This window comes from Mycobacterium sp. ML4, assembly GCF_054515735.1.
In genome coordinates, this window is sequence record NZ_JBTNSY010000011.1 from 1 (window position 1) to 57,671 (window position 57,671).

Sequence of the window (57,671 nt, forward strand, 5' to 3'; positions counted from 1 at the left end):
GGGCAACCTGAACCTGGCCGGACTCACGGCAGCGTTCAACGGCGGACTCGCCGGTCTGGTCAACGCGGGTCAGTCGCTGACGGTGGGCCTCACCTCGAGCCTGTCCGGACTGGGTCAGACGGGGGTTGTGGTCACCACCAACCTGCTGACCGCGCTGTCCCAGAGCGGCCAGACGGGCGCGGCGCTGGCCGGCATCTGGACCAATGCCGTCGCCCAGGTGGCCAACGTCTTCAGCAACGCTTTCGGCGCGAGCGTCGGTGCGGGCCTGTCAGGATTCGGCCAGACTGCCGGAACCCTGCTGGTCGGCTTCGAGAATGGGCTGGCCGGCCTCACTCAAACCGGCGGCACCCTGCTGGCGTCGCTCAACAACGCCACACTCGGACTCAGCGCGTCGCTCCGCGACATCCTGGTGAACCTTCAGCTGGCCCTGCAGGCAGCGCTGAACGCGAGCCTCGGAGTTTCGGTCAGCACCTAAAAGCGGCCCCTTCAGGGTTCCCGTCGACGCGGCACCGAATCGTCGCCTGGTCACCGGCGCCGCGGTCGTCTACACCGGGGCGGCGCGTTGGGAGTAACGCTGCAGCGACGACCGCGCGCGGGCGACCACTTCTGCACCGTCGGGGTGGGACTCGCCGTAGGCGGCGAAACGGTCGGCACCAAGACGCTCTTTCAGCGCGGTCAGCTGGTCGGAGTGCAGCGGAGATCCTCTTCCCACCTTGTGCTGCGCCCAGTGCAGGAACGCCACGTCCTCGTCGGCTCCGAGTCGAACCAGCAACCGGGTGATGTAGCGCAGGCTGATCCACAGTTCGGTCCAGTCGCCCACCCGGGCCCAATGTTCCAGCACGTCATCGAACAGCTGCGCCGCTTTGGCGAGATGGCCGTGCACCGAACGCGTCGCGGCGGCCTCCATCAGCGCGATGCCGTACCACCAGAAGTTCTGCACATCACCGGCCAACCTTGCCGCCTCATCGAACAGCGCCAGGGCTCGTCCCGGCTCGGACCGCTTGAGCAGGAACGCCAGGCCGAAATAAGCGGTGGACCGAGCCGTCGGGTTGCCCGTAGCTTCGGCGATCTCCACTCCTTCTTGCGCTGCCGGCAAATATGGCTCGAATTCGCCCCCGAGAACGCCGTGCAGCACCGCCCCGGTGGAAAGGGTCTGACCAAGTCGGATCGGATGATCCGCAGGCCGGGCCAGCGCCGTCTGTTCGTCCCAGTAGGAAAGCACCCTGTCCACGGCACCCTCGAAAAGATCCAGATCAGCGAGGACATCGCCCGGATAGGCGATGCGAGACGTACCGGGCCCGGGTACCCGTCCACCCGCCAGGTTCGCCAGGCGGCGTGCGAGCGCGTACTCGCCGCGAGCCCAAGCGCCTCTCGCTGCCGTGCCGACCACGGCGGGAAACAGCGGATGGTCGGGATCGGCCACCGCGGCGACGCGTTCGGACCAGCGGAAGACTTCATAGCCGACGCGGACGCCGAAGATCTCCGCGCAGGACGCCACCAGCCGCAATGCAAGGTCGATGTTCTGATCGGCCATCGCCCGCTCGAATGCGGTGCGCATGTTGTCGTAGTCGGGCAGCACCCGCTCGATCCACGCGCGCTCCTCGGCGGTCTCCACACCTGCCTGGGCGCGCTCGGCCAAATCCGTGAAGTACTCCGCATGGCGGACGGCCTGCCGCGCTTCGATGTGCTGCTCCTGCAGGTGTTCTCGCCCGTACGCCCGCAGCGTCTCCAGAACGGCATAGCGGGTCCGGTCGGTGACGTTGCGCACCACCACCATCGACTTGTCGACCAGACCGGCCAACAGTTCCAGCGTGTCGTCCTCGTCAGAGCCCGCGCAGACCGTGTGGGCGGCCTCAAGATCGAAGGACCCGGCGAACACCGAGAGCTGAGCGAAAAATACCTGCTCCGCTTCCGTCAACAGCTGATACGACCATTCGATCGTCGCCGCCAGACTCTGCTGTCGCGGCAACGCCCCGCGCGTGGAACCACGCAAGAAACCCAGCCGATCCAGTCGGCGCACCACGTCGGAGGCGCTCATCACCCGCATCCGCGCGGCTGCCAGCTCCACCCCCAGAGGCAAGCAGTCGACCCGCCGGCAAATCTCTGCCACCGCCCCTGCCGGCTGAGCGTCCACGGCGAAACCCGGCATACTCGCGCGCGCCCGATCGGCGAACAGCCGTGTCGCATCAACCACCGACAACGGCGCGATCATCACGATCTGCTCGCCCTCCACCCCCAGCGGCTGACGGCTGGTCGCCAAGACCGACACCCCCGGGCACTGTCGCACAATCCGATCCACCAACCCCCCCGCCGCCTCCAGCACGTGCTCGCAGTTGTCCACGACAAGCAAGGCCGTCCGGGAGCGCAGATACTCGATGACGGACTCCTCGACGCCGAGGCCATGCTGCTGACGCAATCGCAGGGCCGCCGCCAGCGCATGCCCCACCGCCTCCCCGTTGTCCAGCGGTCCCAACTCACACACCCATACCCCGTCACTGAAACGCTGCTGATCCTGACGCGCCACCTCCCACGCCAACCGCGTCTTTCCTACTCCCCCCACACCGACCAGCGTGACCAACGGCCCCGCCCCCAACGCCTCCTTCGTCTGTGTCAACTCCTGCTCATGCCCCACGAAACTGGTCGCTCGGCGCAACAATCCCGAATGCGGACGGTCGCACACCACCGGTCGCGCCGGCAGCACGTCCACCGCGACCGCCGACTCGCTGCGGTCGCGGGCCTCACCGGCCAGGATTTGCTGATGGACGCCGGCCAATGCCTGACCGGGTTCGACGCCGAGTTCTTCGACGAGCCGCAAGCGGGTGCGGCGATAGGTGTCCAGCGCATCGGCCTGCCGGCCACAGCGGTACTGCGCCAGCATCAGCTGCGCGGCCAGCCGCTCATCCAGCGGATGAGCAGCCTGCGCCGCGGTCACTTCCACCAACAACTCTGCATGACGACCCGCGCGCAACCCCGCGTCGTTACGATCCAGCTCCACCGCCAGCCGCTCGGCTCGCACCGCGCTTCGAACTTCGTTCACCCACGGGGTGTCCAGGAACGTGAACGGCTCACCGGTCCAGGCCCGCAGCGCCTCATCAAACAAGGCCGCGGCCGCTGTCGGGTCCGTGGTGGCTCGCGCTTGTGCCGCCAGGGCCCGGAATCTGTGCAGGTCCACCGTCGAGCCATCCGCGCGCAGCATGTAGCCGGAAGGGCCCCGCGAGATCGAGACACCGTCGATACCGGTCAGCAGACTGCGCAGTCGAGAGACGTAGCCCGCCAACGAATTTCGGGCACGGCGCGGCGGCCGATCCGACCACACCCGATCCACCAGCTGCTCGGGCGACACCGCATGGTTGACGTCGACCAGCAGCGCCACCAGAACGCACTGCCGGCGCGCATGCCCGATGTCCAATCGCTGCCCGTCAACCCGGACCTCCACGTCGCCGAGCAAGCGGAACTCGACCGTCATTCGCCCCTCTCTACCATGCAGCAGCAAACGCAGTGAATCGGGTAGATCAGAGCATACGGTGCGCCCCTGCAAGCTCGGCGCAGAATCCCGCCGGAGAATGCTACGCGCGCAGGTGGACTCTCGGCTGACTGATGAATTTATTTGCGCAGCTAACGAGCTCCGGCGGAACGCCCGCACCAGTTGGCACCAGCCGCGGTAAATGTCAAAGCCTGCGCAGTCAGCGAGGCCTCGACGGCGAAGCCGGTAGGCTCCAAGATGCAGGTGAGGCTGAAACGGTAAATGATTGCCGTTGGGTCGGGCGGCCGAACGAACGGAGCGACGAGTGGACCGTATTCTCGTGTTCACGGTGACACTGCGGCACGTACTGCTGATAGCTCATCCCGCGGTGGCAACTTGTCCGCCAATCATCGATCCTTGCGCGATGTCTCCCGGTCGGACGGGCACCGCCCCTCGAACGGCGCGGGTCTGGTCTGGCGGGTGCGATCGTTTTCGTCGGGTACCTACGGTCGGCCCTGGACCGGCACCCGTCTCAGCATCGACGCGGCCCGTATGTTGGCGACCAGGTCGACATGACACCGCGGGTCCCGGCGGAGGCGGTTTCACGGTGAGGAAGCCGGTCGACGGGTCCGCCCGGGCCAACGCTCAACTACGCGGCGTACGCGGCCAACGTCACGGCTGCCTCAACAATAAGGACCTCTCCTCGAGGGCGAATTGATGCGGGCCGGCACCCGCCCGGAATGACAACTAGTGCAGCAACCTTTCGACACCGATCAAGTAAAGGAGATCAGATGGGCACCGGAATAGAGGCGCAGCACCCTCAGGTGGCCGAGGCGTTGGAGCAGTTGAAGCGATTCAACACCGTCCTCGAGGACCAGATGACCCAGTCCGACACGGGATCCTTCACTGCCGCAGATGAAGACAAGACGGTCACCGCGACGATCAACGGGCACCGCTTGTTAACCGGCTTGTCCATTGAAGACGGCCTGCTGCGCCTAGGCGCAGAAACCGTCGAGCAGCGCATCAACGAGGCAATTCGCAACGCGCAGACTGAGGCGACGGCAGCCATAGCCGGACAGCAGCAGCACATGATCGCCTCCCTGATTGAAATCACCGGCAGTCTGGCGAAGTCGGTCGGACTTTCGATCTGAGGCCGGCCGCGAACCCGTGCAGCTGTTCATTGTGGGGGCGCCGAGATCCGGGACGACGATCGTCACCCAGTACCTCAATTCCCACGACGACATCACGATCTTCGACGAGATCGATCTGATTCAGGTCAGTCGATCCGGCTCCTCGGTAGTAGGAACCCTGCAGGCCTTCCTTATTGATCGTGGTGTCTATGGCGCCTACCGGCGCTATGCCAGGGAAACGGGCGATCCAGCCGGCGCCCTGCGAACGGTCATACGCGAGATCACCGGCCCGTGCACCATATGGGGAGAGAAGAACCCGCGGTATGCGACCCAGCTGGGTGCCCTGCGGCGGACCTTTCCGGAGGCCGTGCCGGTCTTTGTGCTGCGAGATCCACGTGAGGTCGTGAATTCTTCTCTAGCGCATCGGAACTCGCCCATGCGCACGTCGTTGGACTTCTGGATCACAGACACGGTGGCCGAAGCCCTGGAGCTGGTGAAGAGTTGCCTGCAGCCGCTCGAAACCGATGTGGGCGAACTTGTCGTGCTGCGCTACGAGACCTTTGCGGCCCGACCGAAGACGACCGTCGAGGCCGCGCTGGGTCGATGGGGCCTGACCTTTTCCGACCACGCGGCCCACATCACCCATCCAGCGCCGGAGACGGTCGGCGACCACCAGTTCTTCCGAGGCGGGTCGCCTTTGCCATGGAAGGTCGGCAACCTCTGCCCCCTGCGCCGGGCGTCATCCGCCCGCGAGCGGGTCGACCCCGACGATCCAGTCTGGGCAAGGGTGGACGCCCTCGCGCAGGACTTGGGTTACCACTGACGGGGCGATGCCGCGGCGATCTAAGCTCTGCGGAATGACGGTCGAGTCTGAGTCGCACGCCGATCTTCCTGGTGGTAATGCCGTTGGTCGTGTCCAGTTGAGCGATGTACTACAGGCCCGCCGGCCCGCGCTATGTTTCGTAGCCAACATCGGGGACGCCTTGTTGACGTTGCCGACACTGCGTGCGCTAGGCGAGATGTTCGCCGCCCCAATCACCTTGATCTGCCCCAAGGTCGTCTTCGACCTGTGCTTCCGAGAGGTGAGCCATCTTCATGTGGACACCACGGGGTTACCGTTGACGGGACCGCAGCCACTGCCAGGGGCGCCGCTTCGGGCCATCGATCACAAGACTCTGGCAGCACAAATCGGTGCCGTCGATGTGTTCATCGATACGCTGACGTGGAACTCGTTGTCCAGCACAGTCATTCGCCCACTCGTGGATTGCCTTGCGCCCACGACGACCATCGGATTTCCCACCACATGTGGGTACGACATCGTTGTCACCAAAGAGGAATGCCATTCAGCCGACCTGACCTTCAAACTGGCGCGCCTGTTCGATCCGTCGCTGCGGATCGAGACTTATGCTCAGCCCTTGCCGTTGCCATCGTCCGTGCAGGAGCAGGCTCAATCGATCCGCGCCGCCGTGCCGGCGGGGATGAACGTGCTCGCGGTGCACGCCGACACCAATTGGGCGAAGAAACGTTGGCCTGCCACCAGGTTCATCGATCTGCTGGACCGGTTCCTGTCGCGTCACCGCGACTTCGTGGCCTGGATCGTCGGAATGGGACATGAGGAACTCAATGTCGGGCGTGAACGTGAGCGGGTCTTTCCCTATCTGGGACTGCCGCTCGATCTCGCCATGGGCATGGTGTCGCGCGCAGACCTTTTCCTCGGGGTCGATTCCGCCATGCTCCATGCCGCCGATCTGGCGCGTGTTCCCGGTATCGGACTTTTCGGTCCCACGAACAGCGCGACCTGGGGGTTCAGATTCGGACCCCATCGGCACGTCGACATGAGCACCATGGCAGACATCACCGTCGAAGCTGCGCTGGCAGCGCTGGAGGATCTGATCGAGAGCGCGCCCACGCGTCAGTGAGCGTCGCCACTGACCAACTGATATGACAGGGTCCGCGTGGGGGTTTAGGCTCGGTCGCACGATGGTGGTGTCAAGGGAAATCACTGTGCTGCGCGACGGCCACTCGGTAACTGTGGAGCGCGGCCTGCTGACGCACCTGCTGCAGGCACGGCACCCCGCCGTCTATTTCTCCGCTCTTATCGGGGACTCCATCCTGACGCTGCCAACAATGCGCGCCTTGGCCGAAATGTTGCCCGCCCCAATGACGTTGATCTGTCCCCGGGTCGCCTTCGAGCTGTGCTTTTGGGAGGTAGGCGCCCGCTTTGTCGACATCACTGGAGCACCCCGCATGGGGCGCGCGCCCGGTGCGCCCGCAGGGCGAATTCTGGACTACGAAACCCTGGCGTCGCAGATCGGCCCCGTCGACCTTTTCATCAACGCTGTGCCATGGGAATTTCCATCGAACGCGTTCGCTGCGCAGCTCCTGCAGCGACTAGCGCCCACGACGAGCATCGGCTTTTCCTCCGGGGACAATTGCGACATCGTCGTCCCCCGAAATGCGCAACACACGGCGGACCTGACCTTCCAACTGGCGCGCCTGTTCGATCCCGCTGTGCGGATCGAGACCTATGCCCAACCGGTGCCGCTGGCTTCGGCGATGCAGGAAAACATTCGGTCGCTGCGGGCCGCGCACTCGGCGGGGACCAAGGTACTGGTGGTTCACGCTGACACCAATTGGGAAAAGAAACGTTGGCCAGTAACCAGATTCATCGATCTGCTGGATCGGTTTCTGTCGCGCCACACTGAGTTCGTGGCCTGGATTGTCGGGATGGGACATGAAGAACTCAACGTCGGCCGCGAACGCGACCGCGTGTTTCCCTATCTGGGAGTACCTCTCGACCTCGCCGTGGGCATGGTGTCCGGAGCAGACCTTTTCGTGGGGGTCGATTCGTGCATGCTTCATGCTGCGGATCTGGCGCGGGTTCCGGGCGTCGGTCTTTTTGGTCCCACGGAGTCGACAAACTGGGGTTTCAGATTTGCGCCTCACCGGCACATCGATCTGAGCACCATGGGCGACATCACAGTGGAGGAGGTGCTCGGTGCGATGGAAGACCTCGTCCAGGACTATGTCTGAGGGATGGCCGTAATGTGGTTGAGCAGCAATGAGATCCCGATGCGCAGGAGTGGAGACTTGGTGACCAACGTCGATGCCAACAGTCTGGGTAGAACCACGCTGGCCGATACGGGCCTGCTCTCGGGTGTGGGCCAGTTCTACGCCAGCGCGCTGGCGTGGCATGACGACGAACGCACCGCCGTCTCTGGGAGCGGCGGCATCGCAGCGCAGGCGCTGCAGCTACATGCGCTGAACTTCGATCTGTGGCATCACGAAGACGCCGTTCGCCGCGTCGGTGCCGGCGATCGCGAGATCGCTCGAAGGAAACGTTGCATCGACGACCTCAACGCCCGGCGCTGCGGGGCAATCGAGGACATCGACGTGACCCTGCTCGAGCGTCTCAGCCCGAACCCGAGTGCTCCACTACACACCGACACCCCCGGCACCATCGTTGATCGGCTTTCCGTTCTGGCGCTTCGGATCTGCCACGCGAAGCGGGCAGAGCATCACCGTGCGCGCCTCGAGTTGCTGCAAGAGCAGTACGACGACCTCACCGGTGGTCTGGAGAAATTTATGGCGAGCCTCCAGCGCGGCACAATAAGATTCAAGGTGTACCGGCAATTCAAGTCTGCAGGACAGCAAAATTACTGTGCGCTCTTCGAGATCCGAGATAGCTGACCGGTACCATTCATTGCGGACCAGTAGCTCAATAGGCTGCCGATTCCCACCATACTTGCCAATTCAGGTAAGGGTCTTTATGTCCTTCATCCTGGAGGTGGAGCGCCAGCGAAGGTATTGGTGTGAAGAGGGTAAGTTGTTCGCGCCAGATCCGATTTATCGTTGTGGCCTCGAAAATGTGATGGGCTTGACCGTAGGGCGTGCTCGAATGCAACGCTAGCAACTCAAAGAGTCTCCAATTACGTCTTAGCGTCTCGATTTCAACCCAACAGGTATTCGTTGTGTGGGTATTCGTACGCCAATGCCTTCTCGTACCGAGCAGCACCCGGCAACGTTCTTGGCTGAAAATCCTGCTCCTGTAATTCCTCGGATCGTCGTAAGGATGCAATGCCACTTCCCGGCCACCGAGCTTGTCCTTGAACAGCACATGCGCTTCCAGCATCTCTTGGATTGCCGACGGCGCGTGTAGGTAGTCGTCTTCCACGAAATACACCAATTCGGAAGCGTCGTCGCGTGCCTTCGAAAACGATGCATGGCACGACGCGTTGTACCCGCTATCATCCAGAGCGACGAACTCCACCGCGTGTATGCAGGTCGCAAGTATCCTGTGAAGCGATTCAATCACTTCGGGTGCCGAGTGGTCATCAAAGACCCGCAAGATGAGGTCGCCCTCGGCCCGATTGATCGCGGTGACGAGCGACTGCGTACAGCGCAGCATAACTTCGCCTTTGGGCGCGCCGACGTATCGATAAGCGCCGTGCACGCTTACTTCAGAATGAGTCTGCAGGTGGATGTCGAGTTTCATGTTGAGGTTTAGCTTAGCGTCATCCACCGAATGGCCAGAATACTGAAAACATGAGAATAGACCGACGTCTGCATTCCTGCGGGTTCACGGTGGTAGGCTTCGTTCGCTTCGTCGCTGTGATACGCACCGGCCCGATTGCCCCAGGCTGCCGGCGCCTGTTGCCGCCGTCGTGCCAGGCAGCGGCCGGCCAGATGGTGTGACGCGGACATCCGCCTCACCGCAAATCATCATCGTTAACCTGCGCGTCGCCTGACGTTCGTCCGTGGTGGGCTGCGGTCAGCCGCTATAATTGGGATTCCCCACTCCCGCAGCCACTTTGCGGCGCGCCTCATCAGCGGACTCACCGATGGATGACTTCAGCACAAGGAGAACGAGCCGACATGACGCAGACGATGAGTGTGGAGTACCAAGAACTCATGGCGCGGGCTGACGAGTTAGAACAACCGATCCCGCCGGTACCGTCGGGCAACCCGCAGTCGCCGTGTCGCCTCGCCTTCGTCGATGACACTGCGGTACAACTTGCGCTTTCCGCTGACTCGATGCGGCTGTACCTCCAAGCGTGCGAACGGGAATGGCGTCGCCTGGCGACATCGCTGAGGAATGCGGCCAAGGCTTATGAGACGGTCGATGAGGGTTCTGCCGCTGCCATAAGTTCGGTCAAGTTCGATGGTTCTGGTGCAACGTCGGGTAGCGGCACCGGCAATCAGATGAGTGCGATGAGTAACCCGGCTGAGGATTTGGGCGTACCTGCGACGGCCTCCAGCGCGCCACAAAAGTTCGAAGACCCCTACTACGAGGTCAGAGAGGCGGCGACACTTATCGAAACCGGTGACCAGGGGAACGCATACAAGGCGTTTGCAGAAGATTGGTACGCGTTCCAGCGCGCCTTCCAGGCGGAGACGTATCGGTTTCGGCCGTTTACTTATTGGGAGGGTGCTTCGCAGCAGGCCGTTGAGGCGAATTTCGACGCACAGCGGCAGTGGATTTATAGCATGTCGGCCTTGTGTGTCGACTTAGGTCAGCAGGCCGTCCGGGTAGTCGACGCCCACAAAAAGGCACGCATTTACGGCACGACTGGTGTGGGGCCTACGAATCCGGCGGAACATCCGACGTCCTACGAAGTATCGCTATGCGATTATTGGTACGCCGAATACACGCGGACTAAAAGCCCCTACCTGTACATGGCCATTGAATGGTACGAGGAGTTACAGACGCAATCCGAGTCGTCGCTGCAACTTTACGTTGCGAATGCAGGAGTCCCGCTGCGACCGGTAGTACCGACGAGTCCGCCTAAGGCATATCCGATCGCCCCGCCAGCACCCCCCAAACCCGATCCCGGCCCTGACAACCCCGACTCTCCGGAAAATCCGAGGGAGGGGATAACCTCTCCCGACGATCCGTATGGCGACTACCCCACCGACGCAAGCCTGCCCGCCGCCAACATGATGCCCCCGACGGGTATGACCGGCATGCCGACGATGCCTTCGTCACAGAACGATCCGAAGCTCACCGAGGCCCTCAACAGGTTGGGCAATGCTCCGGGCGGGGTGAGACCAGCGGGAGTGGGTGGGGCCGGCGGCGGCATGCCGAAGGCGCCGTTAGGCGAGGCAGGTGCCCAAGGGGTAGCGGCCGCCGGTGCTGCAGCTGGTAACGCCGCCGTCGGCGGCGCGATTCCCGGCGCACGCGGCGCCGGTGGTGCGATGGGGGGCGGCATGCCGATGGGCGGCGCTCCCGGCGGTCAGGGGAAAGACGGCAAACAAGGCAAACGTATCTCTTCTGAAGAGGAGGCGCTCTACACCGAGGATCGGGAGTGGACCGGCGGCGTCATCGGTCGCCGCCGGGCCAAAGACACCCCCGACGACCAGTAGGGCTGTCATCATGACTCTCGGCGTCAATCCATGGCCGACTACCCATGCGGCGCATTCGACGTGCGTTTTGGCAGGTTAGGCGATGGGCATCGCGAAACCAGTGGGTTGCTATGCCGAAAAGATGCTCGACCCGGATGCCTGGCCGGAGGCCGACGAGGACATCTTTTTTGATCGCGCGCACGAGTGGACGAAGGTTCTGCGGCAGGTGACCGAGGTGCTGGATGCGAGCCGGTATCAGCAGGCGGAAATCTTCGAGAGCGGACGGTGGTCGGGTAGCGGGGCCGCCGCCGCCGACGGCGAGCTCAGGGGGAACATCAACGAGTTGATCGCCCTGCAGAACAAGCTAGTTACCGTCATTACCTGGCAGCGTTATGTCGCCGGCTCGATCGTTCAAGCCAAATCCGACATCACCGACAACGTGGAGATCGCAAACCGGCAGATCGACGTCATCGCGAACAATTCGAGTATGGAGGCAAACGCGCGAGTCGCCGCGATCAACGCGCTGATCAGCCAAACTCACACGGAGAACGCCGGCGTTGTCGCCGGGACCGCCGAGCAGATCATGGCAAGTAAATCGTGGAAGCCCCCGGACAGTGCCTTGAAAGACCTGCTTGACCAGAAAATCCCGCCGCCCGTCACACTTCCCGCCGATCCCCAAGAACCGCTCACACCTCCCGCCGAGTACGTACCTCCGCCGGTCAGCCCGCCGCGGCCGGTTCCGGACAACACGGCAAGGGATCCGTCGGTGGAGACTCCTAGGCCAACACCGTCGCCGCGTTCTCCGGAATCGACCCCAAGCGAACCGAGGCGAACGCCGGCAGACGGCACAGGGCCAGGTGGGGCCATGTCGCCGGCACCACCGACAACCCCGTCGGGTCCGGCCGGACCGTCGAGCCCGGCGACTCCGTCTGGTCCGGCAGGTCCGTTCCGTCCGGCCGAACCAGCGCCCCCTTTACGTCCGGCGGCGTCGACGAAACCCTCGGGTGGGGGCGCGCATGGCACGAATATGGCGCCGGTGTCGGAGGCCGGGCAGTCGCCCTCGCTCCTATTGGGGCCTGTCGCGACTGAGGCATCGTCGGCCTCCGCCGGCGCGGGCGGCGTGCCGGCCATGCCGATGGCGCCAGGCGGATCCGGCGCTGGTGGGGCAACCCGCTCGGGCGGGGGGGCAGCAGCTCCGGTCGAGAAGCCATCGGAAAAGGCTAGGCAATCGACGCGCCCGGCAACGGCTACCCGAGCAGCAGGGACCGCCCAAACGCCCGACAGCGTCAAGGCCGGCTCTACGCGCCACGAGTCGTCGATCGAGCGCTCCCAGGACGGCGCCGCTGCGATGATCCCGGTCTCTGCGGCCCGGGCAGAACGCGACGCTATCGCCGAGGCTGCAACGGCTGACGCCGCACGCCGCAAAGGGGTGGATCCGCTACGGTTGGGTCGGCGCATCGCGGCGGCACTGAACGCGCCCAGCAGTCGAACGGCGGATCTCGGTTTCTTTTGGATAACCGCGGTGACGACTGACGGCGCGATCGTCGTGGCTAATAGCTATGGGCTGGCCTACCTGCCGGATGGCGTGCGGTTACCTGACGAGGTGCACATGGCCAGCGCTGATTCGACGATCCCAGCCACCGAGCGGGCGCGTTGGGCTACCTACCCCGTGATGGCTGTGCGGGGCTGGGCGGCACATCACGACCGCGAGCTGCGCGTGGTGATCGGCACCGAGCGGCAATTGGCCAACTCTGATTCCGGCGCAGCCACAGTCGTGCTCAAGCCGGATGACATCCCGGACAGCGGCGACATGCGCGGCCGGGCCAGGCTGGAGGTGGTGGATCCATCAGCGGCCGCACGGCTTGCAACGACGCCCGACGCGCGTTTGATCGACCTGTTGCCGCCTGCACCCGTGGTTGCCGAACCGCCGGCTGAGCAGACCCCCCCACCCGAAGCAATGAAGCGTGCTGAGCCGAGCAAGGGTGCACCGGTCTTGCCAGCGCGCATGGCCAGGCGGGCAAGAGTTCACGCCCCGCTGCCACCGGAGCCAGCGACAGCCAGTGCGCCGGATGATCAGCGCACGATGTTGTGGCTCGCCGTGTCGAAGCCCCTAGCCAGTAGCCATCCCGATCGCCAGGGCGTTCATCTACGTGCTTTCCGCGCGTACGCGACACGCAGCCAGGAAGTGCTCCTGGGCGAGGCGCACACCGCGAGCGATCCGGTTGCCCAGCGTTATGCGGTCGCCGACTGGCTGTACTGGAAATACCTCGCCCAGCTCTTGGATGCAGCGCTGGCCGACGCTTCCTGAATCGGCACGTGCGGTCCGGCATCCAGCTCCGGGAAAGTGGTCAGAACTCGATCCCGGAGGCTGCCGTTTGCGATCGGCTGGTGGACGGTGCCAGCACGGGAGCGTTCGCTGACGCTTGCTCTCCCGATGCGGCGCCTTCGCTCTCGGGCGTCGTCTCGTCGGTCAATTGGGCCTGGTCACCCGGCCCGGTCATGGTGTTGGCGTCGGCGAGCTGAGCAGGTGTGCCGGTGCCCGCGGTGGCGCCCTGGACGGCCCCCTGCACACTCGACGTGACGGCCTGCACGCTTTGCGTAGCAGGACCCATCGCGCCCGCCACCCCGTTGATTTGACCAAGAGGCGCAGGTTTCAGGTCGAATCCTGGCAGTGGCGCGGCAGGGGCAGGATCTGGGCCGGGCTGGAGCGTTGGCGGCGGTTGCCCCTCCGGCAGCTGTTTCTCGCCTAAAGCGGCGCTGACCAGCGGGTGCGTTGTCACACCGTCGGGCGACTCGGAAGGTTCTGCGCCCGGCAAAAACTTGCTTGCCGCGGATAAACTCGTGTCGTCCGGGGAACGGACTTCGGCCTGGCTGACGTGGTCAGCCAGTCGTCGATCGGTGTCGGCGTAGATTCCAGCAGCGATGGCGAGGCTAGAACTTGTCCTGGTGTTCGCGGCCTTGATGGCGGGAAGCGCGTTGATCACCGGCGACTCGATCACCGGCAATGTCTCGTTGATCGCGGCCGAGACCGGATCCTCGGCTGGGACAACGATTGGGGCCAGGGGCGCGGGATAGACCAGTTCTCCCAACTTGGCCGCGGCGGCCTCTAGGAGCAACGGATCAACCACCAGTTCCTCAGCCATCTACCCTTCTCCCGAGTTAGCTTGCCCACGAACTCATTCCTGCCTGCCCGCGCTGCTACTGGAACATGGCCGTGACCCTGGACTCGGTCAGGAGCATCGCCTGACTTGCCTCACTGATGCGCTGCGCCAAGCTTTCCAGCGAGTCGTTCAGCTCTTGAGACGCGCCGTCCCAACGCTGCTGGACTGCCTGGTAGGCCTCCGATCCGCTGCCGCCCCACGCTGCGGAAAGTTCGTTGAGGGCCTGCTTGCCGCGGTCGAGGAGCCCTGCGGCTTGCTTCACTGCTCCTTGGATCGAGCTCGCTCCGGCATCGATGCTGCCAAAATTCCATGACTGTCCGTCTGACATCACTTTCTCCGTCTCGGAAACTGGGGGTCGGCTGGGTTGGCCACGTTGGCTATTCGTGAGGAATTCAGAACTTCATCTGTGCGGCCAGGTGGGCCGATTGGTCGTCATCGGCCTTGCTGTACTGGATACCGGCTTCGTCAACTTTGCCGGAGATGTCGGTGAGAGCGCTGATCTGCGCTTGACCCGCTTCGTGGAAGCGCCTAAGCGCCTCCTGTGCGGCCTTTCCGGCCTTGCCCCGCCACTTGCCGGCGAGTTCGCCACCGGTAGCCTCCACCATGCGGATGACCTGTTGCAGTTCGACGGAAATCTGGTCGAAGTTGGCCGCCGCCGCGCGGAGCGCGCCGGCATTGGTCCTCATCTCTGCCATGTTGGAATTCCTCTTTCCCTTGCTCTGTCCTCGCCGAAAGGTGGCAAGTCTTCCGGCCGGATTAGCCGGGAAGTCGGTGACTGTGGGGATCACCAGTCGTCCCCCTCGTCGAAGGCCTCGTAGTCGCCTGCCTCGGAATGATCGGCGACCAGCGCGGGAGCTGCGAGTCCTGGTCTGGCGTCCGCGTCGGACTGTGCGCCGCCTCCCACCAAGCCACGCGGAGCCGCGCCTCCGGCCGTTGAGAAACCTTGACCAGCTCCGGCGGCCGCAGGTGGGACCGTCTCGTTCGGTCTCTCGATCAGGTTCGACATCAGCGCCGTGCGGGGCTCCGATCCCGCTGCCCCTGGCAGTGCCTCCGAATAGATCAATCCGTAGCCTGAGCTGGGCCCCGCTCCGCCGGCGAGCGGGTGGTTTGACAGCGGGCTAGCGCCGAACAGGCCAAGTTGTCCCAATTCCCTGCTGCCAAGCTCGCTGGAAGTGTTCCCTACGGAGGTGCCACCCATGTCGCTTCTACCCATCCCGCCTTGCTGGCCGGCGAGCGAAGTCAATTGCTGGATCGGCTGGATGAGCTGCTGCATCGGGCCCGTCAGCGGCCCTAATTGTCCTAGTTGAGAAAGCAACTGCGCGGCTTGCTCGTCGAGGTCCGAGACTAAACTCGGGGCGACTTCAGGCACGCCTTCTGCGACGCCCGCGAGCAAGCCCGAGGCAGTCGAGCCCGCTTGTCGGGCGGCTCGTGAGACACCCCCAACCGCCTGGGAAACCGCCTCCCCCACTTCAGGTTGCATGATGGGCTTCATCGGCAGCAGCGGCTCAAAGACAGAATTAGCCAGGGTCTCCTCCTGGTAAATGTCCATTGCGGCGGCGGCCTGGTTCCACATGCGGACGAAGTAGTCGGTTTCGTTGACGCCGATAGGCATCGTGTTGATACCGAAAAAGTTGGTCGTGACCAGGACCGTGTGGGTGATGTGGTTGACCGCGATGTCGATCAGCGACGGTGTTGCCGCTAACGCGGTGAGGTAGGACGCGGCCTGTGCCGAAGCCTGTACAGCGCGCTGCTGGGATTTGCTTGCTGCATCGTTCAGCCAGGCCACCATCGGTGTGATCGCCGCTATCGCCCGCTCGCTGCCGGCGCCGGTCCACAACCCCTGCAGGGTTACAAGGGTGGCTGCCAGCCCGACGGCCTGAGCCTCGAATGCGTTTCCCAATGCCTCCCACCCGGCGGCGGCCTCCAGCATCGGCCCGGGGCCAGCACCGGCCATCAGCCGGGCAGTGTTCACCTCAGGTGGCAGCGCATGCCACAACATACTTACCAGTCCCCCTTAGTTGCATAGTTTTTCGCGAAAGCGGCGCGCGTTTAGAGAGCGGACTCCCGCGCCGTCACTCGTGAAATTCTTGTGCATGGTAGGCAAATTTACTGTGAACACAGTCGGGCATTTTCATATCGAGGTTTGCGGCGGTATCGCGCGGCACCATTGTCGGCTCATCATGCGCAGTTCAAGGCTACCTTTTTCACATTCGGCGGGTTAATCCTAACCGTCATTCTTTGCCGTCTGGTAAAGGAAAGAATGCGTTAAAATTGCCCAGCCAGGTGGTCAATCATCGTCCTGCCGGTATCGGGTGGCGAAGACTTCAGCCTGTGCCTCGGAGGCTTGCTCCGGTGTGGGCAACTGCATCCCGGTCTCCATGAAGGTTCGGAGAACCTCTTTGCCATCCAACCCGAGCGCGCCGAGTTCTTGCAACCCTTCGGATTGAGAAGCGTTCTCGAGCAGGTACGTGTGCTGGCCGGCGAGCCCTTTGAGCCGGGCTAGCTCGGCCAGGACGATAATCTCCTGCACGAGTTCGGCTTCGGTCTGACGTATCGCTTTGGGCGAGAGCTTGACCCGCTCCGTCCTGCCGTCCATAAGCGCTGACACCATCACGGAATTGGAGGGGTTGACTACCGAGAACAGTTGAACACCCTCTTCCTCTTCGCCCTGCACCTCCTCCTCGGCGACTTCCGTCACCAAATCGATGGCCTCCAGCGCGGTGCCCGCGTCTTCCGTAGCAGGCCCATCCGGCGCGTAGTCGTTGTCCAGGGCGTCAATGTCGCTGATAGCCGACTGGTCGCCGTTGACGTCTTCGGCGTCGGGAAAGTCCAGCGCGTCCGAGTCGTCGTCGCTGTCGTCGCCGCTCTCGTCGGCGTCGTAGAAGTCGTAGGCGCCAAGGTCGTCGTGGTCGTCGGGATGTGGCATCGCTTCGTCTTCCTTCGTCAGTGGTATGCGGTGCGAAACGGCGTCAAGGGTGTCGCGAACGGGTTAGTCGAATCGGGCACCGGCAGGGATGAGCGGAGCCGCGACCTTCGGGTGCGGTTGGAACGCTATTTGGCCGAATCCCCGGCGCCGGAGGGAAATCGCTGCGCTGCGAGCGGTCGGGCAACGCCACCATGCCATCGGTGATGACCTCCATGCCGACGACTTCGGCAACCAGGACTGCGCGTGCGGGCGGCGCAGGGACCGGACACGGCTATCTGTCACGCATCTGTGACTGCAGGTTGTCAGCCAATTCCTCATCAACGCCCCCATACGCCGCATCGGCGGCTTGAAGCTTGGCCGCCAGGCCGAGACTGGCGTCGGCAAAGGCTGTTCCGGTGGCTTGGCGAATACCTTCGATCGTGTCGAATGCCACATTGCTGGCTCCACTGATTACCCCGTGGCTAACCCAGCAATCCTTTCCGGTCCCCGACAGTGCGTCGGCCCCGGCCTGCGCATAGGCCGCCGCATCCGTTTGGTTCCTCGCCAGTGTCGCGAGGATTGTCGGTGAGACGGTTAGCTCTGTCATTGATCAGTCTCCCAAATTCGTTGCCCACTAGCTAAGGCATTGACGCGCTACAGTTTTGACGCGCTGGTCAGGTCACAGAACCCGCCCGCGGCCAGCTGGAGCCTCTTCGGTGCCGGCCCTCGGGGCATCGATCGGTGCGCGCTGCGCACCCTCTGGGCCTGAGGCTGCCCCGGCCGCCGCGGTCTCGTCGGCAGGCGCTTCTGCCGCATCTTCCTCGCCGGGTTCCGCACCCGCTGGACCGTATTGCTGGCCCTGCTGGCCCATTTGGGTGATTTGCTGCACCCCTTGCATCGTCTGGTTGAGTGGCTGGGAGAGGTTCTGCGAGACTCTCGAGGCCGCGCCTGCCATCTGCGAAACCTGCGCCAGGCTGGGCGGCGTGAACGCGACCCCCGGCGCTGCGGCTGCCACCGGCGCCGTCGCGGCTGGTTCCGGGGTCGCCTGCGGCGTCTGCGCTTGTGCACCAACCGTACTCGTCACCGAAGCCGCTTCTTGAGCGTCGAGCAGGGCCTTTTGCGACGGTGAGGCGGCATCGCCGGCAGCCGCGGCCAACGACGAGACGCTCGGCGGGGCGGAGAAACTCGACAGGCCGTCGGAGATGTTCTTGAACTCCGAGAGTTGGGATGAGGTCTCGGTCGCTACCTTGCCCCTGATCTGTCCGAAGGTGCCCGCCATCTTCGCCTCCACCTCCTGGCCGAGCGCGACGTACTGCTGGGCCAATGCGGCCACTTCGTTCGACAGGGACATCGAGTTCGCCAGCGTGAGCATCTCAATGACGAAGACCGCCGCACAACACGCGAAGGCGGCGATAATTTGCCACGCCAGCGACACTTCCGGCCCGACGATGGGAATCAGGTACAGGGCGAGGGCGACACCCGCTGCGGCGGTCAGCACGGCCACGTTGACGGTGATGCACATGTGCGCCCGCTTGATCTCGCTGGCTTGGCTTTGCAACTTCCCTTTCAGGGTTTTGTCGTATTCCTCCATCGTCGCCACGTAGTCAACGAGTGCGTTGACCTGGGCCGTGTAGGCGCTCGCGGCAGGACCCGACCAGTCACGAGGGTCCGGAATGCACCCCGGGACCAAAGCGGTGGTGTAAAGGTCAAACTTGTCCGACGCGGTGTTCACGGCGGACCCACTGTTGGGAGTGCCGAATCCGTTGAGAAAGTCCACGACAAGCAGTGCGATCGCTGCCGCGTCGACAACAGCTGTCGGGGTCGGCAACACCTTTGTGCCGGAGGTCTTCAACGCGTTCGCAAGAGTGGCGTTCTGCTTACCGGCGTACATCAAGCCTTTGCCGACGATCGTGCCCGCACTCGCGCCTAGCGAACCCCAGTCCTGGTTTTGGATAGCGCTACCGCCGGTGTACGCACTCTTTACAACCGTCATCAGGTCGGACGCACCGTTAAGCCAAGACATCTCGATATTTCCCTTCGCGCTCGCTTACCCAGTGCACCAATACCGCGCACAGTGGGAGAGCGTAGCAGCTGTCGAACGGCCTTGCATCGGACGTAATCTCAGGTGAGTCAACAGGTTTGGTAACCAGGCTGACAGTTGACCGTAGGGTTGCGAGCCTATGGCCGGATGCCAAACACTGGTGGAACATGGGGTCGCTCGAACACTCACTTGATCCGCGTGATCACCCTTGCAAGCGTCTCGGTGACATCGCACGCACAACTTCCGCTGCCGCCGCACAAGACTTGTTGTTCATCGATGCCCACTTGTGTTGTCTTCACCACAACTGCAGTAGTCGCCAGCCTCTTCAGCTACGCAGTTCGGCGCCGACGCGCTCGGCGGCGCATCGCACCGCGGCATCGCGGGCCGCGGTGGCATCGTCCTCGGTGAGCGTGCGATCCGGCGCCCGAAACCGCAGGGCGAATGTCAGCGATTTGCGATCCGCCCCGATCTGCGGGCCGACGAACACGTCGAACAACTGCAGATGCTCGAGCAGGTCGCCGGCGCCCTCACGCACGGCATCCTCGACCGCCTGAGCGGACACGTCGGCCGGTACCACCAGGCTGACGTCTTGGAACACGGCCGGATAAGGCGACACTCGCGGCGCGGGCAGTGCCCCACCCAGGGGGATGGCATCCAGGTCCAGCTCGACCGCACAGGTCCCCTTCGGCAGCCCGGCACGCTCGAGCACGGCCGGATGAAGCTGACCAGCATGCCCGACGACGGTGCCGGCGGCGAGAACCTCCGCGCACCGGCCCGGATGCCATGGCAAATAGCTGGCCGCCCGCAGCGTGATGTTGACGCCGCTGGCCCGCGCGATGATCCGTACCCCCTCGAAAGCGTCGGCGGCTTCAACGGCGCGACCGGGTCCCCAGGGGCCGCGCGGCTCGCGCAGTCCCGCCAGCACCGCGGCCACGTGTTGAGGTTGGCGAGGCAGCGAGGCGTCAAGGGTGGCGATCTCGTCGTCGGTGGGCCGACGGTGGACGGGGATGAGTTCGACGGCCCGGGTCCACTCGCTGGGCTGCACCACTTGCGCGACGGCGAACAGCGCGACGTCGCCCAGGCCGCGGGAGACGTTGCGGTGCAAAGCCTCCAGCAGAGCCGGCAGCAACGTGGTGGCCAACTGCGGGCGGTCAGCCTCCAGCGGGTTGACCACATTGGTGGTCCTGCGGCGGGGGTCGTCGGCGGGCAACCCCCACAGGTCGAACACGCCCGCCGGCAGGAACGGCGTCGGCAGAATTTCCACATAGCCGGACAGCGCCAGGGACTTCCCGATCGCGCGACGACGTCGCTGGACTGCCGTCAGTCCGCGCCCCGCCGGAGCCGACGGCAGCACCGACGGAATCACCTCGAGCCCCTCCAGCCGCAACACCTCTTCCACGAGATCGGCGGGTTGCTGCAGGTCAGGACGCCAACTCGGCGGGGTGACGGTCAGCGTGTCGCCGTTTTGTGCCACCGCCGCGCCCACCTGCCTCAGGCGCCGCGCGGTGGTGCCCGGCGCGTAGCCCACCCCGGCGATACGGTCTGGCAGATCGGCCGCGATCTGGACCGGCGGAGGGGACCAATCGTCGCGCGGCGGGTTGCCCCGCCAGTCCGTCAGGGTTGGTTCGACGACTCCCCCGGCGATATCGGCGAGCAACCTGGCGCACCGGTCCAATACGGCCACCGAGATGGCCGGATCGACGGCGCGCTCATACCGGCGCGCCGCCTCGCTGGGCAGGTGCAGCCGACGCTGGGTGCGCGAAATCGCCGGCGGGTCCCATACCGCGGCCTCAAGCAGCACGTCGGTGGAGTAGGCGCGCACTTCGGTGGTGTCCGCGCCCATCACACCGCCGATCGCCGCGGTCGCGACGTCGTCGACGATCAGGACGTCCACCGGTTCCAGCTTGCGCTCGACGTCATCGAGGGTGCGGACGGTCTCGCCCGGTTCCGCGAACCGCACGCGGAAGCCGCCCGTGATGCGGGAGCGGTCGTGGGCGTGCATGGGGTGGCCCAGTTCGAGCATCACGTAGTTGGTCACGTCGACCGCCGGTGAGGTGGCGCGGATGCCGCACAACAATAACCTGCGCTGCAGCCACCACGGTGACACCGCGGCCGGGTTGATTCCGCTGACCGGGCGCAATGCGAACCGGCGGACCCCTGTCGCGGGGTCCACCGTGAGCGGCCAGGCTTCACGCTCGGCGGGCAATGGCTCGACCGCCGCGGGATCGATGAAGTCCAGGTCGTAGGCACACGCGATCTCGCGGGCCAAGCCGCGCACCGACAGCCCGTAACCCCGGTCCGGCGTGGTCGCCAGATGGAAGACCACATCGTCGAGGCCCAGCACCGCGGCACCGTCGGTTCCGGGTGCGGCGGTGTCCGGCGGCAGGACCAGGATGCCGGAATGGTCTGTTCCCAGGCCGAGTTCGGCCGCCGAGCAGATCATCCCATTGGAGCTGCGACCGTAGGTCCGGCGCGCGGCGATCATGAAATCCCCGGGCAGGGTGGCGCCGGGCAGCGCCACCACCACCAGCTCGCCTACAGCGAAATTCGTTGCACCGCAGACGAATTCCTGCGGTTCGTGCGTACCGACATCCACCAGGCAGGCGCGGATGGGTTTTTTGAAGCCGCTGAGTTCCTCGATCTCGGTTACGCGGCCCACTACTAGGGGGCCGTCGACCCGACCGAGCGCAATTACCTCCTCCACCTCGTGACCGATGCGCACCAGAGCCTGCTCGAGTTCCGCGGGCCCCACATCCCATCCCGGCGCTCCGGCCGAGACGACCTCGCGCAGCCAGCTGTACGGAACGCGCATCAGGCCCCCACCCCGAACGGCAGCGAGAACCGGATGTCGCCTTCCACCATGTCGCGCATGTCGGGTATGCCGTTGCGGAACTGCAGGGTCCGTTCCAGCCCCATTCCGAAAGCGAAGCCCGAGTAGACCTCGGGGTCGATGCCGGCGGCCCGTAAGACGTTGGGGTGCACCATTCCGCAGCCGCCCCACTCCACCCAGCCGGCTCCGCCCTTCTTGCCTTCGAACCAGACGTCGACCTCCGCCGAGGGCTCGGTGAAGGGAAAGAAGTGCGGGCGCATCCGGGTGCGCGCCAACGCTCCGAATTCGGCGCGAGCGAATGCGTCCAGGGTGCCGCGTAGATGGGCCATGGTCAGCCCGCGGTCAACAGCTAACCCCTCGACTTGGTGGAAGACCGGTGTGTGGGTGGCGTCGAGTTCGTCGGTGCGGAAGGTGCGTCCGATCGAGATGATGTACACCGGCAATTCGCGCGCCAGCAGAGTGCGCACCTGCACCGGCGACGTATGGGTGCGCAACAGCTGCCGGGACTCCTCGGGCGCGATGTAGAAGGTGTCCTGCTCGCTGCGCGCCGGGTGATCAGGCGGGAAGTTGAGGGCGTCGAAGTTGAACTGCTCGGTCTCCACCTCCGGTCCCTCGGCCAGTTCCCATCCCATCGCCACGAAGGTGTCGGCGATGTGCTCGGCCAGCATCGTGATCGGATGACGTGCGCCCGTGGGTTGGCGGGTCGAAGGCAGCGTGACGTCGATACGTTCAGCCACCAGCACTGCTGCGTCCCGCTCGGCGCGCAGCGCCGCCAGGCGTTCGTCGTAGCTGCGCTGCGCTTCAGCGCGGGCGACGTTGACCCGCTTGCCGGCATCGGCGCGATCATCCTTGGGCAGGCTGCCAAGCGCTTGTCGCGCCAACGCCAACGGCGAGCGGTCGCCGAGATGCTCGGTCTTGGCGTGTGCCAGCGCATCCAGACTCTCGGCCGCGGCAATGGCCTGCTGGGCAGCCTCGACCGCCGCTGCCAGAGCTTCCGGCGACAGGTCGACGGGTTGATCACCCACGCGGCGGCACTCTCCTTGCTGAGGCTGGTCGGGCTGCCCGGCCTCTACCCCCGCGCGAGGGCTCGAGCGCGGCCCGCATCATCGGCGGGAGGTTTCACGGCACGGGTGATTGACGCAACTGCCGATCATAAGTCATCGGCCGTTGTGTCACGGATCACCACGGCGAGCGATCAGTTGCTGTCGAACTGTGCCGTTCGGCTGCCGTCAGGCCGTCGCGGGCTGCGTGCCGGAGTGCGCCTCGCCAAAGCCGCTACCGAACCGACTCGCGATGAGGTACGCGATCAATGCCCCCGCAAGACCGAACACGAGGCCGCCGGCCATCCCCCACATGCTGTGCGCCAGCATCAGGAAGCCGAAACCGGCGGACCCCAGCAGCATCAAGCAGCGCAGCGGCGTCCAGTGGATCGGCGCGCGGAAACGAAGTGAGACCAAGACCCCCAGGGTGACCGCGACGGCGTGGCCGGCATTGGTGAATTCGCCGCCGATGACTGCCGCGACCACACTTACCGAGATCCACCATCCGATCCACGCGGAACGCAGCCGGCGCGGCATCGTGGCGGTCAGCGCCCCGAGCGCCGCCAGGGCGCCATAGCTCATTCCCACGTCGCTGGCATGGGTGATCGACCAGGGCATCCAGCCGAGCTCCACCGCTGCTGCCAGCGCGGCTGCCACCACCAACGTGGCCCCGATATGCCCGACCATGAATGCCACGAACAACCGGATGGTGCGCAGGTGCAGTTCGGCCAGCACGAGAAGACAAGTCAGGAAGGGCAGCCAGAACCACAGCGGGCCGGCCTCGACGACGAATGCACTGCCCACCAGGGTGCCGAGGCGTCCGTGGGACAGGTTGTGCAGGTTCGTGCTGGCATGTCGAATCACACGGTCGTGAGTCTGTGGGCTCATCATCAACATCGTGGTGCTGACCGCAAAAAGGGCCGCCACGTAGCCGACCGTGAAGCGGACCCGCGACAGCCGGGACACAAATTCAGAAAGCATCACGTTCCACTATGCATGGACTTTGTCTCGTCCGTGTTATCACCGGCTGACAACTCCCTATGAGTCTTGAGGCGGTAGATCGCCAGATCCGCGGGGATGCCGGTGAGTTTGCTGGAGAACATCGGGCGCCGTGCCCGCTTGGCGACGATGCCCAGGGCGTCCAGATCGCTCTGCGGGATCAGGTCCAGAGTCGGTCCGGAGATCATTACGCCACCTTTGGTCGCGCGCTCCATCACCCGGGCGGCGATGTTCACGTCAACGCCCAGCCAGTCCGAACCCAGCCGCTGCGGCCTGCCAGTGTGGATACCGACCCGCATCCGTGGCCGATACCCCTGCACCTCAACGCTTTTGATCGCCTCGCGCGCCGCCAGGACCGCTCTGACGGCGACCTCCGGGCGACGGAACACCGCCATGATGCCGTCGCCCATCCGCTTGACGATGTGACCGCCGGCGTCCAACAACGGGGTTTCGACGGCGCGCGCGACCTGACGCAGCAAGGTCAGAGTGGCGTCGTCCCCAACCTGCAGCGACCAGGCGGAGAAACCCACCAGGTCGGTGAACACGAGCGTCACTTCCGGGTTTGCCGGCCTTTTGGATACGGCCTCGGTCATCGCCTGCCACAGCTGCAACACCCCCAGGCTGACCTCGCGAGAGGCCGCGTCGCGGTCCCTTAACAGCCGGTCCGCTGCGCGCGCGGCGGCCCGCGGACCGCCCTCTCCGGCAGTGGACAGTGGGTCGCCGAACTCGGGATCACCCGGCAGCAGCCGCCGCGCCCTTTTCACAAAAGCCACCACGCCCGGACTGTGGTTGGTGCTGCTGAGCCATTTCGCGGGCGAACGACGGCGGGGGACCTCCTCTTCGGCCACCGCCGTGGCGGTCTCATCGGGCATGCCGGACTCCGCTTTGTCAGGCCCGACCTCCACTCGGCCAGGGTAGGCGGTCCGGACCGAACCAGGCAACGAGGCCCCCGCCACTTTCGTCACATATGGCGCCAAACACCCTGATCACGGGCGTGCGGCAGGGCCGTGGAGAGTCCGTAACACAGACGCGGCGCACCTGTCGATGTGCTAGACAACGTATGTTGTCACCGTTTATCGTGAGCCCCAATCAGGCCGCGAGTCAGGCCGCGGCCAAGGCGCTGTGGAGGCCGTGATGACCGTTACTTCGACGACAACGGCTGACCCTCTCGGGCCCGACTCGCTGACCTGGAAATACTTCGGAGACCTGCGCACCGGGATGATGGGCATCTGGATCGGCGCGATCCAGAACATGTATCCCGAGTTGGGCGCGGGGGTCTCCGAGCATTCCATCCTGTTGCGCGAACCGCTGCAGCGCGTGGCCAGGTCTGTGTACCCCATCATGGGTGTGGTCTACGACGGCGACCGCGCCGCTCAGACCGGACAACAGATCAAGGGTTATCACCGCACCATCAAGGGAACCGACGGCTCGGGCCGGCGCTATCACGCGCTGAACCCCGAGACGTTCTACTGGGCACACGCGACGTTCTTCATGCTGGTGATCAAGGTCGCCGAATATTTCTGCGGAGGCCTGACCGAGGCCGAGAAGCGGCAATTGTTCGACGAGCACGTGCAGTGGTACCGGATGTACGGGATGAGCATGCGCCCGGTGCCCAAATCGTGGGAGGAATTCCAGGAGTACTGGGAGCGGGTGGGCCGCGACGAGCTGGAAATCAACCAAGCGACCCTGGACATCTTCAACATGCGGATTCCCAAACCGAAGTTCGTGCTGATTCCCACACCGATCTGGGATCAGATGTTCCGGCCGATGGTGGCCGGCCAACGCTGGATCGCGGCCGGCCTCTTCGAGCCTGCGGTGCGGGAGAAGGCGGGAATGCACTGGACACCGGGCGACGAGATTCTGCTGCGGGTGTTCGGGAAGCTGGTCGAGCTGGCGTTCTTGGCGGTACCCGACGAGATCCGGCTGCACCCACGGGCACTGGCGGCCTACCGCCGGGCAGAAGGACGGATCCGCCGCGACGCACCGCTGGTGGAAGCACCCGCGTTCATGGCACCGCCGCGCGACCGCCGCGGGCTACCCATGCATTACTTTCCGCCACGTGCGCGTTTTCCCCTCGAGCCGGCCCGCGTGATCATGGAGCGGGCTGGGGCGCTGGTGCACGGCACGCTGTCGATTGCCGGCCTGCGGCCGTCGCGCGGACGCAGCCGGGCGGCCTGACTCCGCTTAGACGCCCAGCCCAAGTGGCTGCAGGAACAGCGGAACGAAGCCGAACTGTGTGCCATGGAAGTAGAACTCCCAGCCCAGTGCGGTGACCGAGCCGCCGGTGACCATGAATGGCACCGGACCGCTCACCGATATCGCGGTGGGGCCAAGCGGAGTCGGGCCGTACAGCGCTCCGGTGAAACCGCCGGTGGGTGAGACGAAGACGTTACCGCCCGCCGACATCCAGGTCACCGGACCGAGCGCGGTGTTCACCGTCCCGGTGACATTCGCGGCGAACCCCGCGACGCCACTCAGGCTGGACGGGATGACCGGTGCCGCACTCAGCGACAGCGAGGCCACCTGTCCCAACGGGCCGTTGAGCGTCGCCGACTGGTGCACGCCGCCCACGCCCACGCTCGAGGAGATCTGCAAAGGACCGAAGTTGGACGTCTGGCTGAAGGTGGTGAGATCGTTGATGAACATATCAACCGGGGTGGAGGCGGCAGCACCGGCATTGGCCATTGTTTGCTGGGCGTTCGCGACCTCGCAGCCCAAGTACTGAGCGGCACCGGAATTCAGCAAGCTGACGAAGTTGTCGTGATAGGCCGCGGTCTGGGCGCTGAGAGTTTGGAATTGCTGGGCGTGGTTGCCGAGGAGCGTGGTGATGGCCACCGAGATCTCGTCAGCTGCCGGCGCCAGTATCGCGGTCGTCTGGGCGGCTGCCGCCACATTCGCTGTGCGTAATCCCGCACCCACGCTTTGCAGACGTCCGCTCGCCGCCTTCAGCACATCCGGCACCACATTTAACTGCGACACAAATTCCCCCTTTGGCAGCGGGCTTGATGAACACCACCAACTATTCGACGTGGGACGAATATTAACAGCGGAAGAGCAAATTTTCCGGCGACGAAACTCAAATGTCGCAGGTAAAGCCCCGGCTCTAGAATGATTTGCTGACACCTGACAACGGCCGGGTTCGCCGGGCCCGAGCGCTCTGATACAGACAGATCGCCGCGGCGGCTGCGACGTTCAGGCTTTCCGCTTCTCCGACCATCGGGATTCGCAACCGATGATCGGCCTGCGCGGCGACCTCAGCGGGCAGTCCCTGAGCTTCAGGTCCGAACACCCACGCCGTGGGGCGGGCGAGTATCTGGTCGGCATCGTCGAGAGAAGTCCCACCATCCACCGTGGTGGCCAGCACCTGTAGACCCGCCAGCCGCAATTGGGTGAGAACTGCCGGCGTGTCAGGCGCGACGACCACAGGGAGGGCGAAGATGCTGCCCGTCGAGGCGCGGAGGCACTTGCCGTTGTAGGGATCGACACTGTGCCCTGCCAGGACGACCGCCGCGGCGCCCATGGCGTCAGCGATCCGAATGATCGTGCCGGCGTTGCCAGGCTCGCCGATGTCGACCGTAACCGCGACCAGACTTGGTGAGCCGCTGAGAACCTCGCTCAGGTCGGTCGCCGGTATCTCGCACACCGCCGCCAGTCCCGTTGGGGTCACGGTGTCCGACAACGCTTTCGCGGCACGTTCGGTCACCAGGTGGACAGCGGCCTGCCCGGCGACCAACGCCTCGTACCGGCCCGCGGCTTCTTCGGTGGCGAACAGGTCTCGAACCAGCCCGCGCCGCAGGGCAGCCTCGACCAGATTGGGACCTTCGGCGAGAAACAGACCCGAGCGGCGGCGGCCGACGTGACGATGCAGCTTGACCGCTGCGACCACTCGCGCCGAGCGTTCGGTGAGCATCGCCGGGCTCGGTTAAGCAGCCTCTCCCGAGGGAGCGTTGACGTCTTCAGGCAAGGCGGCCCGAGCGACATCGACCAGCGCGGTGAACGCTGCCGGATCAGTGACCGCGATGTCGGCGAGGTTCTTGCGGTCGACCTCCACACCGGCGGCCTTGAGGCCCTGGATCAGCCGGTTGTAGGTGATGTCATTGGCACGCGCGGCGGCGTTGATACGCGAAATCCACAGCTTGCGGAATTCGCCCTTGCGGGCGCGACGGTCACGGTAGGCGTAGTTGAGCGAATGCAGCTGCTGCTCTTTGGCCTTGCGGTAGAGCCGGGATCGCTGACCGCGATAGCCTTTCGAAGCTTTCAGGACGCTGCGCCGCTTCTTGTGGGCGTTGACCGCCCGCTTCACGCGTGCCATGGGTGTTCCTACTCTCGTTCAAAATCGTCGGGGGCTGCCGAAAGCCCGCTGTCGATGGGGGGTTTCGATGGGGATGCGTTGCCGCGCTGCCTCAGCCGTTGAGCAGCGATTTGACCCGCTTGGTGTCGTTGGCCGACACCACGGTGCGGCCGTCGAGCCGACGGGTGCGTTTGGTCGCCTTGTGCTCGAGCAGATGCCGGCGGTTGGCTTTCTGCCGGACGATCTTGCCGGTTCCGGTGCGCCGGAACCGCTTCGAAGCCCCGCTGTGGGTCTTGGCCTTGGGCATGTTTCCTCGATTTTCCTGGTTCTGGTGAGCTGTTCTGGTACCCCCTGCAAGTTGCTGCTAGGAGGGTGTCGCGTCCCCGGCCGAATCAGCCGGTCCCGCCGCCGCGCTTCCCGGATGCTGTGCCCTGGCGCGAGTTTTCGCGCCGCGGTGAGGCGCCAGCACCATCGTCATGTTGCGGCCGTCCTGCTTGGCCGAGGTTTCGACAAATCCGTATTCGGCGACGTCGGCGCCAAGACGCTGAAGTAGTCGGTACCCGAGCTCCGGTCGTGACTGCTCGCGGCCGCGGAACATGATGGTCACCTTGACCTTTGACCCCGCTTCGAGAAAGCGGACCACGTGGCCCTTCTTCGTCTCGTAGTCGTGGTCGTCGATCTTGGGTCGCAGCTTTTGTTCCTTGACGACGGTCTGCTGCTGATTCCTGCGGGATTCACGCGCCTTCTGCGCCGCCTCGTACTTGTACTTGCCGTAGTCCATGATCTTGCAGACCGGCGGCCTGGCGTTGGGAGCAACTTCGACAAGGTCGAGATCGGCGTCCGCGGCGACGCGGAGTGCGTCTTCGATGCGCACGATGCCTACCTGCTCTCCCCCAGGGCCGATCAATCGAACTTCAGGCACGCGAATGCGCTCGTTGACGCGGGTCTCAGTGCTGATGGGGCCTCCCTCGTTGGCTTGTATTCCCGTGCGACCCATTCCTGGACCCGGCCGGAAACAGCGGTGGAAGCACACCAACCATCAGCAAAAAAGCCCTGCCAAAGCAGGGCCCGTTGCCGACCGATCACGGCTTGACCGGGTCAAACCGCCTACGCAATGGCGCAGAACGGGCATGTCGACATGCCCGTGACCGGACCGAATTGCCTTGAGAAATCTCGTGGCAACCGGTGGGAGTGGGACTCCTCTTTACTGTCCCTGGCCGCAAGGCCCGGGATGGTCGCAGCGATCAGTCTAGCAGCCACAACGCAGGAGCACGGCCAACCCCTCAATCCCGTCGGCACAGGCTTATTCGACAACCATTTACCAAGACTGTCTTTGCAGTTGGGCGGTATCGCCGGGAATTTCCCGGTTTGAGGGAATATCCTCGCGGTCTGTGACACTCACTAAGCCGCGCCCAACGCGCAGGCCGATCTCCCGGTATCACTGGCTGCCGGCGGCAGCCGGGTGGACGGTGGGCGTCATCGCGACCGTGTCGCTGCTGGCCAGTCTGTCACCGCTGATCCGTTGGCTCATCCACGGGCCGCGAGTATTCATCAACAGCTACCTGTTCAACTTTCCGGACACCAGTTTTGCCTGGTCATTCGTGCTGGCTCTGCTCGCTGCGGCCCTGACCGCGCGAAAGCGCATCGCATGGCTGGTGTTGCTGGGCAACATGGTGGTACACGCCTTCATCAACGCCGCTGACATCGCCGCGGGTGGCAATACTCCAGCGGAGGCCTTCGGTGAAAATCTCGGGTTCGCGTTCCATGTGGTCGCGATCGTCCTTCTGGTGCTGGGCTACCGGGAGTTCTGGGCGAAGGTTCGCAGGGGTGCGTTGTTCAGGGCGGCCGGCGTGCTGCTGGCCGGCGGACTCATCGGCATCCTGGCGTCCTGGGCTCTGGTGGAGATGTTTCCCGGGACGCTGGCGGCGCAGGATCGGCTGCCATACGTGGCCAACCGGGTGGTGGGATTCGGCTTCGCAGATCCTGACCTGTTCACCGGCCGGCCGCACGTTTTTCTCAACGCCATCTTCGGTCTGTTCGGCGCGTTCGCGCTGATCGCCGCGGCGATCGTACTGTTTCTGTCCCAGCGGGCCGAGAATGCGCTGACCGGTGAGGACGAGTCTGCGATCCGCGGACTCGTCGAGTTGTGGGGGAAGAACGACTCGCTCGCCTACTTCGCCACTCGCCGAGACAAGTCGGTGATCTTCGCGCCCAGCGGCCGCGCCGCTCTCACCTACCGGGTTGAGGTCGGTGTCTGCCTGGCCAGCGGCGACCCGGTCGGGGACCCCAAGGCGTGGCCGCAGGCCGTCGACGCCTGGCTGCAGCTGTGCCAGACGTACGGCTGGGCGCCGGGCGTGATGGGCGCCAGTTCCCAGGGCGCGCAGGTCTACCGGGAAGCGGGCCTGAACGCGCTGGTGCTCGGCGACGAGGCGATCCTGCGGCCGGCTGACTACAAGCTGGCCGGTCCAGAGATGCGCGGCGTCCGTCAGGCTGTGACCCGAGCCCGGCGCGCGGGTCTGACGGTGCGCATCCGGCGCCACCGAGACATTCCCGCCGAGGAGATGGAGCAGACCGTCGCCCGCGCCGACGCCTGGCGCGACACCGATTCCGAACGCGGCTTCTCCATGGCCCTGGGCCGGCTCGGTGACCCCGCCGACGGCGACTGCTTGCTGGTTGAGGCGATCGACCCGGCCGGCGAGGTGGTGGCGATGCTGTCGCTGGTGCCGTGGGGCACCACCGGCGTCTCGCTGGATTTGATGCGCCGGTCCCGCAACTCCCCCAACGGCACCATCGAATTGATGGTCAGCGAGCTCACCCTGCACGCCGAGAATCTCGGCATCAGCCGAATCTCCTTGAATTTCGCGGTATTTCGGTCGGCCTTCGAACAGGGCGAGCAACTCGGCGCTGGGCCGGTGGCGCGGTTGTGGCGCGGTCTGCTGGTGTTCTTCTCCCGGTGGTGGCAGATCGAGACGCTGTACCGTTCCAACGCCAAATATCAGCCCGAATGGGTGCCCCGCTACGCCTGCTACGACGACGCCCGCATGATGCCGCGGGTGGGCGTCGCCTCGGTGATTGCCGAGGGCTTCCTGGTGCTGCCGTTCAGCCGGCGCGACAAGGTGCATACCGGCCATCACCCCGCGGTGCCCCAGCGACTGGTGGAGTCCGGTTTATTGCACCCCGACGGCACCGCGCCCGACGTCAGCAGCCTGGACGTGGGAGGGCTGCCGGAATACATCGAGGAGCGACGCCATCAGCCCGAGCAGGTACGGGTTCGGCTGGCCAAGCTGAAACGGCTGCACGACAGCGGCATCGACGCCTATCCGGTGGGTGAACCGCCCAGTCACACCGTCGCAGAAGCGCTGGCCGCCGACGACGCATCGCCCGTCACGGTAGCCGGACGCATTTTGCGGCTGCGCAACTACGGCGGCGTCTTGTTCGCACACCTGCGCGACTGGTCGGGCGAGATGCAGGTGTTGCTGGACAATTCGCGCCTCGAGCAGGGTCGCGCCGCCGACTTCAACGCGGCGATCGACCTCGGTGACCTGGTGGAGGCGAGCGGACACATGGGCTTGAGCGACAAGGGCACCCGATCGCTGATCGTCGCCCGCTGGCGGTTGATCGGCAAGTGCCTGCGCCCCCTGCCCAACAAGTGGAAAGGACTGACTGACCCGGAAACGCGGGTGCGCACCCGCTACGTGGACCTGGCCGTCAACCCTGAGTCCCGCGAGCTGATCACCGCGCGTAGCAGCGTGGTGCGGTCGATCCGCGAAACGCTGTTCGCCAACGGATTCATCGAGGTAGAGACCCCGATCTTGCAGCAGGTACACGGAGGAGCCACCGCGCGCCCGTTCGTCACCCACATCAATGCCTATGCCATGGACCTCTTCCTGCGCATAGCGCCGGAGCTGTACCTCAAACGCCTCTGTGTGGGCGGCGTGGAACGGGTGTTCGAACTTGGTCGCGCTTTCCGCAATGAGGGTGTCGACTTCAGCCACAACCCCGAGTTCACCCTGCTCGAGGCCTACCAGGCGCACGCCGACTACAAGGTGTGGATCGACGGTTGTCGTGAACTCATCCAAAACGCCGCCGAAGCCGCCAACGGTGCGCAGACCGCGCTGCGACCCAGGACGCGGGATGATTCGATCAGCCACGGCGGCCGTCTCGAGCCGGTCGACATCTCCGGGGTGTGGCCGGTCAAGACCGTCCACGATGCCGTGTCCGAAGCGCTCGGTGAACACATCGACGCCGACACCGATCTGAGGACGCTGCGCAAGCTGTCCGACGCCGCCCGCATCCCCTACCGCGCCTACTGGGATGCCGGCGCGGTGGTGCTCGAGCTGTATGAGCATCTGGTCGAGGATCGTACCCAACACCCGACGTTCTACATCGACTTCCCCACCTCGGTATCCCCGCTGAGCAGGCCACATCGCAGCAAGCGCGGTGTCGCCGAACGGTGGGACCTGGTGGCCTGGGGAGTCGAGTTGGGCACCGCCTACAGCGAACTCACCGACCCGGTAGAGCAACGGCGGCGCCTCGAAGAACAGTCGCTGCTGGCCGCCGGAGGCGACCCCGAGGCGATGGAATTAGATGAAGATTTCCTGCAGGCGATGGAGTACGCCATGCCGCCGACCGGGGGCCTGGGAATGGGTGTCGACCGGGTGGTCATGTTGATCACCGGACGCAGTATCCGGGAGACCCTTCCGTTCCCCCTCGCCAAGCCGCACTAGTCCCCGGATCAGCGGGCACGTCCGGGTTCAGTTAACTCACAGGAAATAATCCGGAAACATAGTCCCGGATTGGACTCCGGCGAACAACAATGAGCTTGTGACCGCGTCGACGCCTCCCTTGACGGTGGCCGCATCGGCCGGCGAATTGGGTCCGCAGGCGTTCAGCCACACGTCCCTGATGAATGGCTGGGTGCCGATCACGGTCCAGGTCGTGACCGGGGTCGCGCTGCTGGTTGCCATTGGCTGGCGGACACGGGTTTGGCGGCTGCGCTGGTTGCCACTGGCCACGCTGGCCGGGGGTGCGGCGGCGTGGGGGACGCGAGCGTACGTCAGCCGGCTGTCCTCTGAGCCGGCCCCAACCGCGCTGTGGACGTGGGCCGGGTTGGCCGGAATGGCGGTGACGGTGCTGCTGGTCGGCTGGCGCAGCGCGCACTGGTGGCGCCGCGGCATCGCTCTGCTCGCGGTACCGCTGTGCCTGTTCAGCACGGCGCTGACCCTCAATATGTGGGTCGGCTACTTCCCGACGGTGCAGGCGGCGTGGAATCAGCTCACCTCCGGCCCGCTGCCCGACCAGTCCGATCCGGTCACCGTCGCCGCAATGGTCGCCAAGGGCGTGCGCCCACCGCATGGCAGTGTGGTGCCGGTTGTGGTCCCGTCCGACGCGTCACATTTCAAACACCGCGGTGAGTTCGTGTATCTGCCGCCGGCCTGGTTCGCCAGTTACCCGCCGCCTCGCCTGCCCACCGTGATGATGATCGGCGGCCAGTTCAACACGCCGGCCGACTGGGCACGCGCCGGAAACGCGGTGCGAACGATCGACGCTTTCGCAGCAACCCACGACGGCAATGCCCCTGTGCTGGTGTTCGTGGACTCCGGCGGCGCGTTCAACAACGACACCGAGTGCGTCAACGGCCGACGCGGCAACGCGGCTGATCATCTGACAAAAGACGTGGTGCCATACATGGTTTCAAAGTTCGGGACAAGCGCCGATCCGGCCAGCTGGGGCATCGTGGGGTGGTCGATGGGCGGGACCTGCGCGGTAGACCTGACCGTCATGCATCCCGACCAGTTCAGCGCGTTCGTCGACATCGCGGGTGACCTGTACCCCAACGCCGGGAACAAGGACGAGACCGTCGCCAGGCTGTACGGCGGCGACGCCGGTGCCTGGACCAGGTTCGACCCGACCAGTGTGATCACCCGGCACGGCCCGTATACCGGGGTCGCGGGGTGGTTCGCCATTCCGGCAACGTCGCATCACGAGCTGCCGATCGCCGACACCGCCACGATGCGCCTGGCGGGCCGCGATGCCGCGGCCAACCCCAGCAACCAGACGGCCGCCGCCAACGCCCTGTGTGCGCTCGGGCGCTCCTATGCCATCGACTGCGCGGTGGTCCCGCAACCGGGCAAGCACGACTGGCCGTTCGCCGACCAGGTGTTTGCAACGGCGGTGCCGTGGCTGGCGGGCCGGTTGGGCACCCCTGGCATACCCCGGATTCCGTTGCCGGGCAACGCCATTCCCCTCGGCTCCACCGGACCGGCGAATACGCAAGTGGTTGCGGCCGGCAGGTAGCGTGCTTCCGGTTGCGCGAATCTGCCGAGCGATTTTCGCTCGGCACTGCCATCCGTGGAGCGCCTGGACCCGATGGGCCAGCACACCGCTGACCCTGGTACCGATCTGGACCCGGCGACCGGCCCACGCGGTGCTGATCGCCGCATGGCTGGCGGTCAACCCGTTCGTGTTCGGCAAGCCGAAGGACCACCGCGCCTGGGCGACGCGGGCGATGCTCGGTGAGGAATTGTGGATCACCCGCCGGCCATGCGATGCCGCCATGCTGGTCAGCGCTGCAACGTCGGTGGCGGCTGCGACCGCAGTGCTCTCGGCCCGCCGTCGTCGGCTGCGTCCGGCGGTGGTCGCTGTGACGGTGCAGATGGGTTTGACGATGCTGTATTGGCAACAGATGACGCGCTATCTCGCCCGGCAGGACGTTCGCGGGAGCGGGCACCAGTAACGTGTCGGGCATGCCCGACCAGCCGTCCACCCCCGACCCCGGATACGACAACTCCGGTGTGCCGACGTTCGACTCGGTGCGCGAGAAGATTGAGACGCGATTCGGGGCAGCTCAGGGCGCCGCGGAACTCGCCGCCGAAACCGCCGAAGGCCGATCCGTCGATGAGCAGTACGACGAGCGGCAGCGGGCGGCTGCCGAGCGCCTGGCAAGAATCCGGGAGTCGATGCGCACCGATGACTGACGCCGGGCCGTATTCGCGGGTCGGGGGCCGTCCGAACCCTACCGCCTGCGCCGACGATCGGTTGCCGCAGGAGGGGCGCGGATGTACGACGGCCACGACACCGTCCACGACCCCACAGTGGTCTTCAAACTGATCATCTAGCAATACAACTCGGATGTTTCGGCGGCGCGTGCTCAGGTCTTGAGATGGCAGCGGGAAACGCCGGGCCCACGCCCTGGTGGCACGGTCGGGTGGTCGGCGGCTGACGTCACGATGCCGACGCCCGCGTGCAGTTACACCTGGTAAGGATCACGGCAGGGGCAGCGGAACTTTACGACAGCGGGCCGACCGGCGCACCGAGCGGTTGAACGGGGTGCAGAGCAGCGCGCGCCGTCCGTCCCCGCTGTTGACGTCGGGACCTCAGAGCTGACACTGAAGAACGGGACACGAGGGTATGCCTGAACCATGGATTGGCTGATGTCTCATGCGGTGGCGATCGGCTCGGCGCTGCTGGCATCGTTCGTTGCGGCGGTGGGCATCGTTGTTCGACAGGCCGCCCTGCAACGTTCTGCCGCTGACGACGGATCCGCAAGCGCCGTGGCCGTGCTCCGCGACCGGCTGTGGTGGTCGGGCACGGGCGCGGCCGTCGCCGGCTACGCGTTCCAAGCCATGGCCCTGGCGCACGGATCCCTGCTGTTGGTGCAGCCGCTGCTGGTGTCTTCGCTGCTGTTTGTGCTGCCGCTCAGCGCCGTACGGTCGGGGAATCGGGTACCCGGTTCCGAGTGGGCGTGGGCCATGCTGCTGACCGCCGCGCTCGCACTTTTCGTGCTGGTTGGACAGCCGCGGGAAGGACACTATCGGCCTGCCACGGCGGCGTGGACGGTCGCACTCACCACCGCAGTGTCGGTGGTCGCGATCGCCGCGGTGGCAGCCCGTCGCACCGCCGACAGGGTTCGCGCCACGTGGTTGGGGCTGGCTGTCGCCGTCGTGCTTGGGATGATCGCGGTGTTGACCAAGACCTGTACGAACCGATACGCGGTCGGTGGCTGGCACGCTCTGCTCGCCGACCCAGCACCTTACGTGCTGGTAGGCCTGGCGGTCGCGGCGACGTTTTTGCAGCAGTGGGCTTTTCACACCGGGGCATTGCAGGCGTCGGTACCGATCATGCTGGTCGGCGAGCCGGTGGTCGCGGTGATGCTTGGCATTGTCGTGCTCGGCGAGCATCTGAGGGTTCACGGTGTGGGAGCGGTGGCGCTGCCGATGGCGGTCGCGGCGATGTTGGCGGCGACGATTGCACTCGGCCGCGGGGAAGGCGCCCAGACGCAGGAAGCAGCATCGAAGCATCGACGCCTGACCTAGCGAGCACGCCCCTTCAGACCAAGCTCCTGAAACTCATTGGCTCCGAGCACCATTCACCCGCCTTTCTTGTCGCGCGGTAACCGGCACCCGGTATAGCCCGCAACCCCCAAGTTGCCCGCGTAACCGATCTTGATGAAGATGCCGGTCGGCCCGGTAAACCACACGTCGTGATTTGCCGGCTGGTCCTTCATGACCGCGACATCGGTGGCGTCGAGCTTGGCCGCGGAAGCCTTCGCTGCCTCGACGATGGCGGCCCAGTTCTGCTCGGACACCGCGATGTTCTCGGCGACGCGGAGCGGCAAAAAATATCGTTGCCCGTCCGATTGTTCGTAGGGCCTCTCACAATTGTCGGTGGTGTCCCCAGGCATTGTTTCCCACTTGATTGAAGGAATCAATGTGCTGGCGGCCGCGGTGATCTCGGCCATCGCGGCCTGCACCTGGGCTGTGGTGTCTTCGAGCGAAGGTAAGGCCTTCAGTTGCTGAAGGGCCTGCGCGGCCTCCGACGGCGGGGTGGGCTCGTAAGGTCTTTCCACGTGGCATCCTGTCACCGCGAGAAGAGCCGCGAGGGTCACCGCCCGCACGACCGCCCGGATGCCGGTGGTCGCACCGACACCGCGGGCCTGACCCAGCAGGAACTGGGCGCGTCGCCCCTTGAATCCAAGCTCCTCACCAGCACCGCGTCCAAACACCCCTTACCGCCCTCACTTCTTGTCGCGCGGTAACCGGCACCCGGTGTAACCGGAGACCGTCAGGTTGCCCCGGTACCCGATCTTGATGGAGATGCCGGTCGGTCCGGTGAACCACACGTCGTGGTTAGCCGGCTGGTCCTTCATGACCGCGACATCGGTGGCGTCGAGCTTGGCAGCGGAAGCCCTGGCGGCTTGGGCGATGGCGGCCCAATCCTGCTCGGACACTGCGACGTTCTCGCCGACGCGGTGGGGCAAGAAGTTATCTTGCCCTTCCGTTTGTTCGTAGGGCCGCTCGCAGTTGCCCGTGGAGCCCTCATCCAGGGTTTCCCACTTGATCGAGGGAATCAGTCGGCTGGCGGCCGCGGTGATCTCGTCCATCGCGGTCCCAACTTGTGCTGTGGTGTCTTCGAGCGAAGGTAAGGCCTTCAGTTGCTGCAGAGCCTGCGCAGCCTCCGACGGCGGGGTGGGCTCGTAGGGCTTTTCCACGTGGCATCCTGCCATTGCAAGAAGGGCCACGAAGGCCGCGGCCCAGACAATAATGCTGCGGTCCCGATTGGTGCGCCTCTTCACGTAGGGGGTCACGTCAGCTGCCCGGGATCCCCTGGCCGGCCACGACGGCCGCGATGTTGAAGCCCGCTGGCCCGCGGCAGGTTATTGGCACCCTGGCGAGGATAGTCACTATGGCCGTGGGCACCCTCGCACGCCCGGGGCGCCGGGCGGGTGAACTCGGGGTGGGTAGCACCGCTGAACGCCGGCTGGTAGCCCCCGGCAGAAGTCCGTACCGCTACAGCGGTGACTCAGCGCTCAAGCCAGCCTCGTCGATACTGTTCTTCGTAGTAGGCGTCATCATCTTCCTCGATCTCACGCAGGCGGCGCGCACGCTCGGCTTGCAGCCGGGCCGAATTCGCAGCGACGAACGTCGACATCGCCTCCACCCGAGGATCGCCCCGGACCTCACGCATCGCGTCCTCGATCTTGGGCCGCACGTCGTCCACCGCGGCGTTGTAGGCGACCACAATGGCGTCTTCGTCGGGCGCGTTCACCGACAGCAGCCGGTTCTCGGCATCAACCACCACCCGAATGCCGTCGGCCATACCGACACCGCGGACCTGCTCCACCGCAGACTGGGCCCGCTGCACCTTCAGACCAAGCTCCTCGAAATCTTGGCTTCCGACCACCCCTCACCCGCCCTTCTTGTCACGGGGCAAACGGCATCCGGTGTAACCCGAGACAACCAAACTGCCCGCGTACCCGATCTTGATAAAAATGCCGGTCGGTCCGGTGAACCACACGTCGTGATCCGCCGGCTGGTCCTTCATCACCGCGACGTCCGTAGCGTCGAGCTTGGCAGCAGACTCCTTCGCCACCTCGACGATGGCTGCCCAGTCCCGCTCCGACACTGCGACATTCTCTGCCACGCGGTGGGGCAGATTTATGCTCTGTCCATCCGTCTGTTCGTATGGGCGCAGACAGTTGCCCGCGGAACCCTCGTAAGGTGTTTCCCATCTGATCGAGGGAATAAAGACGCTGGCAGCTGCGGTAATCTCGTCCATTGCGGCCGCCACTTGGGCTGTGGTGTCCTCGAGCGAGGGTAGCGACTTCAGCTGCTGAAGGGCCTGCGCGGCCTCCGACGGCGGGGTGGGCGGAAAGGGTGTGTCCACGTGGCATCCTGTCGGTCCAATCAGTGCAACAAGGGCCGCAATGCACAGAAGCAGGCACCGACCCGGGTTGAAATGAAAAGTCATATTGGCGTCGTCAGCTCCCTGGGATAGCCCGGTTGCTCAGGCCGGCCACGATGGCGGCGATGTTGTAGCCGGTAGTACGCGGCAGATTGTTGGCACCCCAACGTGGATAGTCACTGTGGCCGTGGGCACCCTCCAAGTTGAGGGTGCCGCCGTGGCCGTCCGAAATAGTGACAGGACCGGTGCCCAGCCGAGTGAACTCGGGGTTGGTCGCGGGGTTGGGCCCGAACTGGCCGGCTCCCGACACGTCCAGGACCGACAACCCGCCCAAGGCGCCAACATTGAACGGATACGGCAGGAAGGGCGCGCCGGCATGGACGAGCGGCGGAGCGTCGTAGGTGAGCTGGATGGGATCGTCCGGCGTTTCCATGACATAGACATGTCCGGACTGCACCTGCAATTGCTGCGGAGTGGAGGCCTCGATACCCGGTGAACCGTAGAACAGAGCGTCGGACACGCCGTGGTCACCGGGTTCCTGCAAGGCCAGCCCGGTGGTCAACGAGCCATACGAGTGCCCAATTGCCGTCAGATGCGCGGGGTCACCGTCGTGGGCGGCCCCTATCCCGTCGTAGAAGCCGGCTAAGTTGTACGCCCCGGCCCGGGCGAGGTCGTCGTGGCTGACGTCCCAGGCGCCGGCTAGCACCCTCCCGCTAGAATCCGTCTCCGGGATCTGCGGCGCGTCATAACCAATCCAGGCAATGGCTGAAACCGTTTCATGTGTATGCCCTGTTCTCGCAAGCTGGCGCAAGGATTCGTCGCGGACGAGCCTAGCTTCTTCGCCCATCCCCTCGATCGCGCCGTGCACCGTGGTGTTCAACCCGGGGGCGGTCACCGAGACGTGGGTGGCGGTGTCGGGGTCCCCGACCGCGATGGCGGCATGGGCTTGTCGACCGGTTTGAGTATCGAGCAGCAACAGCTTGCGGTCGGGCTTGCCGCTGACGGTCTTGTCGACGGCTACCAGATCCGGCAGGTTTTTCGTCCCGGCCAGCGCGGCATCGTAGCGGCGTTGCCATGCCTCGTAGGCAACGCGATCATCGAAGAGCGCCCCCGGCTCGTTGGGTGAAGGAACGTTGTTGCCGGCCGCCCAATCGGGATGCTGAGCACGCAGAGCATCGGCCTGTGCGGCGGAGGAGCGGGCCCGAGCCAACTCGTCGGCCAGGGTCACTCGGTTGTAGTAGTCCCGATCGACGGCCGGCATACCATCGCGGTTTCCGATGTAATGGTCGTGCTGGTAGAGCGCATCCTTTCGGCGGGCGTCAATGCCGTCCAGAAGTCGTGGAATTGCTTCGGGTCGGGGGCGGCTGGACCCTGCCGTCGAGGATGGCTTGCACTTGCGGACGGACCGGCGCACCGTCAGGGTGCTGTTGGTAGCCGGTCAGGTCCTGCCTATCGGCGGAAATCGCTTGTGCCGCTTGGGTTTCGTTGTCTCCGAATTGGGTCAGCAGGTTCTTGACGCGGGTTTGGAAACCAGCTGCCTGACTGTCGAGCTGTCCCTGCAACAAATAGGCAAGCAGATCCCCAGACCTGGCACCCGGCACCTGCGGCGCCTTGACATTGCCCTCGTCGTCCACGGTCATTCCCGCGGCGGGGATGTCACCGTCGACGACGTTCAGCAGCGCGTCGCGGCACCCGCTCAACCGTCCGCCGTAGGTGTTGAAGGTGTCCGCCAACGCGACCGCCGCCGAGCCGAGGTGGTTGGCGGCCAGCTTCTCCGACATCGCACGAACCGACGTAGCGCTCGCGGCCTCCCCCTTCCAGCTGTCCATCGCCGCGTCCACGTCGCGGTCCATCCGCTCGACCCGCCCGGTGAAGGTATTGCTCTGTGCGCTCAAGTCCCTCGCGAAAGCCATCATCGACTCCGGCTTGCAGCCGCGCACGTGGCTGATCGTGGTCACCGTGGGTAGTGGCCGCTGATGTGCTGGCGCCGTTGGTCGGCGAATCCTTGATCGACTGCCTCGTACGTCGTCGCCGCAGTCGTCGCCGCATCGGCCATCCGGCGGATACCTGCACCGACCACGCCAAACCCCTTAATGACGGTGTCGGCGACCTGATCGGAAGCCGCTTGGACCGGCGAGCCCGGCATTTCGACCATGGCAGTGAGCTTCAACTCGGCGATCGCGTCCGCGTGTCCGGCCAGGGTGGCACCGAGCCTGTGCAACGTGTCCAGGTCAACTTGAAACAGTTCGCCCACGCCGCGGAGTTTACCGGCACAGCGCGGTTCTATTATGCGCTCACCTTGCGCCGCTTGGCGGTGGCGCGCCTGGGAGTCGACGAGGCCACCACCTCCGCCAGGAACTTCCCTGTGTAGCTTTCCGGCACCGCGGCCACGTCCTCCGGAGTGCCTTGCGCCACTACCGTTCCGCCCCCGGCGCCACCTTCCGGACCCATGTCGACGATCCAGTCCGAGGTCTTGATGACGTCGAGGTTGTGTTCGATGACGATCACCGTGTTGCCCTTGTCCACCAGGCCGTTGATGACCTTCAGGAGCTTGCGGATGTCGTCGAAATGCAGGCCGGTGGTCGGCTCATCCAGGACGTAGATGGTCCTGCCGGTGGAGCGCTTCTGCAGCTCGGAGGCCAGCTTCACGCGCTGCGCCTCACCGCCGGACAACGTGGGAGCCGGTTGGCCCAGCCGCACGTAGCCCAGTCCGACATCGACAAGGGTGCGCAGAAAGCGGTGGATACCGCTGATCGGCTCGAAGAACTCAGCGGCCTCCTCGATGGACATGTCCAGTACCTCGGAGATGGTTTTGCCTTTGTAGTGCACCTCCAGCGTTTCCCGGTTGTAGCGGGCACCCTGGCACACCTCGCACGGCACGTAGACGTCGGGCAGGAAGTTCATCTCGATCTTGATGGTGCCGTCGCCGGTACACGCCTCGCAGCGTCCGCCCTTGACGTTGAACGAGAACCGGCCGGGCTGGTAGCCGCGCACCTTGGCCTCGGTGGTGGCGGCGAACAGGGTGCGGATCTTGTCGAACACACCGGTGTAGGTGGCCGGATTGGACCGCGGGGTGCGTCCGATCGGTGACTGGTCCACCCGCACCAGCTTGTCCAGGTGGTCCAGGCCGGTGACGCGGGTGTGGCGGCCGGGCACCTGCCGTGCGCCGTTGAGCCGGTTTGCGAGCACGGAGGCCAGGATGTCGTTGACCAGCGTGGATTTGCCGGAACCGGAAACGCCGGTCACTGAGGTCAGCACACCCAGCGGGAAGGACACGTCGATGCCGCGCAGGTTATGTTCGCGAGCGCCGACGACGGTGAGCTGACGGCGCTTGTCAACCGGCCGTCGTATCGCGGGGACGTCGATGGATTCGCGGCCCGACAGGTACGCCCCTGTGATCGAGTCCTTGTTGCGCAAGAGCTCGCTGTAGGGACCGCTGTGCACGATGTTCCCACCGTGTTCGCCCGCTCTGGGGCCGATGTCGACGATCCAGTCGGCATGTTCGATGGTGTCCTCATCATGTTCGACGACGATCAAGGTGTTGCCCAAATCCCTGAGCCGGGTGAGGGTTTCGATGAGGCGCCGATTGTCGCGTTGATGCAGCCCGATGGACGGCTCGTCGAGCACGTAGAGCACCCCGACCAACCCGGAGCCGATCTGGGTGGCCAGCCGGATGCGCTGTGCCTCACCCCCGGACAGCGTGGCCGCCGCGCGCGACAGCGACAGGTACTCGAGCCCGACATCGAGCAGGAACCCCAACCGGGACTGAATCTCCTTGAGCACCTGCCCGGCGATCGCCGCTTCGCGAGTGCCCAGGGTCAGCGCGTTCAGAAAATCCGAGCACTCGGCGATCGACAGCTCGCAGACCTCGGCGATGGACTTGGGGCTGTGCGCCCCCTCGGACTCCCCAGCCAGGGTCACCGCGAGGATCTCCGGCTTGAGCCGTGTGCCCTCGCACACCGGGCACGGGATGTCCCGCATGAAACCCTCGTAGCGTTCTTTCATCTGTTCGGACTCGGTTTGGGCCATCTTGCGTTGCAGGAACGCCAGGACGCCTTCGAACTCCGCGTAGTAGGACCGCGTGCGTCCGTATCGGTTGCGGTACCGCACATGTACCTGCTCGTCGGGCCCTTCCAGGATCGCCTTGCGGGCCTTTGCCGGCAGCTTGCGCCACGGGGTGTTGACGTCGAACCCGAGCGCCTCGCCCAGACCCGCCATCATCCGGGTGAAGTACTCGGCGGTGTGGCCCGACGACCACGGCGCCACGGCGCCTTCGGCTAGGGTGAGATCGGGATCGGGGATCACCAGGTCGGGATCGACCTCCTTGCGGATGCCCAGTCCGACGCATTCCGGGCAGGCACCGTAGGGCGAGTTGAACGAAAACGACCGCGGTTCCAAATCATCGACGGCCAGGGCGTGCCCGTTCGGGCAGGCCAGCTTCTCGGAAAAACGCTGCTCACGCGGGTGGTCGTGTTCATCCCGGTGATCTGGGAATTCCAGCACCACGATGCCGTCGGCGAGCTTCAACGCGGTCTCCACGGAGTCGGTGAGCCGCTGCTTGGCGCTGGTTTTGACGGTCAGTCGGTCGACCACGACCTCGATGTCGTGCTTCTCCTGTTTCTTCAGTTTCGGTGGCTCGGTCAGCGGGTGCACCACACCGTCGACCCGCACCCGGCTGTAGCCCTGGGCGTTGAGCTTGTCGAACAGGTCCGCGAACTCGCCTTTGCGGGTACGCACCACCGGGGCAAGCACCAGGAAACGGATGCCCTCGTCCATCGCCAGCACCTGATCAACGATTTGCTGGGGCGTCTGGCGCGCGATGCGGTGACCGCAGATCGGGCAGTGCGGGGTGCCGGCGCGTGCGTACAGCAACCGCAGGTAGTCGTAAACCTCGGTGATGGTGCCGACTGTCGAGCGCGGATTGCGGTTCGTCGACTTCTGGTCGATCGACACCGCCGGCGACAGCCCTTCGATGAAGTCGACGTCGGGCTTGTCCATCTGCCCCAGGAACTGGCGGGCGTAGGCCGACAGCGATTCGACGTAGCGGCGTTGCCCCTCGGCGAAGATGGTGTCGAACGCCAGCGAAGATTTACCCGAGCCGGACAGACCGGTGAAGACGATCAAGGCGTCACGGGGTAGGTCAAGGTCGACGCTGCGCAGGTTGTGCTCGCGTGCGCCCTTAACGATGAGGCGGTCTGCCACGCTGCCCCTTTCAGATGATCGCGTAGTGGCGCGGGCCGTGAAGACTCATAGCGCGGGCCGCATTCCATGCTAGGTGTCCCCACCGACAGCGACGCGGCCAAGCCGCCCCGGGGGCGCCTGCCACCAAGTAGCGTGCAGGGGTATGACCGCTGCCCCTGAGCTCAGTGACAACTACACCGGACACGTCGAACCGGGCACCGCGGCCCGACGTACCTTGCCCGGCGCGACGATCGTCAAGGCCTCGGTAGGCCCCATGGACAACAACGCCTACCTCATCACCTGTTCCGCAACCGGGGAAACCCTGCTGATCGACGCCGCGAACGACGCCGACGTCCTCATCGACCTGGTGCGGCGGTACGCACCGAAGCTGACGCTGATTCTCACCAGCCATCAACACTTCGACCACTGGCAGGCGCTGGAAGCCGTCGTGCAAGCCACCGGAGCCCCGACGGCCGCCCACGAAATCGACGCCGAGCCACTTCCGGTACCACCGGATCGTTTGCTGAAAAACGGCGAGTCGGTCCAGATCGGTGAGCTGACTTTCGACGTGATCCATCTGCGTGGACATACACCGGGGTCCATCGCGCTGGCGCTGGACGGGCCGGCCACCGGCGGAGTGACCCATCTGTTCACCGGTGACTGCCTGTTCCCGGGTGGAGTCGGCAAGACCTGGCAGCAGGGCGACTTCGAACAGCTACTCGGTGACGTCACCACCCGGGTCTTCGACGTGTACGACGACGCCACGGTGATCTATCCCGGCCACGGTGACGACACGGTTCTAGGCGCCGAACGCCCGCACATCGAAGAGTGGCGCCAGCGCGGCTGGTAAAGGGCCCGATCTCAGGTGGTGTGCACGATGAGCACGTCGACCTTGGCCTTGCGGGAGACGTTCGCCGGGACCGAGCCCAGCAGTCGCCCCGCGATGGTGCTCAGACCGACGTTGCCGACCACCAGCAGATCGGCCTTCTCGGACTCGGCGAGTTGCACCAGGGCGTCTACCGGGGCACCCTCGATGGCCCGCTCCTCGACGTTCTTGGCGCCGGCGTTGTGCGCGCGTTCCTTGGCATCGTGCAGGATCTCGTAGATCGGGCCGGTGCCGGTGACCTTGTAGCTTTCGTTTTTGAGAGCATCGACGGCGCGGGCGTCCTCGTGCTGCGGCAGGTACGCCGACGCGATGATCAATTTGGCGTCCGCCCCCGCGATCCTGGCTGCCCTGTCCACCGCGCGCATCGACGAATCCGAGCCGTCAGTTCCCACGACCACGGTTTGATAGGCGCTCATTTACCCTCCCAGGTGTCGGTTTCCGCCAACCCAAGACACTATCGCGTTGCTGGACGTAGACGGGAGAGGTTTGCGGCGCGGGTCACTCCGGACCGCCTCGGGCAGTAGCTTCGCCACGCCGCCGGCACCCTTTGCACTTAAAGTTGAAAACAATCATGTCTGTGTCAATCGTCGAAAACGCCGTGGCTGACGACGCCGAGCCGGCGGCCGGGGCGCACCCGCGGGGCCGCTTCCTTGACCCGTGGGCGATTGCGGCGATCACCACGCTCATCAGCGGCGCGTGGGCCGGCCGGCCGTCGCTGTGGTTCGACGAGGGTGCGACGATTTCGGCCGCAGCCAGCCGCACGCTGCCTGAGCTGTGGAAATTGCTGGGCCACATCGATGCCGTGCACGGCTTCTACTACTTGTTGATGCACGGCTGGTTCGCGATCTTTCCGCCTACCGAGTTCTGGTCGCGGGTGCCCAGTGCGCTGGCCGTCGGAGCCGCCGCGGCCGGCGTTGTCGTCTTCGCCAGGCAGTTTGCAGGGCGCGGGACCGCACTGACCGCCGGCGCCGTCTTCGCCGTCCTGCCGCGGGTGACGTGGGCGGGTATCGAAGCCCGCTCTTCCGCGCTGGTGGTCGCGGTCGCCGCGTGGCTGACGGTCCTGCTGGTTGCGGCGGTGCGCCGTAATCGCGCGCGGCTGTGGGTTTCCTACTCGCTGGTGCTGATGGTGGCCATCCTGGTCAACGTCAACGTGGTGCTGTTGCTGGTGGTCTATGCGGCGGTCCTGCCCGTACTGGCGCCGCCACGGACACGCAAGTGGCCCGTCATCTGGCTGGCCGTCGGCTCAGCCGTTGCTCTGGGCGCAATGACGCCGTTCATGCTGTTTGCCCACAAACAGGTATGGCAGGTCGGATGGATCAATGGCCTGGATCGGAGCCTTTTTCTCGATGTGGTGCACCGGCAGTACTTCGACCACAGCGTCCCGTTCGCGATCCTGGCCGGTGTGCTGGTGCTCGTCGCCGCCGCGCTGCGTCTGGCCGGCAAGGCACGGGCTGAGGACGGGGCGGGCCGGCTGTTACTGATCAGCACTTTGTGGGTGGTCCTTCCCACAGCCACCGTGCTGATCTACTCGGCCGTCAGCGAACCGATCTACTACCCCCGCTACCTGATCTTCACCGCTCCCGGCGCGGCCGTCGTGCTGGCCGTCGGCATCGTCGCGATCGCCCGCAAGCCGTGGCAGGTGGTCGTCCTCGTGGTAGCTCTGGCCGTGGCCGCCTTCCCCAACTACTACTTCACCCAGCGCGGGCCGTATGCCAAGGAGGGATGGGACTACAGTCAGGTCGCCGACGTCATCAGCGCCCACGCCAGCCCCGGTGACTGTCTGTTGGTGGACAACACAGTGCCGTGGCGACCCGGCCCGATCCGCGCCCTGCTGGCGACACGGCCGAAAGCCTTCCGGTCACTGATAGACGTCGAGCGTGGCTTCTACGGGCCGAAAGTCGGTGCCCTGTGGGATGGGCACGTCGCGGTGTGGCTGACGACGGCGAAGATCAACAAGTGCCCCGCGCTGTGGACGATCACCAACCGCGACAAGTCGCTGCCCGATCATCAAGTGGGACAAGCATTATCGCCGGGAACGGCCTTCGGGCGGGCTCCGGTGTACCTGTTTCCCAGCTACCTCGGCTTCCACATCGTGGAGCGCTGGCAGTTCCACTACTCGCAAGTGGTCAAGTCAACGCGGTAATTGCCCTGGTCGGTCAGACAGCGCGGTTAGCCACTGGGCGGGTAGAACTGACCGGCTGACCCGTTGTTCGGCGGGTCCGTGCGACGCGGTCACCACCTCAGCGAACTACAGCGCGGGAGCGGCTCAGTAACGAACAAACTGGTGGCTCACCGAACTCAACGCGGAGGCGCTCGACGTTGACCAGGGTCAGGTCGCGTCTTGCGGCCGTGACCGCGCTGCCGGACGGCGATCGTGACGAGTCGCACGGTAGGACGCCAGCACGCCCACCGCGGCCAGCACGGTGAACACCGCGTACAGCCAGCGGGCCTCCATCAACTCGCCGCCGGTGGCGCTGTTCACCACCACTCCCGCAAGGCCGGCACCGAAGGACGCCGAGATCAACTGCACGGTGTTGATCGCAGCCGCCGCCGCGCCACTCTCGGAAGGATCGTCGACGGAGTCCATCGCGCGCGCCGACAGATGCGGCCAGGCCATCCCGATACCGGTCCCGGCGACCAGCAAAGCCACCGCCCATACCACGATGAGGCCGTGCGATGCGTCGGCCCGTTGAGTAACGGCGCCGAACGCGAGGCCCGCCGCCATCAGCAGCGGCGCAACCAGGACAACGCCACCGATCACGCGCGGGTTGGTGAGTGACGCGCTGATGATCTCACTGACCGTCCAACCGATCGCCAGCGAAGCACCGAGGAATCCGGCACGACGGGCGTCAGATGTCCCAACCGCTGACCGAACAGCGGCACGTAGGTGTCCACCATCACGGCCATCATCAGCACCGCGAGCGTCAGGTAGATCCACTTCAGCGGGCCGGTTCCGAACACACTCGGCGGTAACACCGTTGCACGGCTGCGCCGATCGACGACCACGAATGCCGCGACCAGCAGCACCGCCACCGCGAGAAGTGCGCCGGTCGCCGCAGCGTTGTGCGGCAATTGGGCGACGCTGACCGCCAGCGCGGCGGCCCCGACCAGCAACAGCGATCCCACCGGCACCCGCAGCGCGGTTGCCGTCGGGTCCTTCGGTGTCGTGGAGCTCGCCGCCAGGACCGCGGGAACCAGAATGCCCAGCAGCGCCGCCAGGACGGCCATGGCGCCGAATGCCCAGCGCCACAAGCCGAACTGCGCGAAGAGACCGCCCATCGCCGGTCCCACCACGGTCGCCACGCCCCACATCGCCGACACCAGCGCCGATCCACGGGTCCAGAGCGTATGCGGCAGCGCGGCATTGATCAGCGCGTATCCCAGGCCGGCCAGGGTGCCGCCGGCCACGCCCTGCAGGGTGCGCCCCGCGACCAACACCTCCATGGTCGGGGCCGCCGCGCACGCCACGCTGGCCACCCCGAACACGGCCAGAGCCAGCAGAAAGGACGAGCGGGCCCCGAAACGGCGCAAGATCGAGTTGACCGTTGTCGCGGCAACGACCGAACCTACCAGGTACAAAGTGACCACCCAGGCATAGAGGCGGTCACCGCCGATTTCGGCGATCGCACTCGGCAACAGGCTGACGGTGAGGAACTCGTTGGTGGCGTACATCGCCACGCCGCCGGCCAGCACCGTGGACGTGCCCAGGTGCTGGCCGAGCAGCTCCCGCCAGCTCCCGGCTCCCCCCGTCGGCTGCCTCACTTCAGACCAGCGGCGTCCATCCCGCGGAGTTCTTTCTTCAAGTCGGCAATCTCGTCACGGAACCGGGCGGCCAGTTCGAATTGCAGGTCGCGGGCGGCGGCCATCATCTGGGCGGTGAGATCCTTGATCAGGTCCGCCAACTCTGCGCGCGGCATCGCCGAGGTGTCGCGCCCCTCGAACACACCGGCGCTGACCGCGCGGCCGGGCTCGCCCTGGGCGCGCCGCCCGCGTGACGCATTGCGCCCGGACCCACCGATCTCGATGTCGGTGTCGTCTGCCTCGCGGTAGACCTGGTCAAGGATGTCAGCGATTTTCTTGCGCAGCGGCTGCGGATCGATGCCGTTGGCCTCGTTGTAGGCGACCTGCTTGAACCGCCGCCGTTCGGTCTCGTCGATCGCCTCTTTCATCGAATCGGTGATCTTGTCGGCGTACATGTGGACCTCACCGGAGACGTTCCGGGCGGCGCGGCCGATGGTCTGGATCAGGCTGCGCACCGATCGCAGGAACCCTTCCTTATCGGCATCGAGGATCGATACCAACGACACCTCGGGCAGGTCCAGGCCCTCGCGCAGCAGGTTGATGCCGACCAGCACGTCGTACTCACCGAGCCGCAGCTGACGCAACAGCTCGACCCGGCGCAGCGTATCGACCTCGGAATGCAGGTAGCGGACCCGGATGCCCATTTCCAGCAGGTAGTCGGTGAGGTCTTCGGCCATCTTCTTGGTCAGTGTCGTCACCAGCACCCGCTCGTCGCGTTCGGTGCGCTTGCGGATTTCCCCGATCAGGTCGTCGATCTGACCCTTGGTCGGTTTGACCACGACTTTCGGGTCGACCAGGCCGGTCGGACGGATCACCTGCTCGACGAACTCGCCGCCGGTCTGGCTGAGTTCGTACGGCCCGGGAGTAGCCGACAGATACACCGTCTGCCCGATCCGGTCGGCGAACTCTTCCCAGGTCAGCGGACGGTTGTCAACGGCCGACGGCAGCCGGAAACCGTATTCGACAAGATTGCGTTTACGGGACATGTCGCCCTCATACATGCCGCCGATCTGCGGCACCGTGACGTGCGACTCGTCGATGACCATCAAGAAGTCCTCGGGAAAGTAATCCAGCAACGTCGCCGGCGGCGAACCGGGACCGCGGCCATCGATGTGTCGCGAGTAGTTCTCGATGCCCGAGCAGAACCCGACCTGTCGCATCATCTCGATGTCGTAATTGGTGCGCATCCGCAGTCGCTGGGCCTCGAGTAGTTTGCCCTGCCCCTCCAGCTCGGCCAGGCGCTCGGCCAGCTCCTGCTCGATGGTGGAGATGGCCTGCGCCATCCGCTCGGGACCCGCCACATAGTGCGTGGCCGGAAAGATTCGCAGCGAATCGACCTGGCGGATCACCTCGCCGGTTAGCGGATGCAGGTAGTAGAGCGCCTCCACCTCGTCGCCGAAGAACTCGATGCGCACGGCGAGCTCTTCGTAGGACGGGATGATCTCCACGGTGTCGCCGCGTACCCGGAACGAGCCGCGGGTGAACGACAGGTCGTTGCGCGTGTACTGGACGTCGACCAGCAGCCGCAACAGCCCGTCGCGTGGCACCTCCATGCCGACCTGCAGCTCGACCGACCGGTCCAGGTAGGACTGCGGCGTACCCAGGCCGTAGATGCACGACACCGACGCCACCACCACCACGTCGCGGCGGGACAGCAGCGACGACGTCGCGGAGTGCCGCAACCGCTCGACGTCGTCGTTGATCGAGCTGTCCTTTTCGATGTAGGTGTCGGTCTGCGCGATGTAGGCCTCCGGCTGGTAGTAGTCGTAGTAGGAGACGAAGTACTCGACCGCGTTGTGCGGCAACATCTCTCGCAGTTCGTTGGCCAGCTGGGCGGCCAGCGTCTTGTTCGGCGCCATCACCAGGGTGGGCCGTTGCAGCCGTTCGATCAGCCATGCCGTGGTTGCCGATTTCCCGGTGCCGGTGGCGCCGAGCAGCACCACGTCGCGCTCCCCCGCCCTGATCCGGCGCTCGAGCTCATCGATGGCGGCCGGCTGGTCGCCGGCGGGCTGATGCGGGCTGACCACCTCGAAGCGGGCGCCGGTGCGCACGACCTCGTCGACGGCGCGGTATTCCGAGTGGGCGACTACTGGGTGTTCGGTGGCGAAAGCCATGCTCGCCAGGGTAGTCGGCGACACTGACAAGTTGCCTGGGTGCGCAGGTGCGCTGCAGGCGTGGTCAGGCGGTAGCGGACTGGTTGTGCGAACGTGTCCAGATGTGTTGCCAGCGGTAACTCATGGGACCGGGGCGTCGCGCACAACGGTAACCGCCGAAGTCGCGGAACTGACATCCGGGGAAGGCGAGTATTCAGCGACCGGGCGGGCCCGCCGGCTGCGGGAGCGAGGTCCCGACAACTGCCGGGCGGCCCACTTGGCCAGCTGCGCGCGCTCGATCTTGGAGTTGTGGCGCGGATCCACCGGCAGCCTGCGCTTGAAGAGAACGGCGTGGATCTCGTTCGCCATTTCCGAATCTGCAGCCCGCGCGAGCAGTTCCCGGTGCAAGCCGGCGAGTTCGTTCTTGCCAACATCGGGCTCGACCTCGACGCAGAGGACTGGCAGCTCGCCCGCCGGTGCGGGCACTCCCACCAGTCCACTTCGCCGCACCTTGGGATGGGCGTCGAAGAGCGGCTCGACTTGCAGCGGGAATAGGTTCCCGGTGGCTGTTTTCACCCGCTGCGACACCCGACCGCAGACCCAGAGCTTGTCCTGCGCGTCGAGGTAGCCGACGTCCCCGAAGCGGTGCCAGTCCCCCTGCGAGTCAGGCACTTTGTTCTTGTGTGTGCTCTCGGGGTCGAGGTAGTACTCGGGGCTGACGTGCCTACCCCGCACCAAAATTTCGCCGACCTGTCCCGTGGGCAATTCCGATGTTTCCGCGATGGAGTCGATGGGACCGTCCACGATGTCGATGATCTTCAGTTCGACGCCCGGCAGGGTGTAGCCCACACAAACGCCGGCACCCTGCTCGGTCAAATTCCACACGCCGTCGAGGTGCTCACGACTGCCAATCTCGGTCGACGGCATGGCCTCGGTGGCTCCGTAGTTCGCCGCCACCTCGCCGTCGGGAGCCATCACCGCGTTCATCATTTGTTCGACCGGCCCGGAGATCGGCGCCCCGGCCCCGATGACTCGTTTCAACGAGGGCATCGTAAGGTTGCGCGCCAGCGCTTCGGAGGCCAGGTTCTCGATGAGGATCGGTGCGGCGAAAAACGACCCGACCTTGCAGTCGTTGATCACCTGGATCAGGGCGGCCGAGTCAACCTGCGCGGGGCCCTGCCGGGCAAAGTCGATGGGCGGCACCACCATTGTGCCACCGGCACTGATGGGGATGAACAGGAACGCGGGGAAGACGGCCATATCCACCGGGACCTCGTGGTCCGGATCCCAGCGCCAGCTGTGGTGCGCGTTGCGGAACAGCTGACAGAAGTTGCGGTGCAGGTACAGCGACGGTTTCGCCGGCCCGGTGCTGCCGGTGGTGTAGAGAACGGCGCAGGGATCGTCCGGCCCGACTCGTGGCGGCTGAGGGTCGGCAGGCGCGTGTTTTCGCAGCGACCTGATCGATCGCGCGCCGGGGAAGGGTGGAAACCCGGTGATGATTCGGCCGCCCGGCACCAGTGGGCTTTCCGTGAGAACAAGCTTGCGGAGGTCGCGCGGACCCCACCCGAACGTGATCCGCCCGAGGTGCGCGAGCGCGTTGCCCAGGAACGCCTCCGGCTGCACACGGCTGAGCCGTTCCGCGACGTTGCGATAGCCGACTGCGGGGTCGATCCAGATGGAGAAGGCGCCCACTCGAGTGAGGGCTACGCCCATGACGCAGGTCTCGTAGCTGGGAGGCGACATGCAGACGATCCGGGTCAGCTCGGCAATGCCCATCTCGCGCAGCCCCACGGCGACCGACTCGACGTCGGCCGACAGCTCGGCGTAGGTGTGCCGTTGGTAGCGGCGCGTGCCGTAGCCCTCCCAGCCGTCCAGGTCGATGACCGCGACACGATCCGGGTCCTCGCGCGCTACCCGCAACACGATGTCGGCGAGGTTGAAGATGTCGTCGGGGAACGGGTCCATCTCAGGCCTGCGTCCTTGCGTCAGGCTGCAGGAACTCGTCGATGATCGACGCGACCTCGTCCGGCCGCTCCAGCATCAGCAGGTGGCCGGAGTCGGGTAGCCATTCCTGGCGTGCGGGGTGGAGGGTCGAATTCAGGCGACGTCCCGACCTGGGCGAGACGATCTTGTTCTTCAGCCCCCAGATGGTGCAGATGGGCGGAAACCCAGGCTGCGGCGCGAGGTTGTCGATGACCGCGTAGTTCTCCAGGTCGTCGAGCACCCCGAGCAGCGACTCCAGCTGGCCGGTGGCCGCATAGGGACCGTAGATTGCGGCGCTGCGATGGACTTTGAGGGCGCGGCCGCGGGGGCCCAGCTGGAACGCGGTGGCGACCGAGCCGATGCCGTTGGTGAGCTTCAGGTGCCCGAGCACCCGGTACACCTGCCGATTGACTGCGGGCATCCGCTCCCGCAACCAGAGCAACGGTCCCAACCAGCCACCCAGGAAGGTCGACTCGGTGAGCGGGTTGCACAGCACCAGGGCCATCACCTGGTCCTGATGGCGCTCGGTGAACGCCAGGGAGATGGCGCATCCCATGCAGTTGCCCACCAGCGCGACCTTCTCCAACCCTCGTGACCTGACGAACTCCTCCAGCATCGCTACGTAGTTGCCCAAGGTGTAGCCCGCGCCGGGCTTGGCCGAGTTGCCGAACCCCAGCAGGTCAAGGGCGAAGATCTCGTACTTGCCGGCAAGTCTGTTGGCTACTTCCTCCCAGATGGCATGCGACGAGCCACCGTTGTGGAGCATGACCACCGGGGCACCTTGCCCGGTGTGCTCATATGTGATCGGCAATCCCCGGAAGTCGAAGCTCTCCAACGCAATCCGCCCTCGCTGCCTGTGGTCATCGAGATACCGCCGCACTGCACCCCAGCCCGGTACGACGGCGACGGCCTACCCGGCCGACACCATTTCTCGATGCAACCACGGCGCCTGGCCCGCGGGTAGGGACCGAAGTCCCCTAAGCACGTCGTGCCGGACGGGGTGCCGTTGGTGGTGCGCCTCGCCCGGTTGAGGTCGAGCCGGTAGGTGCCGTCAGAACTTTGTTCGGCGTCGGGGCCACCCCTGCGGGGGCGGCGGCCGGAGACGCCGGTGCGGCGGGTCTGGCGGCCAGCGCGAACAGCCGGAGGCCGCGATCGCTACCGTCATCGTCATCGCGGGCACGGGCGCGCCCACCCGCGGCGGGTTGGCGCTGATTCATGGGAACGTCGCGGTCACCGCCGAACGGTTCCTCGCGCTCGCCGCTACGCGTGTGGCCTCGGCGCTGCTGGGACCGGGCATATCGGCGGTGGTGCGCTCCACCGAGCAGATCATGCCGCTGTTCGTGGTGTCGATCATGGCCCAGCCGGTGCTGTGCGGCGGGATGGTGCCGGTGACCAATCGAAGTGTGCTGCAACAGGTTTCCACGGTGATGCCGGCACGATGGGGTTACGCAGCGGCCGTATGGACGGTCGGCGTGCGGTCCCTGGTGCCCGGTTCGCTGATTCCCCAGGACAGGTTCTGGCAGCACACGTTCAAGATCTGGTTGCTGGACATGGAATACTGACCGCGTTCTCGGTAGTTTATTCCTGCTTCGTGCGCTGGAAACTGCGCGTTCGTAGGTAGGGTCGGATCATCCATCCACCGAAGCACGAGGCGTTCGACCTGACCGCCCGCACCAATACCGATCCCAAAGGCATCGTGCGGGCGGTCGACGAGTACGTCGTGCGGCCGTGGGGCCTCTACGTGGCCCGCCCCACGCCGGGCCGCGCTCAGTTCCATTACCTGGAGTCGTGGCTGCTGCCGTCATTGGGGCTGCGCGTCACGGTCTTTCATTTCAACCCTGGCCATGAACGTGATCATGACTACTATCTCGATATCGGCGAATACACACCCGGCGATGCGGTATGGCGCTCGGAAGACCATTACCTCGACATCGAGGTGCGCACCGGGGCCGGCGCGGAGTTGGCCGACGTCGATGAGCTTTTGGATGCGGTGCGTCAGGGTCTGCTGAGTCCGGACGTCGCGGCGTTGGCCATCCGGCGCGCAATGAGCGCCGTCGACGGGTTGGCCCGCCACGGTTATGACCTGCCGAGTTGGCTTGCCGGGCAAGGTATGACGCTGCGCTGGCGACGGGGCTTAGCGTGAAAGCGTTTCAATTGCAACGACTCTGAGGTTTCTGGGGTGTAGCCTGTTCCACAGTTTTCGGCGGGCGCGGCCGGGTACCCACTGTGCATGTCTTTGAGCAACCATGAGTCGGGCGGCCGCCACCGACGACAACGCCGAGCTACAATTTACCGACCGTGCTTCGTCGTGCAGCACCAGCTGGCTCGCAGCGACCGTTATGATTTTCGGCTCGAAATCGACGGTGTGCTGGTGTCGTGGGCGATACGGAAAGGCTTGGCGGAGCGGCGGATGGCCCTTCGCACCGAAGACCATCCGCTCGAACATGCGACATTCGAGGGCTTCATCCCCGAAGGCCGCCACAGTCCCGACGGCGTAGTGGTTTGGGACTACGGCACGTACGCCAACGGAACCCGTCACGCTATGGCGAAAGGGCTAGCTTGTGGGCACGTTTCGTTCCACCTCAACGGCGAGCGGTTGCGTGGCCGGTACGCCATGACGCGAATCCGGGAGGGCGAGGACGAAACGTGGCTGCTGGTCAAACGCCGGGACCGGAATGCGCATGCCCTGCTATGAGAGTTCGCGGCGCGCCAGTTTGCGCCAGCGGCGCTGCCGATACCGGTAGATGCCCTTGGCCATCGCCACGACCAAGCCGGTGAGCAGGCCGGCATCGATGTCGACGGTGTCGCTGTAGCGGCACGAACCTTCTTGCAGCGGTTCCACGTGCAGGGTGTGGTTCCAGGCCTTGAGGATTCCGCCGTATTCGTGGGTGCGGATGGTGAAGGAGGCCTCGTCGACGTCGACGACCTCGATAGTGTGCCGGTAGGCCGGGATGACATGAAACGCCATCAGCCACCCCGTGCCGCACTCGCCCTGGCGCAACTGCTCGGTGCGCCCGGCGAGCGCGGGGAATGCGAACAGGCCCTTGCAGACGTAGCGGAAGGTGGCCGGAGAGAGCATTGCCCTCCACACGCGATCGGCGCTGGTGGACAGCCTGGTTTCGACATGGACGGTGCGCATGGCTTCGCTTCTCGCTCTCCCGGTTATCGTGCTGTCCGATTACACCTCATCGATACTCGAGTAGCGCGTCCAGATCAGCGATCGCACGCAGTGTGTCGTTGAGATGGGTGCACGTGCTGGTGCCGACGAATTCACCGCGGACACGGTCGCGCACTTCGGCGAGTGGCATGCCCCGGACCCGTGCCGCACTGCCGATCGCCCCCGGGCACTCCTCCCACGGCAACACGCGCACCTCGGCGTCCACCGAGGTGATGGTGCGTGTCGCGGTGTCGACCGAGCCCGCCACGGTGTATTCGTGCACGATCGTCTCGACGAGGTCGTCGTCCATGTGCGAATCGCGGAAGTGCGCGTCGAATGCCGCCGCACCGGCCTCGTCCGCCCAGACATCGAGGCGCCGGAACCTGCGCATGCCCCGCGCCCGAAGCGGCTCGACCTCGTGCAAGCCGCGCAGCGGTGGCGCCACCGGCCCCCGGCCCGTCGGAAGGACATCGTGCCGGCGGGTGTAGGTGATCAGTGACGCCTGCGGCGCGAAGCCCGCACAGATCCCGGCCATGCGGTCGGCGACGCCGGCGGGCACCTTCTGCTCGATGCCGAGCACGATCGCCGCGTGCTGAGTCGCGTATCCGGACACCAGCGCCGCCCCGACCCAGTCGTCGAGTAGCAGATGAAGCAAGCTGGCCCGCTGCACCTCCTCGGGCAGCAGCTCGGCGATTGTGGACCGGAACCCTCGGCCGACATGACAGCCGCGGAGCCGATCCAGACCGCTGACCTGCGGCGTCGCGGAGATCTCGGCGATGACCTGATCCATCAGGTGCGCTTGGACGCGGACATCTCCCAGCACCTCCGCGCTGCCCGTGTCGCGAGCCCGGAGGTCGACCACGCAGCCTCGCGCCCCGTCCGGATGGGTGTCGATGGTGCTGGTGCGTCGCCGCCGACCCGCCACCAGCGGCGGCGCCTCGTCAACGACCGGCCGGTGCGGACCCAGAATGTCACTGACGAACGGCATACGGACTCAGGGCTTCCAGCCGGCGGCGTCGGCCCACTCCCACGCTCGCCGGTAGGCGTCGAGGAACCATGGTTCCTTCGCGGTGGCATACCGCACCGTGTCGCCTCCCCCGTGCGCTTCCGCCGCCCGCTTGACGGCCATATAGTCCTCGCGCACGCCGGGATTGGCCTTCAACCACTCCACGAACAGTAGCGCGAACTGTTGGTTGGGCCAGCCGGCCACCCGGATGTGTACATTGGTGGGCCGACCGGGATCGGCGGAGGCGTGAATACGCTTGTGCCACAACGCCGGATCATCGCTGTGGTCGAAGTCGGGTACGGTGCTGCGGGCATCGGCCTTGGCGGCGTCCCGGGTGATGTGGTCGAGGCGCGGGTAACCGGCGGCCAGCAGCGGCTCGACGAGTTCGTCGGCCATGTCCAGGGATTCGACGGTGACCTGGATGTCGATAACGTCCTTCGCGTCATAGTCCGGCACCGCCGTCGACCCGATGTGGTCGACTCGCACCACCCGATGCCCACCCGCGGTCCGCAATCGGTTGACGATGCGGCGGGCCTGGTCCGGCCACGTCGGGTCGGGCGGCGCCAAATGTGCCGGCGCCCGGGCAGGACGGCGCTCGGCCAGGTTGTGCGCGAACGGCAGGACGCGGTTGTGCCATACGTCGCGTGCGCGCAGCACCAGCTCTTCCCGGGTGCCTGAG

Annotated in this window: 51 protein-coding genes and 2 pseudogenes (1 of these 53 running past the window's edge); 19 read left to right on the forward strand and 34 right to left on the reverse strand. The window is 65.4% G+C overall.

Going from position 1 to position 57,671, the window contains the following annotated elements; all coding sequences use genetic code 11:
- Positions 1-475 (forward strand): annotated as a pseudogene (locus tag ACX9NE_RS14060) (methyl-accepting chemotaxis protein); the annotation flags it as partial.
- A gap of 69 nt (positions 476-544) precedes the next feature.
- On the opposite strand, the gene ACX9NE_RS14065 reads toward ACX9NE_RS14060, so the two are convergent.
- Entirely contained in the window at positions 545-3,466 is a 2,922-nt protein-coding gene (locus ACX9NE_RS14065; RefSeq protein ID WP_459363754.1) for an AfsR/SARP family transcriptional regulator, read from the reverse strand.
- A gap of 788 nt (positions 3,467-4,254) precedes the next feature.
- Between ACX9NE_RS14065 and ACX9NE_RS14070 the strand changes: the two genes are divergently transcribed.
- The 5 genes from ACX9NE_RS14070 (at position 4,255) to ACX9NE_RS14090 (ending at position 8,283) form a co-directional block, all read left to right on the forward strand.
- On the forward strand, positions 4,255-4,614 hold the full coding sequence (locus tag ACX9NE_RS14070; RefSeq protein ID WP_459363755.1) for a YbaB/EbfC family nucleoid-associated protein: 360 nt from the start codon (positions 4,255-4,257) through the stop codon (positions 4,612-4,614).
- 16 nt (positions 4,615-4,630) lie between these two features.
- Positions 4,631-5,416, forward strand: a complete 786-nt coding sequence (locus ACX9NE_RS14075) for a sulfotransferase family protein (RefSeq protein WP_459363756.1) — start codon at positions 4,631-4,633, stop codon at positions 5,414-5,416.
- 34 nt (positions 5,417-5,450) lie between these two features.
- Complete coding sequence (locus ACX9NE_RS14080) at positions 5,451-6,512, forward strand: glycosyltransferase family 9 protein (RefSeq protein WP_459363757.1); 1,062 nt, start codon at positions 5,451-5,453, stop codon at positions 6,510-6,512.
- Positions 6,513-6,597: 85 nt separating this feature from the next.
- Positions 6,598-7,626: a glycosyltransferase family 9 protein gene (locus ACX9NE_RS14085; protein WP_459363758.1), complete on the forward strand. Its 1,029-nt coding sequence runs from the start codon at positions 6,598-6,600 to the stop codon at positions 7,624-7,626.
- Between the two features lie 60 nt (positions 7,627-7,686).
- Entirely contained in the window at positions 7,687-8,283 is a 597-nt protein-coding gene (locus tag ACX9NE_RS14090) for a DUF4254 domain-containing protein (RefSeq protein ID WP_459363759.1), read from the forward strand.
- Positions 8,284-8,311: 28 nt separating this feature from the next.
- On the opposite strand, the gene ACX9NE_RS14095 is transcribed toward ACX9NE_RS14090, so the two are convergent.
- The gene (locus ACX9NE_RS14095) at positions 8,312-9,088 is read right to left on the reverse strand and encodes a hypothetical protein (RefSeq protein ID WP_459363760.1); all 777 of its coding nucleotides are present in this window, start codon (positions 9,086-9,088) and stop codon (positions 8,312-8,314) included.
- A gap of 380 nt (positions 9,089-9,468) precedes the next feature.
- On the opposite strand from ACX9NE_RS14095, the gene espB reads away from it, so the two are divergent.
- The gene (espB, locus tag ACX9NE_RS14100) at positions 9,469-10,956 is read left to right on the forward strand and encodes an EspB family ESX-1 secretion system-associated protein (RefSeq protein ID WP_459363761.1); all 1,488 of its coding nucleotides are present in this window, start codon (positions 9,469-9,471) and stop codon (positions 10,954-10,956) included.
- A gap of 82 nt (positions 10,957-11,038) precedes the next feature.
- On the forward strand, positions 11,039-13,243 hold the full coding sequence (locus ACX9NE_RS14105) for a secretion protein EspK (protein ID WP_459363762.1): 2,205 nt from the start codon (positions 11,039-11,041) through the stop codon (positions 13,241-13,243).
- 40 nt (positions 13,244-13,283) lie between these two features.
- On the opposite strand, the gene ACX9NE_RS14110 is transcribed toward ACX9NE_RS14105, so the two are convergent.
- The 11 genes from ACX9NE_RS14110 to ACX9NE_RS14160 form a co-directional block, all read right to left on the reverse strand.
- Positions 13,284-14,078, reverse strand: coding sequence for a hypothetical protein (locus ACX9NE_RS14110; RefSeq protein WP_459363763.1), 795 nt, complete (start codon positions 14,076-14,078; stop codon positions 13,284-13,286).
- A 55-nt stretch (positions 14,079-14,133) separates the two neighbouring features.
- On the reverse strand, positions 14,134-14,424 hold the full coding sequence (locus ACX9NE_RS14115) for a WXG100 family type VII secretion target (protein ID WP_459363764.1): 291 nt from the start codon (positions 14,422-14,424) through the stop codon (positions 14,134-14,136).
- Positions 14,425-14,488: 64 nt separating this feature from the next.
- Entirely contained in the window at positions 14,489-14,791 is a 303-nt protein-coding gene (locus ACX9NE_RS14120; protein ID WP_459363765.1) for a WXG100 family type VII secretion target, read from the reverse strand.
- Between the two features lie 89 nt (positions 14,792-14,880).
- Positions 14,881-16,104 carry a PPE family protein gene (locus ACX9NE_RS14125; protein ID WP_459363821.1) on the reverse strand — a complete coding sequence of 408 codons (1,224 nt, stop codon included), beginning with the start codon at positions 16,102-16,104 and terminating at the stop codon, positions 14,881-14,883.
- A 279-nt stretch (positions 16,105-16,383) separates the two neighbouring features.
- Positions 16,384-17,022 carry a hypothetical protein gene (locus ACX9NE_RS14130; protein ID WP_459363766.1) on the reverse strand — a complete coding sequence of 213 codons (639 nt, stop codon included), beginning with the start codon at positions 17,020-17,022 and terminating at the stop codon, positions 16,384-16,386.
- Positions 17,023-17,293: 271 nt separating this feature from the next.
- A complete protein-coding gene (locus ACX9NE_RS14135) occupies positions 17,294-17,608 on the reverse strand; it encodes a type VII secretion target (protein ID WP_459363767.1) in 315 nt (104 codons plus the stop codon).
- A 72-nt stretch (positions 17,609-17,680) separates the two neighbouring features.
- On the reverse strand, positions 17,681-18,994 hold the full coding sequence (locus ACX9NE_RS14140) for an EspA/EspE family type VII secretion system effector (protein ID WP_459363768.1): 1,314 nt from the start codon (positions 18,992-18,994) through the stop codon (positions 17,681-17,683).
- A gap of 373 nt (positions 18,995-19,367) precedes the next feature.
- Positions 19,368-21,854: a phenylalanine--tRNA ligase subunit beta gene (gene pheT / locus ACX9NE_RS14145; protein WP_459363769.1), complete on the reverse strand. Its 2,487-nt coding sequence runs from the start codon at positions 21,852-21,854 to the stop codon at positions 19,368-19,370.
- Positions 21,854-22,897: a phenylalanine--tRNA ligase subunit alpha gene (pheS, locus tag ACX9NE_RS14150; protein WP_459363770.1), complete on the reverse strand. Its 1,044-nt coding sequence runs from the start codon at positions 22,895-22,897 to the stop codon at positions 21,854-21,856. The genes pheT and pheS overlap by 1 nt, the downstream gene beginning before the upstream one ends.
- Before the next feature lie 204 nt (positions 22,898-23,101).
- Complete coding sequence (locus ACX9NE_RS14155) at positions 23,102-23,893, reverse strand: rhomboid-like protein (RefSeq protein WP_459363771.1); 792 nt, start codon at positions 23,891-23,893, stop codon at positions 23,102-23,104.
- On the reverse strand, positions 23,893-24,783 hold the full coding sequence (locus ACX9NE_RS14160) for an adenylate/guanylate cyclase domain-containing protein (protein WP_459363822.1): 891 nt from the start codon (positions 24,781-24,783) through the stop codon (positions 23,893-23,895). The genes ACX9NE_RS14155 and ACX9NE_RS14160 overlap by 1 nt, the downstream gene beginning before the upstream one ends.
- Positions 24,784-25,045: 262 nt before the next feature.
- Between ACX9NE_RS14160 and ACX9NE_RS14165 the strand changes: the two genes are divergently transcribed.
- Positions 25,046-26,089, forward strand: a complete 1,044-nt coding sequence (locus tag ACX9NE_RS14165) for an oxygenase MpaB family protein (protein ID WP_459363772.1) — start codon at positions 25,046-25,048, stop codon at positions 26,087-26,089.
- 6 nt (positions 26,090-26,095) lie between these two features.
- Here ACX9NE_RS14165 and ACX9NE_RS14170 read toward each other — a convergent pair whose 3' ends face one another.
- The 5 genes from ACX9NE_RS14170 to infC form a co-directional block, all read right to left on the reverse strand.
- Positions 26,096-26,890 carry a PE family protein gene (locus tag ACX9NE_RS14170; RefSeq protein WP_459363773.1) on the reverse strand — a complete coding sequence of 265 codons (795 nt, stop codon included), beginning with the start codon at positions 26,888-26,890 and terminating at the stop codon, positions 26,096-26,098.
- Between the two features lie 124 nt (positions 26,891-27,014).
- Positions 27,015-27,821 (reverse strand): TrmH family RNA methyltransferase, encoded by an 807-nt coding sequence (locus tag ACX9NE_RS14175; protein ID WP_459363774.1) that lies wholly within the window; start codon positions 27,819-27,821, stop codon positions 27,015-27,017.
- A 12-nt stretch (positions 27,822-27,833) separates the two neighbouring features.
- Entirely contained in the window at positions 27,834-28,223 is a 390-nt protein-coding gene (gene rplT / locus ACX9NE_RS14180) for a 50S ribosomal protein L20 (RefSeq protein ID WP_459363775.1), read from the reverse strand.
- A gap of 91 nt (positions 28,224-28,314) precedes the next feature.
- Positions 28,315-28,509 carry a 50S ribosomal protein L35 gene (rpmI, locus tag ACX9NE_RS14185; protein WP_459363776.1) on the reverse strand — a complete coding sequence of 65 codons (195 nt, stop codon included), beginning with the start codon at positions 28,507-28,509 and terminating at the stop codon, positions 28,315-28,317.
- Between the two features lie 57 nt (positions 28,510-28,566).
- Complete coding sequence (gene infC / locus ACX9NE_RS14190; RefSeq protein ID WP_459363823.1) at positions 28,567-29,160, reverse strand: translation initiation factor IF-3; 594 nt, start codon at positions 29,158-29,160, stop codon at positions 28,567-28,569.
- 433 nt (positions 29,161-29,593) lie between these two features.
- Between infC and lysX the strand changes: the two genes are divergently transcribed.
- The 5 genes from lysX to ACX9NE_RS14215 all read left to right on the forward strand — a co-directional run bounded on the left by lysX (position 29,594) and on the right by ACX9NE_RS14215 (position 36,517).
- A complete protein-coding gene (gene lysX, locus ACX9NE_RS14195; RefSeq protein WP_459363777.1) occupies positions 29,594-32,929 on the forward strand; it encodes a bifunctional lysylphosphatidylglycerol synthetase/lysine--tRNA ligase LysX in 3,336 nt (1,111 codons plus the stop codon).
- A 97-nt stretch (positions 32,930-33,026) separates the two neighbouring features.
- Positions 33,027-34,499 carry an alpha/beta hydrolase gene (locus tag ACX9NE_RS14200; RefSeq protein ID WP_459363778.1) on the forward strand — a complete coding sequence of 491 codons (1,473 nt, stop codon included), beginning with the start codon at positions 33,027-33,029 and terminating at the stop codon, positions 34,497-34,499.
- A gap of 1 nt (position 34,500) precedes the next feature.
- Positions 34,501-34,938, forward strand: a complete 438-nt coding sequence (locus ACX9NE_RS14205; protein ID WP_459363779.1) for a DUF6653 family protein — start codon at positions 34,501-34,503, stop codon at positions 34,936-34,938.
- A gap of 10 nt (positions 34,939-34,948) precedes the next feature.
- Entirely contained in the window at positions 34,949-35,179 is a 231-nt protein-coding gene (locus tag ACX9NE_RS14210; protein WP_459363780.1) for a hypothetical protein, read from the forward strand.
- Between the two features lie 456 nt (positions 35,180-35,635).
- Positions 35,636-36,517, forward strand: a complete 882-nt coding sequence (locus tag ACX9NE_RS14215; RefSeq protein ID WP_459363781.1) for a DMT family transporter — start codon at positions 35,636-35,638, stop codon at positions 36,515-36,517.
- A 53-nt stretch (positions 36,518-36,570) separates the two neighbouring features.
- Here the strand turns inward: ACX9NE_RS14215 and ACX9NE_RS14220 are convergent, their stop codons facing one another.
- The 8 genes from ACX9NE_RS14220 to uvrA all read right to left on the reverse strand — a co-directional run bounded on the left by ACX9NE_RS14220 (position 36,571) and on the right by uvrA (position 44,087).
- A complete protein-coding gene (locus ACX9NE_RS14220) occupies positions 36,571-37,098 on the reverse strand; it encodes an LppA family lipoprotein (RefSeq protein WP_459363782.1) in 528 nt (175 codons plus the stop codon).
- Positions 37,099-37,218: 120 nt separating this feature from the next.
- Positions 37,219-37,788: an LppA family lipoprotein gene (locus tag ACX9NE_RS14225; RefSeq protein ID WP_459363783.1), complete on the reverse strand. Its 570-nt coding sequence runs from the start codon at positions 37,786-37,788 to the stop codon at positions 37,219-37,221.
- Between the two features lie 215 nt (positions 37,789-38,003).
- Positions 38,004-38,300 carry a hypothetical protein gene (locus ACX9NE_RS14230; RefSeq protein ID WP_459363784.1) on the reverse strand — a complete coding sequence of 99 codons (297 nt, stop codon included), beginning with the start codon at positions 38,298-38,300 and terminating at the stop codon, positions 38,004-38,006.
- Between the two features lie 87 nt (positions 38,301-38,387).
- Positions 38,388-38,867 (reverse strand): LppA family lipoprotein, encoded by a 480-nt coding sequence (locus ACX9NE_RS14235; RefSeq protein WP_459363785.1) that lies wholly within the window; start codon positions 38,865-38,867, stop codon positions 38,388-38,390.
- 94 nt (positions 38,868-38,961) lie between these two features.
- Positions 38,962-40,146 (reverse strand): alpha/beta hydrolase, encoded by a 1,185-nt coding sequence (locus ACX9NE_RS14240; protein ID WP_459363786.1) that lies wholly within the window; start codon positions 40,144-40,146, stop codon positions 38,962-38,964.
- 58 nt (positions 40,147-40,204) lie between these two features.
- Positions 40,205-40,843, reverse strand: a complete 639-nt coding sequence (locus tag ACX9NE_RS14245) for a WXG100 family type VII secretion target (protein ID WP_459363787.1) — start codon at positions 40,841-40,843, stop codon at positions 40,205-40,207.
- Positions 40,840-41,139 carry a hypothetical protein gene (locus ACX9NE_RS14250; protein WP_459363788.1) on the reverse strand — a complete coding sequence of 100 codons (300 nt, stop codon included), beginning with the start codon at positions 41,137-41,139 and terminating at the stop codon, positions 40,840-40,842. The genes ACX9NE_RS14245 and ACX9NE_RS14250 overlap by 4 nt, the downstream gene beginning before the upstream one ends.
- Before the next feature lie 32 nt (positions 41,140-41,171).
- Entirely contained in the window at positions 41,172-44,087 is a 2,916-nt protein-coding gene (gene uvrA / locus ACX9NE_RS14255; RefSeq protein ID WP_459363789.1) for an excinuclease ABC subunit UvrA, read from the reverse strand.
- Between the two features lie 142 nt (positions 44,088-44,229).
- On the opposite strand from uvrA, the gene ACX9NE_RS14260 reads away from it, so the two are divergent.
- Positions 44,230-44,916, forward strand: coding sequence for an MBL fold metallo-hydrolase (locus ACX9NE_RS14260; protein ID WP_459363790.1), 687 nt, complete (start codon positions 44,230-44,232; stop codon positions 44,914-44,916).
- A gap of 11 nt (positions 44,917-44,927) precedes the next feature.
- On the opposite strand, the gene ACX9NE_RS14265 is transcribed toward ACX9NE_RS14260, so the two are convergent.
- Positions 44,928-45,368, reverse strand: coding sequence for a universal stress protein (locus ACX9NE_RS14265; RefSeq protein WP_459363791.1), 441 nt, complete (start codon positions 45,366-45,368; stop codon positions 44,928-44,930).
- A gap of 155 nt (positions 45,369-45,523) precedes the next feature.
- Between ACX9NE_RS14265 and ACX9NE_RS14270 the strand changes: the two genes are divergently transcribed.
- Complete coding sequence (locus ACX9NE_RS14270) at positions 45,524-47,095, forward strand: mannosyltransferase (protein WP_459363792.1); 1,572 nt, start codon at positions 45,524-45,526, stop codon at positions 47,093-47,095.
- A gap of 186 nt (positions 47,096-47,281) precedes the next feature.
- Here ACX9NE_RS14270 and ACX9NE_RS14275 read toward each other — a convergent pair.
- The 4 genes and pseudogenes from ACX9NE_RS14275 to ACX9NE_RS14290 form a co-directional block, all read right to left on the reverse strand.
- A pseudogene (locus ACX9NE_RS14275) lies at positions 47,282-48,714 on the reverse strand (MFS transporter).
- A complete protein-coding gene (uvrB, locus tag ACX9NE_RS14280; protein ID WP_459363793.1) occupies positions 48,711-50,867 on the reverse strand; it encodes an excinuclease ABC subunit UvrB in 2,157 nt (718 codons plus the stop codon). Before uvrB ends, ACX9NE_RS14275 begins: the two are co-directional and overlap by 4 nt.
- Positions 50,868-50,987: 120 nt before the next feature.
- A complete protein-coding gene (locus ACX9NE_RS14285) occupies positions 50,988-52,811 on the reverse strand; it encodes a fatty acid CoA ligase family protein (protein WP_459363794.1) in 1,824 nt (607 codons plus the stop codon).
- Between the two features lies 1 nt (position 52,812).
- Positions 52,813-53,595 carry an alpha/beta fold hydrolase gene (locus ACX9NE_RS14290; RefSeq protein WP_459363824.1) on the reverse strand — a complete coding sequence of 261 codons (783 nt, stop codon included), beginning with the start codon at positions 53,593-53,595 and terminating at the stop codon, positions 52,813-52,815.
- A 436-nt stretch (positions 53,596-54,031) separates the two neighbouring features.
- Here ACX9NE_RS14290 and ACX9NE_RS14295 point away from each other — a divergent pair, with 436 nt between their 5' ends.
- From ACX9NE_RS14295 to ACX9NE_RS14305, 3 genes are all read left to right on the forward strand, one after another.
- Positions 54,032-54,391, forward strand: coding sequence for a hypothetical protein (locus ACX9NE_RS14295; protein ID WP_459363795.1), 360 nt, complete (start codon positions 54,032-54,034; stop codon positions 54,389-54,391).
- A 134-nt stretch (positions 54,392-54,525) separates the two neighbouring features.
- Positions 54,526-54,972, forward strand: coding sequence for a DUF402 domain-containing protein (locus ACX9NE_RS14300; RefSeq protein ID WP_459363796.1), 447 nt, complete (start codon positions 54,526-54,528; stop codon positions 54,970-54,972).
- A 165-nt stretch (positions 54,973-55,137) separates the two neighbouring features.
- Positions 55,138-55,524 carry a DNA polymerase ligase N-terminal domain-containing protein gene (locus ACX9NE_RS14305; RefSeq protein WP_459363797.1) on the forward strand — a complete coding sequence of 129 codons (387 nt, stop codon included), beginning with the start codon at positions 55,138-55,140 and terminating at the stop codon, positions 55,522-55,524.
- Here ACX9NE_RS14305 and ACX9NE_RS14310 read toward each other — a convergent pair.
- The 3 genes in view from ACX9NE_RS14310 to coaE are tightly spaced (at most 46 nt apart) and all read right to left on the reverse strand, a layout consistent with a single transcriptional unit that may run on beyond the window.
- A complete protein-coding gene (locus ACX9NE_RS14310) occupies positions 55,519-55,968 on the reverse strand; it encodes an SRPBCC family protein (RefSeq protein WP_459363798.1) in 450 nt (149 codons plus the stop codon). The two genes, ACX9NE_RS14305 and ACX9NE_RS14310, sit on opposite strands and share 6 nt — an antisense overlap.
- A 46-nt stretch (positions 55,969-56,014) precedes the next feature.
- The gene (locus ACX9NE_RS14315) at positions 56,015-56,974 is read right to left on the reverse strand and encodes a DUF2889 domain-containing protein (protein WP_459363799.1); all 960 of its coding nucleotides are present in this window, start codon (positions 56,972-56,974) and stop codon (positions 56,015-56,017) included.
- A gap of 6 nt (positions 56,975-56,980) precedes the next feature.
- On the reverse strand, positions 56,981-57,671 hold the 3' portion of the coding sequence (coaE, locus tag ACX9NE_RS14320; protein ID WP_459363800.1) for a dephospho-CoA kinase. Its footprint extends 524 nt past the window's final position; only the last 691 of its 1,215 coding nucleotides appear in the window; its start codon lies beyond the right edge, outside the window; the stop codon is at positions 56,981-56,983.

Excerpts from the sequence above, each read along its gene's own strand:
- ACX9NE_RS14140 (WP_459363768.1), bottom strand. The coding sequence starts at position 18,994 with ATGACGGTTGTAAAGAGTGCGTACACCGGCGGTAGCGCTATCCAAAAC.
- ACX9NE_RS14290 (WP_459363824.1), bottom strand. The coding sequence starts at position 53,595 with ATGCTCCACAACGGTGGCTCGTCGCATGCCATCTGGGAGGAAGTAGCC.
- ACX9NE_RS14120 (WP_459363765.1), bottom strand. The coding sequence starts at position 14,791 with ATGGCAGAGATGAGGACCAATGCCGGCGCGCTCCGCGCGGCGGCGGCC.
- ACX9NE_RS14160 (WP_459363822.1), bottom strand. The coding sequence starts at position 24,783 with ATGCCCGATGAGACCGCCACGGCGGTGGCCGAAGAGGAGGTCCCCCGC.
- ACX9NE_RS14270 (WP_459363792.1), top strand. The coding sequence starts at position 45,524 with ATGTCTGTGTCAATCGTCGAAAACGCCGTGGCTGACGACGCCGAGCCG.
- pheT (WP_459363769.1), bottom strand. The coding sequence starts at position 21,854 with ATGCGCGTTCCGTACAGCTGGCTGCGCGAGGTCGTCTCGGCCGGAGCG.
- ACX9NE_RS14130 (WP_459363766.1), bottom strand. The coding sequence starts at position 17,022 with ATGCCACATCCCGACGACCACGACGACCTTGGCGCCTACGACTTCTAC.
- ACX9NE_RS14065 (WP_459363754.1), bottom strand. The coding sequence starts at position 3,466 with ATGACGGTCGAGTTCCGCTTGCTCGGCGACGTGGAGGTCCGGGTTGAC.
- ACX9NE_RS14105 (WP_459363762.1), top strand. The coding sequence starts at position 11,039 with ATGGGCATCGCGAAACCAGTGGGTTGCTATGCCGAAAAGATGCTCGAC.
- uvrB (WP_459363793.1), bottom strand. The coding sequence starts at position 50,867 with ATGGCTTTCGCCACCGAACACCCAGTAGTCGCCCACTCGGAATACCGC.
- ACX9NE_RS14310 (WP_459363798.1), bottom strand. The coding sequence starts at position 55,968 with ATGCGCACCGTCCATGTCGAAACCAGGCTGTCCACCAGCGCCGATCGC.
- ACX9NE_RS14260 (WP_459363790.1), top strand. The coding sequence starts at position 44,230 with ATGACCGCTGCCCCTGAGCTCAGTGACAACTACACCGGACACGTCGAA.
- ACX9NE_RS14165 (WP_459363772.1), top strand. The coding sequence starts at position 25,046 with ATGACCGTTACTTCGACGACAACGGCTGACCCTCTCGGGCCCGACTCG.
- ACX9NE_RS14315 (WP_459363799.1), bottom strand. The coding sequence starts at position 56,974 with ATGCCGTTCGTCAGTGACATTCTGGGTCCGCACCGGCCGGTCGTTGAC.
- ACX9NE_RS14265 (WP_459363791.1), bottom strand. The coding sequence starts at position 45,368 with ATGAGCGCCTATCAAACCGTGGTCGTGGGAACTGACGGCTCGGATTCG.
- ACX9NE_RS14110 (WP_459363763.1), bottom strand. The coding sequence starts at position 14,078 with ATGGCTGAGGAACTGGTGGTTGATCCGTTGCTCCTAGAGGCCGCCGCG.
- rplT (WP_459363775.1), bottom strand. The coding sequence starts at position 28,223 with ATGGCACGCGTGAAGCGGGCGGTCAACGCCCACAAGAAGCGGCGCAGC.
- ACX9NE_RS14210 (WP_459363780.1), top strand. The coding sequence starts at position 34,949 with ATGCCCGACCAGCCGTCCACCCCCGACCCCGGATACGACAACTCCGGT.
- rpmI (WP_459363776.1), bottom strand. The coding sequence starts at position 28,509 with ATGCCCAAGGCCAAGACCCACAGCGGGGCTTCGAAGCGGTTCCGGCGC.
- espB (WP_459363761.1), top strand. The coding sequence starts at position 9,469 with ATGACGCAGACGATGAGTGTGGAGTACCAAGAACTCATGGCGCGGGCT.
- ACX9NE_RS14240 (WP_459363786.1), bottom strand. The coding sequence starts at position 40,146 with ATGCCGGCCGTCGATCGGGACTACTACAACCGAGTGACCCTGGCCGAC.
- ACX9NE_RS14080 (WP_459363757.1), top strand. The coding sequence starts at position 5,451 with ATGACGGTCGAGTCTGAGTCGCACGCCGATCTTCCTGGTGGTAATGCC.
- ACX9NE_RS14115 (WP_459363764.1), bottom strand. The coding sequence starts at position 14,424 with ATGTCAGACGGACAGTCATGGAATTTTGGCAGCATCGATGCCGGAGCG.
- ACX9NE_RS14155 (WP_459363771.1), bottom strand. The coding sequence starts at position 23,893 with ATGCTTTCTGAATTTGTGTCCCGGCTGTCGCGGGTCCGCTTCACGGTC.
- ACX9NE_RS14175 (WP_459363774.1), bottom strand. The coding sequence starts at position 27,821 with ATGCTCACCGAACGCTCGGCGCGAGTGGTCGCAGCGGTCAAGCTGCAT.
- ACX9NE_RS14070 (WP_459363755.1), top strand. The coding sequence starts at position 4,255 with ATGGGCACCGGAATAGAGGCGCAGCACCCTCAGGTGGCCGAGGCGTTG.
- ACX9NE_RS14230 (WP_459363784.1), bottom strand. The coding sequence starts at position 38,300 with ATGGCCGACGGCATTCGGGTGGTGGTTGATGCCGAGAACCGGCTGCTG.
- ACX9NE_RS14095 (WP_459363760.1), bottom strand. The coding sequence starts at position 9,088 with ATGAAACTCGACATCCACCTGCAGACTCATTCTGAAGTAAGCGTGCAC.
- ACX9NE_RS14135 (WP_459363767.1), bottom strand. The coding sequence starts at position 17,608 with ATGACAGAGCTAACCGTCTCACCGACAATCCTCGCGACACTGGCGAGG.
- ACX9NE_RS14215 (WP_459363781.1), top strand. The coding sequence starts at position 35,636 with ATGTCTCATGCGGTGGCGATCGGCTCGGCGCTGCTGGCATCGTTCGTT.
- ACX9NE_RS14285 (WP_459363794.1), bottom strand. The coding sequence starts at position 52,811 with ATGGACCCGTTCCCCGACGACATCTTCAACCTCGCCGACATCGTGTTG.